The sequence below is a fragment of the Chryseobacterium salviniae genome (assembly GCF_035819015.1).
GTDB classification, from domain to species: Bacteria; Bacteroidota; Bacteroidia; order Flavobacteriales; family Weeksellaceae; genus Chryseobacterium; species Chryseobacterium salviniae.
Genome location: NZ_JAYLAA010000019.1, coordinates 1 through 57671, shown reverse-complemented (window position 1 = coordinate 57671; position 57671 = coordinate 1). Strand labels below are relative to the sequence as shown.

Annotated in this window: 50 protein-coding genes (1 of these 50 running past the window's edge); 16 read left to right on the top strand and 34 right to left on the bottom strand. The window is 36.7% G+C overall.

From position 1 onward, the window contains the following. From SOP96_RS05215 to SOP96_RS05190, 6 genes are all read right to left on the bottom strand, one after another. A protein-coding gene (locus tag SOP96_RS05215; RefSeq protein WP_326319990.1) for a hypothetical protein crosses the window boundary here: on the bottom strand, positions 1-938 show its 5' portion. It extends 862 nt beyond the left edge of the window; the window shows 938 of its 1800 coding nt (coding positions 1-938); it begins with the start codon at positions 936-938; its stop codon lies off the left edge, out of view. A 194-nt stretch (positions 939-1132) separates the two neighbouring features. Continuing rightward, a complete protein-coding gene (locus tag SOP96_RS05210; protein WP_326319989.1) occupies positions 1133-2128 on the bottom strand; it encodes an SDR family oxidoreductase in 996 nt (331 codons plus the stop codon). A gap of 105 nt (positions 2129-2233) precedes the next feature. Then, a complete protein-coding gene (locus SOP96_RS05205; RefSeq protein WP_326319988.1) occupies positions 2234-2464 on the bottom strand; it encodes a glutathione synthase in 231 nt (76 codons plus the stop codon). A 386-nt stretch (positions 2465-2850) separates the two neighbouring features. Next, the gene (locus tag SOP96_RS05200; RefSeq protein ID WP_326319987.1) at positions 2851-3069 is read right to left on the bottom strand and encodes a hypothetical protein; all 219 of its coding nucleotides are present in this window, start codon (positions 3067-3069) and stop codon (positions 2851-2853) included. Positions 3070-3194: 125 nt separating this feature from the next. Next, on the bottom strand, positions 3195-3806 hold the full coding sequence (locus tag SOP96_RS05195) for an alpha-ketoglutarate-dependent dioxygenase AlkB family protein (RefSeq protein ID WP_326319986.1): 612 nt from the start codon (positions 3804-3806) through the stop codon (positions 3195-3197). Beyond that, on the bottom strand, positions 3807-6698 hold the full coding sequence (locus tag SOP96_RS05190) for an AsmA-like C-terminal region-containing protein (protein WP_326319985.1): 2892 nt from the start codon (positions 6696-6698) through the stop codon (positions 3807-3809). Positions 6699-6852: 154 nt separating this feature from the next. Here SOP96_RS05190 and SOP96_RS05185 point away from each other — a divergent pair, with 154 nt between their 5' ends. Then, entirely contained in the window at positions 6853-7083 is a 231-nt protein-coding gene (locus SOP96_RS05185; protein ID WP_326319984.1) for a hypothetical protein, read from the top strand. 11 nt (positions 7084-7094) lie between these two features. Here the strand turns inward: SOP96_RS05185 and SOP96_RS05180 are convergent, their stop codons facing one another. Then, positions 7095-7556, bottom strand: coding sequence for an NUDIX hydrolase (locus SOP96_RS05180; protein ID WP_326319983.1), 462 nt, complete (start codon positions 7554-7556; stop codon positions 7095-7097). A 1-nt stretch (position 7557) separates the two neighbouring features. Next, positions 7558-8307, bottom strand: a complete 750-nt coding sequence (locus SOP96_RS05175) for an NUDIX hydrolase (RefSeq protein WP_326319982.1) — start codon at positions 8305-8307, stop codon at positions 7558-7560. A 183-nt stretch (positions 8308-8490) separates the two neighbouring features. On the opposite strand from SOP96_RS05175, the gene SOP96_RS05170 reads away from it, so the two are divergent. Beyond that, positions 8491-9921: a sugar MFS transporter gene (locus SOP96_RS05170; protein ID WP_326319981.1), complete on the top strand. Its 1431-nt coding sequence runs from the start codon at positions 8491-8493 to the stop codon at positions 9919-9921. A gap of 402 nt (positions 9922-10323) precedes the next feature. Here SOP96_RS05170 and SOP96_RS05165 read toward each other — a convergent pair whose 3' ends face one another. From SOP96_RS05165 to SOP96_RS05145, 5 genes are read right to left on the bottom strand one after another with little or no spacing between them, the layout of a single operon-like run. Next, complete coding sequence (locus SOP96_RS05165; protein WP_326319980.1) at positions 10324-11046, bottom strand: lycopene cyclase domain-containing protein; 723 nt, start codon at positions 11044-11046, stop codon at positions 10324-10326. After that, positions 11047-11502: a sterol desaturase family protein gene (locus tag SOP96_RS05160; protein WP_326319979.1), complete on the bottom strand. Its 456-nt coding sequence runs from the start codon at positions 11500-11502 to the stop codon at positions 11047-11049. Between the two features lie 21 nt (positions 11503-11523). Beyond that, entirely contained in the window at positions 11524-12360 is an 837-nt protein-coding gene (locus tag SOP96_RS05155) for a phytoene/squalene synthase family protein (protein WP_326319978.1), read from the bottom strand. A gap of 5 nt (positions 12361-12365) precedes the next feature. Further along, positions 12366-13835, bottom strand: coding sequence for a phytoene desaturase family protein (locus tag SOP96_RS05150; protein ID WP_326319977.1), 1470 nt, complete (start codon positions 13833-13835; stop codon positions 12366-12368). Between the two features lie 2 nt (positions 13836-13837). Next, positions 13838-14503, bottom strand: coding sequence for a MarR family winged helix-turn-helix transcriptional regulator (locus SOP96_RS05145; RefSeq protein ID WP_326319976.1), 666 nt, complete (start codon positions 14501-14503; stop codon positions 13838-13840). 164 nt (positions 14504-14667) lie between these two features. Here SOP96_RS05145 and SOP96_RS05140 point away from each other — a divergent pair, with 164 nt between their 5' ends. Next, positions 14668-15117 carry a PA2169 family four-helix-bundle protein gene (locus tag SOP96_RS05140; RefSeq protein WP_326319975.1) on the top strand — a complete coding sequence of 150 codons (450 nt, stop codon included), beginning with the start codon at positions 14668-14670 and terminating at the stop codon, positions 15115-15117. Between the two features lie 267 nt (positions 15118-15384). Here SOP96_RS05140 and SOP96_RS05135 read toward each other — a convergent pair whose 3' ends face one another. Then, positions 15385-16257 (bottom strand): AraC family transcriptional regulator, encoded by an 873-nt coding sequence (locus SOP96_RS05135; protein WP_326319974.1) that lies wholly within the window; start codon positions 16255-16257, stop codon positions 15385-15387. Positions 16258-16416: 159 nt separating this feature from the next. On the opposite strand from SOP96_RS05135, the gene SOP96_RS05130 reads away from it, so the two are divergent. Both SOP96_RS05130 and SOP96_RS05125 read left to right on the top strand, forming a co-directional pair. Further along, on the top strand, positions 16417-17013 hold the full coding sequence (locus SOP96_RS05130) for a hypothetical protein (protein WP_326319973.1): 597 nt from the start codon (positions 16417-16419) through the stop codon (positions 17011-17013). Between the two features lie 424 nt (positions 17014-17437). Next, entirely contained in the window at positions 17438-17866 is a 429-nt protein-coding gene (locus SOP96_RS05125) for a hypothetical protein (RefSeq protein ID WP_326319972.1), read from the top strand. A 101-nt stretch (positions 17867-17967) separates the two neighbouring features. Here SOP96_RS05125 and SOP96_RS05120 read toward each other — a convergent pair whose 3' ends face one another. The 15 genes from SOP96_RS05120 to SOP96_RS05050 form a co-directional block, all read right to left on the bottom strand. Then, the gene (locus SOP96_RS05120; RefSeq protein WP_326319971.1) at positions 17968-19128 is read right to left on the bottom strand and encodes a DegT/DnrJ/EryC1/StrS family aminotransferase; all 1161 of its coding nucleotides are present in this window, start codon (positions 19126-19128) and stop codon (positions 17968-17970) included. Between the two features lie 24 nt (positions 19129-19152). Next, complete coding sequence (locus SOP96_RS05115) at positions 19153-19749, bottom strand: acetyltransferase (RefSeq protein ID WP_326319970.1); 597 nt, start codon at positions 19747-19749, stop codon at positions 19153-19155. 11 nt (positions 19750-19760) lie between these two features. Continuing rightward, positions 19761-20366, bottom strand: a complete 606-nt coding sequence (locus tag SOP96_RS05110) for a sugar transferase (protein ID WP_326319969.1) — start codon at positions 20364-20366, stop codon at positions 19761-19763. Then, the gene (locus tag SOP96_RS05105) at positions 20359-21528 is read right to left on the bottom strand and encodes a glycosyltransferase family 4 protein (protein WP_326319968.1); all 1170 of its coding nucleotides are present in this window, start codon (positions 21526-21528) and stop codon (positions 20359-20361) included. Before SOP96_RS05105 ends, SOP96_RS05110 begins: the two co-directional genes overlap by 8 nt. A 1-nt stretch (position 21529) precedes the next feature. Beyond that, complete coding sequence (locus tag SOP96_RS05100) at positions 21530-22852, bottom strand: polysaccharide pyruvyl transferase family protein (RefSeq protein WP_326319967.1); 1323 nt, start codon at positions 22850-22852, stop codon at positions 21530-21532. A gap of 1 nt (position 22853) precedes the next feature. Then, the gene (locus SOP96_RS05095; protein ID WP_326319966.1) at positions 22854-23768 is read right to left on the bottom strand and encodes a glycosyltransferase family 2 protein; all 915 of its coding nucleotides are present in this window, start codon (positions 23766-23768) and stop codon (positions 22854-22856) included. Then, positions 23765-24931 (bottom strand): glycosyltransferase family 4 protein, encoded by a 1167-nt coding sequence (locus tag SOP96_RS05090; RefSeq protein ID WP_326319965.1) that lies wholly within the window; start codon positions 24929-24931, stop codon positions 23765-23767. The genes SOP96_RS05095 and SOP96_RS05090 overlap by 4 nt, the downstream gene beginning before the upstream one ends. A gap of 469 nt (positions 24932-25400) precedes the next feature. Beyond that, positions 25401-26513 (bottom strand): right-handed parallel beta-helix repeat-containing protein, encoded by a 1113-nt coding sequence (locus SOP96_RS05085; RefSeq protein ID WP_326319964.1) that lies wholly within the window; start codon positions 26511-26513, stop codon positions 25401-25403. Positions 26514-26562: 49 nt separating this feature from the next. After that, a complete protein-coding gene (locus SOP96_RS05080; RefSeq protein ID WP_326319963.1) occupies positions 26563-27759 on the bottom strand; it encodes an EpsG family protein in 1197 nt (398 codons plus the stop codon). Then, the gene (locus SOP96_RS05075) at positions 27756-29156 is read right to left on the bottom strand and encodes a lipopolysaccharide biosynthesis protein (RefSeq protein ID WP_326319962.1); all 1401 of its coding nucleotides are present in this window, start codon (positions 29154-29156) and stop codon (positions 27756-27758) included. Before SOP96_RS05075 ends, SOP96_RS05080 begins: the two co-directional genes overlap by 4 nt. Continuing rightward, entirely contained in the window at positions 29149-30048 is a 900-nt protein-coding gene (locus SOP96_RS05070; RefSeq protein WP_326319961.1) for a hypothetical protein, read from the bottom strand. Before SOP96_RS05070 ends, SOP96_RS05075 begins: the two co-directional genes overlap by 8 nt. 48 nt (positions 30049-30096) lie before the next feature. Continuing rightward, positions 30097-31389 (bottom strand): nucleotide sugar dehydrogenase, encoded by a 1293-nt coding sequence (locus SOP96_RS05065; protein WP_326319960.1) that lies wholly within the window; start codon positions 31387-31389, stop codon positions 30097-30099. Between the two features lie 20 nt (positions 31390-31409). Continuing rightward, positions 31410-32378, bottom strand: coding sequence for an SDR family oxidoreductase (locus SOP96_RS05060; RefSeq protein WP_326319959.1), 969 nt, complete (start codon positions 32376-32378; stop codon positions 31410-31412). A 2-nt stretch (positions 32379-32380) separates the two neighbouring features. Further along, on the bottom strand, positions 32381-34720 hold the full coding sequence (locus tag SOP96_RS05055) for a GumC family protein (RefSeq protein WP_326319958.1): 2340 nt from the start codon (positions 34718-34720) through the stop codon (positions 32381-32383). Positions 34721-34729: 9 nt separating this feature from the next. Continuing rightward, on the bottom strand, positions 34730-35518 hold the full coding sequence (locus SOP96_RS05050) for a polysaccharide biosynthesis/export family protein (protein WP_326319957.1): 789 nt from the start codon (positions 35516-35518) through the stop codon (positions 34730-34732). 916 nt (positions 35519-36434) lie between these two features. On the opposite strand from SOP96_RS05050, the gene SOP96_RS05045 reads away from it, so the two are divergent. From SOP96_RS05045 to SOP96_RS05000, 10 genes are all read left to right on the top strand, one after another. Next, positions 36435-37265, top strand: a complete 831-nt coding sequence (locus tag SOP96_RS05045) for a helix-turn-helix domain-containing protein (protein WP_326319956.1) — start codon at positions 36435-36437, stop codon at positions 37263-37265. Positions 37266-37317: 52 nt separating this feature from the next. Continuing rightward, positions 37318-37737: a hypothetical protein gene (locus SOP96_RS05040; RefSeq protein ID WP_326319955.1), complete on the top strand. Its 420-nt coding sequence runs from the start codon at positions 37318-37320 to the stop codon at positions 37735-37737. Between the two features lie 295 nt (positions 37738-38032). Continuing rightward, entirely contained in the window at positions 38033-38557 is a 525-nt protein-coding gene (locus tag SOP96_RS05035) for a hypothetical protein (protein ID WP_326319954.1), read from the top strand. A 79-nt stretch (positions 38558-38636) separates the two neighbouring features. Continuing rightward, on the top strand, positions 38637-39449 hold the full coding sequence (locus SOP96_RS05030; RefSeq protein WP_326319953.1) for a fimbrial biogenesis chaperone: 813 nt from the start codon (positions 38637-38639) through the stop codon (positions 39447-39449). After that, positions 39442-40467: a hypothetical protein gene (locus SOP96_RS05025; protein WP_326319952.1), complete on the top strand. Its 1026-nt coding sequence runs from the start codon at positions 39442-39444 to the stop codon at positions 40465-40467. Before SOP96_RS05030 ends, SOP96_RS05025 begins: the two co-directional genes overlap by 8 nt. Before the next feature lie 69 nt (positions 40468-40536). After that, complete coding sequence (locus SOP96_RS05020; protein WP_326319951.1) at positions 40537-43272, top strand: COG1470 family protein; 2736 nt, start codon at positions 40537-40539, stop codon at positions 43270-43272. Positions 43273-43390: 118 nt separating this feature from the next. Continuing rightward, the gene (locus SOP96_RS05015) at positions 43391-43750 is read left to right on the top strand and encodes a prevent-host-death protein (RefSeq protein WP_326319950.1); all 360 of its coding nucleotides are present in this window, start codon (positions 43391-43393) and stop codon (positions 43748-43750) included. Between the two features lie 375 nt (positions 43751-44125). Then, a complete protein-coding gene (locus SOP96_RS05010; RefSeq protein WP_326319949.1) occupies positions 44126-45175 on the top strand; it encodes a linear amide C-N hydrolase in 1050 nt (349 codons plus the stop codon). 36 nt (positions 45176-45211) lie between these two features. Next, entirely contained in the window at positions 45212-46363 is a 1152-nt protein-coding gene (locus SOP96_RS05005; protein ID WP_326319948.1) for a porin, read from the top strand. 19 nt (positions 46364-46382) lie between these two features. Next, positions 46383-47813: an anion permease gene (locus SOP96_RS05000; RefSeq protein ID WP_326319947.1), complete on the top strand. Its 1431-nt coding sequence runs from the start codon at positions 46383-46385 to the stop codon at positions 47811-47813. Positions 47814-48133: 320 nt separating this feature from the next. Here SOP96_RS05000 and SOP96_RS04995 read toward each other — a convergent pair whose 3' ends face one another. The 4 genes from SOP96_RS04995 to SOP96_RS04980 all read right to left on the bottom strand — a co-directional run bounded on the left by SOP96_RS04995 (position 48134) and on the right by SOP96_RS04980 (position 52978). Then, positions 48134-49288: an ABC transporter permease gene (locus tag SOP96_RS04995; RefSeq protein ID WP_326319946.1), complete on the bottom strand. Its 1155-nt coding sequence runs from the start codon at positions 49286-49288 to the stop codon at positions 48134-48136. Further along, positions 49285-50451 (bottom strand): ABC transporter permease, encoded by a 1167-nt coding sequence (locus SOP96_RS04990; protein ID WP_326319945.1) that lies wholly within the window; start codon positions 50449-50451, stop codon positions 49285-49287. The genes SOP96_RS04995 and SOP96_RS04990 overlap by 4 nt, the downstream gene beginning before the upstream one ends. A gap of 16 nt (positions 50452-50467) precedes the next feature. Next, positions 50468-51463: an HlyD family secretion protein gene (locus SOP96_RS04985; RefSeq protein ID WP_326319944.1), complete on the bottom strand. Its 996-nt coding sequence runs from the start codon at positions 51461-51463 to the stop codon at positions 50468-50470. Positions 51464-51547: 84 nt separating this feature from the next. Continuing rightward, a complete protein-coding gene (locus SOP96_RS04980; RefSeq protein WP_326319943.1) occupies positions 51548-52978 on the bottom strand; it encodes a TolC family protein in 1431 nt (476 codons plus the stop codon). 207 nt (positions 52979-53185) lie between these two features. Between SOP96_RS04980 and SOP96_RS04975 the strand changes: the two genes are divergently transcribed. After that, positions 53186-56569: a starch-binding protein gene (locus tag SOP96_RS04975; protein WP_326319942.1), complete on the top strand. Its 3384-nt coding sequence runs from the start codon at positions 53186-53188 to the stop codon at positions 56567-56569. A 686-nt stretch (positions 56570-57255) separates the two neighbouring features. On the opposite strand, the gene SOP96_RS04970 is transcribed toward SOP96_RS04975, so the two are convergent. Next, complete coding sequence (locus SOP96_RS04970) at positions 57256-57597, bottom strand: transposase (RefSeq protein WP_326319941.1); 342 nt, start codon at positions 57595-57597, stop codon at positions 57256-57258. Between the last annotated feature and the right edge of the window lie 74 nt (positions 57598-57671).

The window sequence follows — 57671 nt, the reverse complement described above, 5'->3', positions numbered from 1 at the left end:
CCCTGAACCGTTATTTTTAATTCCGGATGTTGAGCAACCGTATCTCTTCCTTTCTGCTCAAGCGCTTTATTCATTAAAATATGGGAAGATTCAATAAGCTCAAGCTTTTTATGTTTAAATTCTTCGAGGATAGGTCCCAGTAAAAGTCCTTCCGTTGCAAAAGCATGTCCACCGCAGTTCAGCCCGGATTCAATCCTGTATTCCGAAACCCAAAGCCCTTTTTTAGCCAAAAAATTCCCCTGAATCATCGCCGAACGGAAATCACTTACCTTGAGAATGATTTTCTTTTTTATAATTCCCTGTTCATCGGGATAAAAATCTTCAAATTCTTCGATATAACTGTAAAGCCTGGGATTCATTCCTGCTGAAAGCACCACAGATGAAGATAATTTACTGTTTGCAAATCCGCGCAGCGAAGCATGTGCATCGTTATACATAACCGGCAGCTGCTGTTTGTTTTTAAAATTATCCTTATCAACTTTCGTCATGATATTGACGTCAATGTTTCCGGGGGAAAGATGTTCTTCGATAAAGCTTTTAATGGAAGATGCCATTCCGTCTTTCCGGGAAAGAAAGTGTTCCAGTCCGGATTTCAGTTCCGAACTATTGGGAAGCATGGCTACAAAATTTGCAAGTGCCGTTTTGTTTTTTGAAATTTCCTCTTTAAAGGCTTCAAACTTTTCCGTTACGATATCCTCCAGCATATTGAGATAAGCGGTGATCCTTTTCGCACGGTAATCTTCAACCCTTGTTGAAATACTTGTGTAATTCAGGCCGAACTTACTGCTGTAAAAATTTTTCATTTTTTCTATAATCTCATCATCAATTATAGAAACTACAGATGAAATTCCGTACTGCGCAACACGGACAGGGCTGTCTATGGTATACGCCAATCCCATTACGGGAATATGGAAATTGTGTAAATGTTTTTTGATCATTTTTTATTGATTACATATTACCTCTAAATTCCCATCAACTATTCACGTACAAAAGTATTAGTTTTAAAATTAATTATGCTTACAATAGGAAATTATTTCGCTGCTTTATGTTTAAAAATCATCAGAAAGTAAAAAAGTTTCGGGCAAATCTTCGATTTGCCCGAAACTTTATATCATAATAAATTTAATTCCAGTTAATTTTCGTTCGACGATTTTAACTTAAGAAACATGAAAGCCAGTCCTAATCCGAGCCCGGCCATTATGGCCAATCCTGTTTTTTTAGATGGAACGGGAAGCATCGTGTCACCGTAAATCCGGTGCGGTTCCGGCGAAGGCTTCATAATGTTGCCTGAATCTGAAGGCGCATTTTTCAATTTCATCATCAATCTCATTCCTGCGGAAGCCGTATTGATAACAGGTTTTGGAAACAGCTTATATACTCCAGTGAGAATTTTCGAGGTAATATCCGGAAACAGTTCTTTCTGGGGATTTTTGGCGAGCTCTACAAATTTGGCAGCTGTATCTCTCGGGTCTGCAGCAAACGGTGGAACTTTAAAATCCAGTCCGGAAAATTTAGCAGAATGCATATTTCCCGTAGAACGCTGAATCTGCGGATATAGATTGCAAATGTGAACATTCGGAAAATCTGAAATTTCACCCTGAAGGCATTCCATCATTCCACGAATCCCGAATTTGGTGGCGGAATATACTGCACTGTAAGGAGCCGGCATAAATCCTCCGATTGATATATTGTTGATTAGAATTCCGTCTTCCTGCTTTTTAAAAACCGGCAAAACACTGTAAGCACCGTGCATATAGCCGAAAAGGTTGGTTTTGATTACCTGTTCGTTCAGCTCCATCGGGATGTCTTCAAACTTTCCGCTTGCCATTACTCCGGCATTGTTGATCCATATATCTATTCTTCCGTTAAACTGTAATGCTTTATTGGCAAGATTCTGAACATCGGCAGCTATGGATACATCCGTAGGAACGCCCAATGCAGCCACTCCCAGATCATGGCATAAGGAAACGGTTTCGTCGAGCGCTTCTTTTCCGCGTGCCGCCACAACGATATTGCACCCTTCCAGAGCAAAGGCTTCCGCAGCAGCTCTCCCTACTCCGCTGCTTCCACCGGTGATGACAACTGTTTTGCCTTTCAGGCTTTCGTGGATTTCGTTATTGGATTTCATTTTGTAATTGGTTTTGGTTAATTAACTATAATTCACCTATTATTGTGCCACAGACCGTAGATAGGCTGCATGAAAACAAAAATCCCGGAATTAATCCGGGATTATTTATTCATCGAAAATTACTCTTCCGTTGAAGGGTTCGCTCCAACAGATAAAAATACGGTCGTTATGCCTTCTGATTTCTGCCTGAAGGTTTTCGTACTCATCGTTTTGTGTTTGTCTTTCAACAACAAGGTTAGAGCCTTCGCCGATTTCTCCTTTACGGAATTCAACCTGATATAAATCTGAGCCTTCAATTTTAGCAAAATCTTCTTTTCTGAAATTTTTATGTGCCATACAACTGTTTTTCTGGTTATTGAATAAACCGTGCCAATAACGATTAATTTCAGCATTAATAATTCATATTTTAATATTAGCGGGTCCGGGAATCGGAATTTATATTTTTTCTTAAAATTTCACAAAAAATATTAAAAATTTCTTGAAAGAAAGCTTAATGGCATAATATTTTAATATAGATTAATACTCATGTTTAATTTGAGTTTTCATGGTTATTAGTTTTTATCCTCAGGTTTCTGAGGATTTTTTGTTTTTTTATCGTTTTTGATAGTAATATGTTAAAAATTACCTGTCGTCAGTTTTTAATCGATCTTAAATTCTACTATAAAATAAAAGAGCAACTTATTTAAAAGCTGCTCTTCACTATTTCATGTCAGTTGTGTTACTTAGATTGCGTACGCTCCTTTATTCTGGAATACATTTATTCCTTCAATTTTATTGTTCTGAATATTATAAATCATTTCAACCGTAAATTGTGATACTTCATAGAGTACATATTTAAGAGTATTAGTTGTTCTTTCGTTCATAATACGTCCTTCATTCATCACTAAGCTGAATTGATCCTGATTAGGCATATTTTTAAAATCGTAATAAGAAATATTCATAGCGGATGTTTTTAATACTTTGGTTATCAATACACAATTTCTTTGCCAAATTATGTTAATAGTATTTATTTTTTTCACTTTATCTTTAAATCATTCAAAATATTTCAATTTGCGGATATTGTGGGCTATATTTTACGGATCATCCTAAAAGTAAGATTAATCCGCGGTTTCATTTTCTTTACCGATTTGGCAATACGATGTTCCCAGTTCACCTGGAGATTTCCTTTCATTATAAGCAAAGAGCCGTTTTCTAATGCCAGGCTGTATCTCTTTTGATGATCATCAACTTTTCTGAAATCGAAGTTTCTTACCTGACCTAAGCTCACAGAAGCAATGACAGGGCGGTTTCCCAGTTCGCTTTCCTTATCCCTGTGCCACGCTACCGAATCATTTCCGTCACGGTACAAATTAAGCAATACCGAATTGAATTCATATCCTGTAAGTTTTTCTATTTTTTCCTTTAAATCAATTAATTCCGGAGACCATTCATTAACCTGAAAATCGTTATTTCCCCAATGATACATTGTATTGCTATCACCGTACCAAGCGGTTAATCTTGGTGTAATAAGTGTTTTATCATACATTTGTTTGGTATTCTGCTTCCAGGGTGTTGTACCTATAAGCTGATCAAATAGTTCCGAAGCTTCTTCTTCAGACAAAAAATCTTTGGTGTATTCCAGCAATTCTTCCGGAAATTCATAATATTCATCGGATTCAAAAAGACTCAACTGGCTCATTTATTTTTCCTTTAAATCTTTAGTTATCTGCTTTTCGGCATTTTTAGCACGTTGTTCCTGCGCTTCTTTTTCTTTACGCTGCTGTCTTTTTGTTTTTTTCTCTGCTCTTCGCTCATGCCGGATCACTTTATTCAGTTTTCTGTTGTAGGCCGCATCCAGAATTCCCTGTCCTTTTTTACTGAAAATCTTGATTTTCGGGTTTTCATGGGTTCCGGTAACTACAATGGGAAATCCGATAAGTCCGCCCGGAAGAATACCGATTCTCACTCTGAGATCAAGCAAACCGTTAAAACTGGTTGTTCCGCTGATGCTTGGCCTTAAAATAGAAACCCTGAAGGTAAATTTATCAACATGGATCAAATTATTCTTAATATGCGTTTCAATATTTACCCCTTTCATATCGGGATTATTAAACGCTTTTGCTCCAATATTATCTCCCACTGCCGAAAGCATTTTTAAATTTTTAACTTCCACATCCCGGAGATTCACGATTCCGCCGCCTTCAAGAGAGGGATAAATCGGTTTCATATTCCTGTCAAAATCTCCTTTCAACTTGTAATCGATAGATACAATTCCTTTTACATTTTTTGCTGCTGTTGCCATTTCACGCACCATATCAATTTCTTTGTAGGCACGCTGAACATCGAAATCCATTACTTTCAGCGCAACATCATAATTGGCAGTGAGCGGAGATTCATCCTGATATCTTGCGTCAATATTCATTTTGCTTCCAATAATGTCAAACGAAGTATTCTTAAGGTAAACCTGACCTTTTTCCACGGAAGCCTGTCCTTTCAGATGGTTTAACGCCAATCCTTTAAATTCTACTTTCCGGAAATTGGTCTGCAATGAGACATCCAGGTTTTTAGGAATAATCACAACACCGCTGCTTTTAGGATTCTCTACTTTCGCATATTCAACTTCAACAGATTTTTTAGAATTATCCCCGTTTTTTAAAGCCATAAATTCATCAATAAGAACATACCTGGAATTCAGATTAAACTGTCCGTGCAGCGTTCCTTTTCTTTCTATAAAATAATTGATTGTATTTAAAAGATAACCATTTAACGCAAAATCTGATTTTCCATACGTTGCGAAGAATTTACTGAACCACATTTTCTCATTTTCAAACCGGAAGTTTCCTTCTTTGATAAAAAACGATTTCGGTAAAAATTCGGTAGTTGCTTTTATATTTTTTAAAATTAAATTGCCCTTATTGTCAAGCTTGCTGTACTGTCCGGTTGTCGCATAACTTTGTCTTCCGTTCAGGGAGAGATCTGCCATAATCAGTCCGCTCACATCAAAACCTTTTTTAGCAAAAACCTGGTAAATTCTTCCTACATTTAACACGCCTTTTGCACGGACTTTATACAGCACATCTTCGAAATTCTGCAGATCTGCATTTACGAAAACAGGATTGCCCTCAAAATCAAATCGGAAAGGATCCAGTTTCACACCCAGGCTTTTGAAAGTACCGTCGGTATTAATGATATTGGCAATAATATTAATGTTCTGAATAGGATTCGGATAATATTTTGTTTTCAGCCAGCCGTTTTTAAGATTCAGATAACCGTTTGTTTTTGGGAATAATTTCTTATCAAGACTAAAAATTCCGTTGGCTTTGATATTGGTATTCAACAATCCTCGAAAATCGATGTCTTTCAATCCTAAAGCCTGATCCAGCGTCTGAAGATCCACCGCTCCTTTGATATTGGCATTTACCTGCATTTCATTCAGGCCTTTTGTTTTCACCACTGCTTTAAAACTATTGTTCGGACCAAGATCAAAATCAAGACTTTTAAGATCAATTGCCAATTGATTCGTATCCAATGAAGGCAGATCAACATTCAGATCCATATTAAGATGATTCATCGGCACCGGCGCTTTTCCGTTAGAAACATAACCATCTCTCACCAATAGCCTTGCTTTAAGCCGTGGCTTCAGGTTTTCCTTTTCGCTAAATCTTCCTTTCAGATTAAAAAATAAATCGCTGTTGCCTTCAATTTTGGTATCTTTCGCCCAATCCAGGTATTGAGGCGGAAGAACCGATATCATATCACGAATGGTTGTTTTTTCCGAAGCGGCATTTACATCCAGGTTGTATCCGTCTTTCAGAATGCTTAAAAATCCAGTGAACTTCAACGGCAGATCATTAATTCTCAGTTCGTTTTTTCTCAGTACAAAAGTTAGGGCATTCGTATTGATCCTTGTAATAAGATCTGCATGCAGGGTTTTTTGTTTTGCATAATAGATTCTGTTCAGGCTGAAATCGAGCTTATCAATATCCAGATCGGTTTCCAAGTCAAAAATATCCTGGCTAAGTCCTCCTCTTCCTGTGTAATTAAGACCTTTCGCATCTACCAAAACTCTTGCTGCATGGTCTCTGTATGTGATATTCCAGTTTTTAAGTTTAATAAGATCAAGCTTTATTGACGTTCCAGAACCTGTTGTATCTTTTGGTTTTTTGGAAGGTTTTGAAACGTATACATTATAATTGGCTTCACCTTTACTGTTGACAAAAACATTTCCGTAGGCATCTGTTACGTAAATTTCATCGATTTTAACTTCACGGTCGAAGATCAGGTTTTTAAGGTTGATTCCTACCGCCACTTCTCTGGCAGCAAGCAAGGTATCTTCCTGGAATGGTTTAGAACCCTTCAATAAAAAATCATCCACCGAAACCGTAAGCGAAGGAAAATGCCTGAAAAAGGTAAGATGTGTTCTTTTATAATCAAGCTTTCCGGCAAGATGCTGGTTGGCAAATATTTTCACCTGCTCCGAAATGGTTCCCGGAAATAGAATTGGGATAATAAACATTAAAAAAAGAATGGATGCGATTGAAATACCCATCCATTTCAGAATCTTTACAGCGATTCTTTTGAACCTTTCCATCTGCTTTCAATTTTAGTTTAATAAATTACACTTATCTAAAATCAAGCCATTACTATTGAATTTATCCTGCCATAATCACAAAAAAGTTTACTTATTAAACATAAATATCTGCAATGGCATAATTTATTCATTAGCCAAAAATAAAAATATTGATATGAACTTTAACGAAGCAAAAGAACACAAGAAAGAATCCCTGAAAAATGCAGACGAATCTGTACTGAATCTTTTTCATGTAGTCATTACCCCTGCCAATACAGATGAAAGCGCAAAATTTATTGAAGATTTTCTGAAATCGCCGGAATCTTTCAACGACGAAAGCTGTAAGAAATACTGTTCCGACGGAAATTATGAAGTGGTAAGCTTTAAAAAGGAAACTGCTGAATAATCGAAAAGAGATTATTCGGATGAAAGAATTTCTTCGAGCTGAACAATAAATCCTGCCTGTGCGGGGTTTATTTTTTGCATTGCTTCTTCGGAGGAAAACCATTCCCAGCGGTCGATTTCCCGAATCTCCATTGTTTTTCCTGATTTTGGCGGCCAGCTGATTGTGATCATGTTACTACTTAATCCGGATGTTTCAAGATCCTGTTCTAATGCCCAGGCGAAAACTTTCTTGCCGGCTTTTTGTGTGATTGGCATCAGTTCGATAAAATTTCCATCCACGGATTTTCCTGTTTCTTCCAGAAATTCAATTTTTGCTCGTTCCAGCAAACTTTCCCCTTCTGCGGCTTCACCTTTTGGAATCGACCACGCTCCCAGATCTTTATTTTTCCAGAAAGGCCCTCCCGGATGGACAAGAAAGTAAAATAGCTGTTCTTCTGATCTTTTAAACAGTAAAATTCCTGCACTGATCTTCATATTACCAAGTATTGAGGCCGTTTTCGAGAGCTTTCATATATTTTCTTTTATCGAATGAGTATAAATCCGGTGCTTTATGGGCTCCTCCTTTTCTTTGTTCATCAAGCTTTTTTAAAATTCCGAGATTCATAATTTTTCTGTAGAAATTTCCTCTGTTGAGTTCTTTTCCGAGAATCACTTCATACAGTTTCTGCAATTCCGAAAGGGTAAATTTTTCAGGAAGTAAATTGTATCCTATCGGTTTATATGATATTTTTTCTCGTAATGTCAACAACGCTTTTTCAATAATTTCCCGGTGATCCATCGCAAGGTCAACCCCCGAAAGCCTGCTGACATATATCCATTCGCAGGTTTCACTGTATTCATCGGCGATCAGCCTGAAACGTGATGGATTGCAAAGTGCATAATACCCTATTGTGACAAATCTTTGTTTATGAAAAAGTGTTTCATCAAAATCCTCAAAATACAGTTCGCTTCTGTTCTTTTTCCCGAAAACACCGAATTCTTCAAGATAAACTCCTGTAATTCCCGCTCTTTCTTTTAAAATACGAACTACCGCCTCATCAAGATCTTCATCTTTTCGGACGTACCCGCCCGGTAAAAGCCATTGTTTACGGTAATTCATTTTAAGAAGAAGAACTTTAAGTTCATTCTGATCAAATCCGAAAATAACAGGGTCGGCAGAAAGATGAGGCAGGAAAAGTTCTTTCATCTCGTCCGACTTAAATAGAAATTGTTGTCTGGAATTCATGGAAAACAGGGAATTTTATCTAACAAATCTAATTAAAAAATTCGACAAGCCTTTAAAGCTGCAATACTAACTTAACAATAGGAAAAAATACGAAACAGGAAAAGAAATTTTCATGATAAGTTTAATGTCTCACATTAAGATTTTATCTTTAAAATAGGTATCTTTAACCACTTTTTTAAATAAATGAATGTTATGATCAATGATGTAAAGGCTAAAAGCAGGAATTATACCGTTCCTCTGATTACCATCACCCTTTTATTTTTCATGTGGGGATTTATTACGTGTATGAATGATATCCTTATCCCCTACCTGAAACAGCTGTTCAGTCTGTCGTTTTTCGAATCAATGCTGGTGCAGTTCTGTTTCTTCGGGGCTTATTTTATCGGTTCGCTGATTTACTTTTTAATATCAACCACACAGGGCGACCCGATTGACAAAGTAGGGTACAAAAAAGGAATTCTCTTCGGGATTTTCCTGGCGGCGTTAGGCTGCGTACTGTTTTATCCTGCAGCAAGCTTTGCTTCGTATGGTTTATTTTTGGGTGCGTTGTTTATTTTAGGATTAGGATTTACGGTTTTGCAGATTACAGCGAATGCGTACGTTTCTTTGCTCGGACCGGAAGAATCCGCATCCAGCAGGCTGAATATGACACAGGCTTTCAATGCTTTCGGGACTACGATTGCGCCGGTTCTGGGCGGTCATTTGATTTTTGAATTATTTTCTGCACCGGACGGTTCTTTCTCTGCAGCTGCAACGAAGATTCCGTATTTGATTTTTGCGGCTATTCTTTTACTGGTAGCCTTATTGATTTCAAGGGTTAAGCTTCCTGATTTTCAAGTAAAAGGTGGAGAAATTGTAAAAGGTTTCGGCGCTTTGCATCACAATCATCTTAAATTCGGTGTTCTGGCCATGTTCTGTTATGTAGGCGGAGAAGTTGCTGTGGGAAGTTTCATTATCAGCTTCCTGGAACAGCCCCAGGTTATGAATTTATCCGAAGTAGTGAGTAAAAACTACCTTTCCTTATATTGGGGCGGCGCAATGATCGGACGTTTCTTAGGAGCCATTTCCCTGAACCAGTCGATCAGTCAGGGTAAAAAAGCATTGTATATGCTGGGCGCGTCGGCCGCTGTGTTTTTGGTGATCTTCAGCATCGTAGATCTTACCTTTGCGCAAATCAGCTTCTTTCTTGTTTTTATTGCTTTGAATTTTGTGGCGTTCTTCATCGGGAAAGCAGCTCCGGCAAGAACATTATCCATTTTTGCGGCAGTAAATGTCATTTTATTAATTTCTGCTATGCTAAATCATGGCGAGATGGCAATGTACAGCATTCTGGGAATCGGGATTTTTAATTCCATTATGTTCTCGAATATTTATACGCTGGCCATTTCAGGATTGGGAAAATATACAAGTCAGGGTTCATCACTTGTTGTGATGGCCATTCTGGGCGGAGCGATTGTTCCGATCTTCCAAGGGTATCTGGCGGATGTTTTCGGGGTGCAGCATTCGTTTATTATTCCGGTATTCTGTTATATCGTGATTCTTATTTTCGGCGCTTACTGCACGAAATATTTGGGACATGTAAAACAGGATGCGGAAGCGAAATCGGGACATTAGAATTTGATTTTTTAGGAGCTTGATCCGGCTATCCACTCTATCTTTTTTCGGCGCGGCAGCTTCGCTGCCGCGCCGAAAAAAGGATGCCGTTTCTATCCGGGCTAGAATTTATTCATTAAATGTAGATCCGGAATTTAAAGACTTCCGTAAAATTGCTGTACAACAAATCATCTTTTTTGAAATTCAAAAAACCTAACAGGTTTTCAAAACCTGTTAGGTTTAGGATATGCATAATCTCAGTTTTACCGCTTTGCCTCAATTATTATTTCTGGCTTATGCATTTAATGTACGATCTTCCGAAACATCAAACAAAAAGCACTTCCGGTGAGGAAATGCTTAAACACAAGTAAAACTAATATAATATTTTTGCTTAAAAAGCCTGAAAATTAATGTAAAGAAATATTATGATGCTTCCACCTCAACTTTGGATGTGGATGTAGTTTCAGACTTTTTAAACAATTGAAAAAGAAAAATATTCCATAAGATAAGTTCATATCCGTAAACAGTATCTTCAACAGGAATAGTTAACATTCTGATTCCCATAAATTCATTGGGATTATAGTTTACGATGGGAGATTCCAGTCCGGTACCCGTAAGTATTCCGTTAACCATAAGAAATCCCGGCATGAGAAGGAGATAGACAAAAGAAACTTTGCCGATCCATTTCACATTCAATAAAAATTTCAGCACAAAAAGGCTGCACGCTGTAGAAAGGAAAGTGATAAAAGTATAGATTCTGTCTTTAAACAAGAATGCAATGCATAACGCAATAATAATACTTACGATAACAAAGATCTTTTCTGGAAGCGGCTTCCAGTCGAGCTTAAAAAATTTATCCAGACAAAAATAGGTAAAAAGGCAGGCAAAAGGAATGCAGATAAAGAAAAGAAGTTCTTCTAAGGGAAGTCCGGCAAAACGGGTTCCCAAAAGGTACTGATCATTGAACCACCACACTCCTATCTTTGTAAACCATGCATCCCATGCCACAAAAACAGCTCCTACAATGAGTGAAGCCCCGATAAATGCACCGAAATACCTGTTGAATTTTATCTTATGGTGAAAAGAAAAAATAAAACAGATAATCACCGTAAAAAAATTAATAAAAAGGTAAGTGTACTGCTGCATTTATTTATTTTTATTGAAATACATTTTAAAATATTTTACCGGAACCCAAAGAAAACCGAAGCATTCTCCTTTTTCTTTTCCCGTATGTTTGTGGTGCTGCTTGTGCGCTCTCCTAATCGCCAGCAGATAAGGGTTTTGGGTATTGCGCAAAAGTTTTATCCTCTGATGAATGAAAATATCGTGCACGAAAAAATACGCCATCCCGTAAAGGGCAATCCCTATAGCTATATAAAACCAATGGTTGAATCCCTGAACGGTTCCGTAATACATCAAAAGAATGGTTGGTAATGCAAAAATTACAAAAAAATAATCGTTTTTTTCCATATGCCCGTCATTGCTGTGGTCATGATGGTCTTTGTGCAGAGACCAGAGGAATCCATGCATAATGTATTTGTGCGTAAGCCAGGTAATGCCTTCCATCACGAAAAAAGTTACTACTACAATGAGAAAATTCATTTTTTAATGTATTTATTAATCTTAAAATAAAGAAGCTTTGTACTGAACATAACAGCTCATCATCAAAGAAATTTTAGCACCGTTGGATATTCTGATTCTTCCATTAAGAATATTCTGGGCAGATTTTCTTTTAATTTTCCTGAATAAAGATACGTAATATCGATAGGCCAGATACACCCCGAACCTTGATGATGGCGGAAGCATTTTAATTCCGACCAATGCCTGCCTGAATTCTTCTTCAATCTCTTTTTCAATGGAAGATTTTACATTATTGTCAAAGTAGGTCATATCCAGTCCCGGAAAATAAACCCTTCCCAATTTGTAATAATCGTCTTTCATATCCCGTAAAAAATTCACTTTCTGGAAAGCCGATCCTAAAATCATGGCATAAGGTTTAAGCTTTTCATATTGTTCTTTATTCCCGTTCACAAAAACCTGAAGGCACATTAAGCCCACCACTTCGGCAGAACCTAAGATATATTCTTTGTAAAGATCGGAATTATAATCAATTTTCTGAAGATCCATTTCCATACTTTTCAAAAACTGGCGGATAAGCGATTCATCAATACGATACTGGTGCACCGTTTCCTGGAATGACTGAAGAATAGGATTAAGTGAAATACGGTCTTCCAATGCATTAAAGGTATCTTCTTTAAATTTAAGCAGCAGCTTTTCCTTATCATAATCATGGAAGCTGTCTACGATTTCATCAGCAAGACGAACATATCCGTAAATGGCATAAATAGGATTTCTGATCGCAGAAGACAATGCAAGAATACCCATGGAAAAACTGGTACTGTATTGTTTCGTAGTCTCTTTACTGACTGTGTAAGAAAGTTGGTCAAATAATTTTTTCATAGCAATCAATTTTTTATGGCTTCTGTTGCAGCTATTTTCCCTGAGATGATGGATGGTGGTACGCCTGGTCCCGGAACGGTAAGCTGCCCCGTATAGAATAAATTTTTTACTTTTTTGTTTCTGAGCGAAGGTTTTAAAACAGCCGTCTGTGATAAAGTGTTGGCAAGGCCGTAAGCGTTACCCTGATACGCATTGTAATCTTCCTTGAAATCTTTTACGCAATAGCTTTTTTTATAGTCGATTTTAAGCAAAAGATCGGTGGCTCCCGTATGCTTTTCGAGTCTGAGAATCATTTCCATAAAATATCTTTCTCTTATTTCTTCAGAATCTTCAATTCCGGGTGCTACCGGCATCAGAAGAAAAACATTTTCACAGTTTTCAGGGGCAACATTTGGATCTGTTTTTGAAGGACAGCAGGCATAGAATAATGGTTTAGTCGGCCATTTTTTATCCTTATAAATTTCATTCGTGTGAAGTTCCAAATCGTTTTCGAAAAATAAGGTGTGATGTTTCAGGTTTGGGATTTTTTCTTTAAATCCGAGATAATAAATCAGGCATGAAGGTGCAAAAACACGCTTCTCCCAGTAGCTTTCATCATAATTCCTAAATTCTTCCGGTAAAAGTTGGGTTTCCGTATGATGATAATCTGATGAGGCGATAATCACATCAAAATCAATTTGTTCCTGATTAACCGTTAATGAAGAAGCTGTTTTTTGATTGATATTAATTTTTTCAACATCCGCATTCACATAAAAACGGGTTCCCTGTTCTTCAGCAATATTTTTCATTGCATCAATAATTTTTGAAAAACCGCCCATCGGATACCATGTCCCTAACTTATATCCTCCGTAGTTCATTAAACTGTACAACGCAGGAATATCCTTTGGGGCAGCTCCCAGAAATATAACAGGGAACTCCATTAAAACAATCAGTTTAGGATGTGTGAAATATTTTCTTACAAAACGCTGAAAATTGGTGAGAAGATTCAGCTTCATGGCGCTTTTGGCAATTTTTGGAGATACGAATTCGAACCAGGAATGACAAGGTTTATTAACAAAATCCTGCATTCCTACTTCATATTTGTACTGCGCATCATTCATAAAGGCATCCAGTCTTTTTCCGGCTCCGTGTTCTGTTTTTTCAAATAGTTCCCTCATTTCTTCATAGTTGTGAGGAATATTCATGGTCCCATCTGAAAAAACCATTTCAAATTGCGGGTTTAAAGGAACTAAGGTATAGAAATCGGTAGCTTTTTTACCAAAATCGTTAAAAAAGGATTCTATAATATCGGGCATCCAATACCAGCTTGGTCCCATATCAAAGGTGTAGCCGTTATCAGTTGTAAAGTTTCTGGCTCTTCCTCCAATACTGCTGTTCTTTTCAAAAAGGTGAACTTCATGACCCTCTTTTGCTGCGTAAGCAGCAGCCGAAAGTCCTGAAAATCCTGATCCTATGACCGCAATTTTTTTTTTCATAGTTAGTTTTTAAATGTATGTTCTTCGTACACTGTTTTTATAAGATCCTTGCTGTCAATATTTTTTGAGAAAATAGGATAATGAAAACGGTCTAATTTATTAAGTATTCTGATAAGCTCCATTTTTTCGCTGTAGGTAAGATTTCCTGCAACGATATCTGTAGCCTGGCGAATCTTTGTCATCTGTTGCTCCAGAGCTTCTTTACCTTTTTCAGAAATGGTAATCAGCTTGCTTCTTCGGTCTGTATCAGATTCCGTCTGTTCGATCCAGCCATTCTTTAGAAGCCTTGTAATGATAAGCATTCCTACAGGCTTATCATGGATATTCCTTTTGATAAGCTCCATCTTGGTCATTTGTCCGAAAGATTTCAGATTAATAAGATAAATAAAATCTTCCTGAGTTACGAAGCCCGAATCTGAAATGGCCGATTTCGAGTAGTTTTTGGCGTATCTGTTCAGGTGCACAAGCAATGTGCTGATTGCACTTTCCGGAGACCTTCCATTTTCTTTACCCTCCCAATAAGGCTCTTCCTTATTTGGGTTGGCAGAGAATTTATCAGAAATCCATTGCTGAAATCCCTTGATATCAGCAGTGTAATTGTTTTTTTCGTTATCTTTATCAAACTGTTCTAAAAGCTGAATGACTTCCTGTGTCAAACTGTAATTCATGATCTTGAATTTTAAATATAAAATATACTAAATTTTATAACATTAGTACAATAATATACTATCATCAATTTTTATTCCAAAAACTTTTTTTTTAGAAAATTTAGAAAGTGCCTAAACAAGGCATGTTTATTGTAACTAACAAAGGACACCAATAAAAATTTAGTATGAACAACGAAAAAACAGTATCAGTACTTAACGATTTACTGAACATTACAAACGACAGAATTGAAGGATTTTCTAAAGTGGAAGACAAAGTTTGGGACAGCCATTCTGCTCTGAAAAACGACTACGACCAGATGGTATCACAATCTCAGACGATGAAATCTGATCTTATCAGGCTTATCAATGAAAGAGGCGGTGAGGCAGATAATTCAACTAGTACTGCGGGGGCCGTGCACAGAGCATGGATTGATGTGAAGAATTCTTTCTCAGGAAATAAAGATGAGTCTACTCTTGAGAATGTTGTATTCGGGGAAAAAGCAGCGATTAATGCTTATCAGGATGCCCTAGACAGCGGTGATCTTTGTCCGGAGAGTTCACAGGTTGTTTCAGATCATCTTCATCATTTAAAATCTTCTTATGCAAGATTTGAAAATCTGGAAGAACTGAATTAATACATACTGTTTCGGTATTAGAAATAAGAGAACTCTTTTTAGGGTCCTCTTATTTTTTTGTTCAAAATTCAAATTAAATTTAAAAGTTTTTAAAATGAAAAAAATAAAACATTGATTATCAAAATAATATATTTTTTTTAACATTAAGAAGCTAAGTTAAATAAAGCTCAATAAGCTGATTTATATTAAGTTTTTGTTATGATTTCTTCTGTGACTTTTGCGGTCGCTTCACACGTATATTTTAAAAAAACATGCTTCTTTTTAGAATTATTCCATAAAGTAATTAAATTCTTTTCGGTATTGCGACGGGCTTTTCTTTATGTATTCTTTAAATGTCTTATTGAAATAGCTGAAATTATTGAATCCGGATTCAAAACACACTTCCGTAATGCTCAACGGCTTTTCAGCCAATAGCTTCAGAGAATGTGTAATGCGATATTCGTTAACAAACTGGGTAAATGTTTTATTGGTAATTTTTTTAAAATATCGACAGAATGAAGGTACTTTCATATTGGCAAGATCGGAAATTTCTTCCAGGCTAATCGGGTCTTTGAAATGATCTTTCACATAATTAAAAATATGGTTAATTCTTTCATTATCCTCCACCTGGGTCTGAAGATAATATTTTCCGGCATTTAGTATTCTGTAATCCTTTGTTGTGGCGAGTTCATCCAATATCTCCAGAAAATTCAGCAGCTTATTGAGCGATGACGTTTCGTGCATATCTGCAATCTTTTTACCTACAGTTTTTTTGATGTTTTCATTAAAGACAATTCCGGCTTTAGATTTTTCAAGCAAAGCAGAAATTCGCTGCATTTCAGGAGTTTCCCAAATATTTTCTCCTAAGAAATCCGGTTTGAACTGGATCACCATTTCATAATCATTATTGGTATTTTCATTGGTAAGGCCACAATGCGGGAGGTTACTTCCCATCAAAACAAGATCACCATCGGAGAAATAAGAAATGTTGCTTCCGATCTGTCTTTTTCCGGAACCTTTGCAGACAAATATAAGCTCTACTTCAGGGTGGTAATGCCAGACATGGGATTTTATATTTTCATTACGTTGAAATTTCAGGCTTGTAAAACTGCTTCCGATATTCGGTTTTACAGCTTCGAAGGCTGGATTTGCGTGCTTCATGATCGGTAATTAATTATATGCAAAATTAACAATTAATATTCAATTAACTTTAAATTAAGGTTAATATTGTACATATATATGAAAATTGTATTGTAGAAAGGAGAAAATATCTGGTGTAGATTTGCAGTATAAATTATTGATAACAATAAACTTATCATTATGAATACATTAAAATCTGCTTTTCTTGCAGGATTTCTATTGATATCTGCAAGCGTAATGAGTAAAGACAAAGACTTTTCTATTGCTTTAGGAACAGTAAATGCGAAAACAATAAACTTTGAAATATCAAATGCGAAAAACGTTTCTTTGTTTGTGTATAATGATATTGAAGGAGAAATATTCTCAGAAAAACTGGATGCATCAGAAACGGTAATATCAAAATCTTACGACCTGAAAGAGCTTACTACAGGCACTTATTATCTGGTAGCAGAATCTGAAGGAAAGGTTGAGAAATACAGAATCAACATCAACAAAGATAATATAATGGAAGTTGATAAAACGCCTGTAAGCGTTATCCACAAACCTGAATATACCCTTAAGGATAATTTTGTAAAACTTCATATGTCCGGAGTAAAAAATCCCGTAACCATTTCTGTAATGGATTTTGCAGACAACAACTATTACACGGCAACCAAGCAGCCAGAAGACGGAGACCTGAATGTAACTTTCGATCTGGATCGTAATACTTCAGAAAATTACATCATCAGAGTAGAAGAAAACGGAAATGCTTTTAATAAAATCATTTCTTTAAGATAAGGAACATTTAGTTTATACTAATCATTCCATATACTAATTATTATATAGTTATTCTGGGTAATACCGGATAAAATTTCACGTACAGTTATTTTTTATGAGGCAACTCTTCTTTCAACACAGAGAAAGAGTTGCCTTATTTTTTTAAATTATAGCGGCCCATATTAAGTTTATTTCCTTCACTTCTTCCAATTCGTGCTCCGGTCTTTCAATGCTATATGGAATCGGCTTTTACTTTATGATAACAAAAATGAATCAAAAACTTAAAAAAAGTTTTAAATAAAGAATTGCCTACAGTTTTTTCACGATAGATGGTGAAATATTTATTGTGAACGATTTCCACAATATATACTAATTTTTATGCAGGAATTGCACCTATGGCATAACTTCTGATATAGCAAAGTGAATCACTTTAAATCCTAATATTATGTCGATAAAAATACAAGTTGCCATGTGTACCGACTGCGATGGTTACTACTCTTCTGCTCCTTTAGAAAAAAAAGATATTTTTAATCCTGAAATTACCGATCATTACTTTTATCACGGTGAGCCGTGGTTTACGCTTGATCTCGCTTCTTTCGAAAAGTTCAAAAATTATGACCGTACTGAAATTAAGATTATGGAGCTTGATGAGCACAGAAAACAGGATCATCTGCACTGCCACTGCCTGAAGAAAAAAACGGCCTCTAAAAAGAAATATGTATATAATGCATCCAAAAAGGAAAAAAATATTCCTATGGCCGAGAAGTATGAGGCAGAAACTGATATCTATTTTAAGGATCTTTATTACACCTATAATAATTTCCATGGAATAAGTGCCGGTAATTACGGCAATTCCAGCAGAAAATTCAGATAATGACATTCATTCAATTACGATTAAACAAAAAAGCAGAGACAATTAATATCTCTGCTTTTTATTTAATTTTAAATCATTGTTAACGATTATCCGAACGTTTATCAGATGGTAACGTCTGAAAGTTTTTTGTTTGAAAAAACATTAACCATTACTTTTTCAATTCTTGCTCTGTCTGCATCCGTAAGATTAGAACCGGAAGGAAGACACAAGCTGTTTTCGAAAAGCTTCTCTGCAAAGTCGCCGCCATAATACGGCGCATCTTTAAATACCGGCTGCATGTGCATCGGTTTCCAGATCGGGCGTGATTCTATTTTATCTTCCAGGAATGCAAGACGAAGATCTTCACGATTTGTTGAGGCTATTGTTTCGTCAATCGTAATGACTGAAAGCCAATGATTGCTGAAGAAATCGCCGTTGGGTTCGCGAAACAATGTTACACCATCTACATTCTTGGTAATTTCATCATAGAAACTATGCATTTTTCTGCGTCCTTCTACCCTGCTTGCAAGAACTTCCATCTGCCCTCTTCCGATTCCTGCACAAATATTACTCATTCTGTAGTTGTATCCTATTTCCGAATGCTGGTAATGAGGAGCTTTATCCCTTGCCTGTGTAGAAAGGAATACGGCTCTGTCTTTATCTTCTTTGGAATGACAAACCAAAGCTCCTCCGCCGGAAGTGGTGATAATTTTGTTACCGTTGAAGGATAAAATTCCGAAACGCCCAAAAGTCCCGCATGATCTTCCTTTGTAAGTTGAGCCTAATGATTCTGCGGCATCTTCAATAAGAGGAATATCAAATTCGGTAGCGATGGCTGAAATTTCGTCCAGTTTTGCCGGCATTCCGTAAAGATTAACCGCAACAATGGCTTTCGGTTTTTTGTTTTTGGCAATCCGGTCTGTTACGGCTTCCCTTAACGCGTCGGGGCACATATTCCAGGTATCTTTTTCCGAATCTATGAAAACCGGAGTTGCTCCCAGGTAAACAATAGGATTTGCTGATGCTGAGAAGGTAAGGGACTGACAGATTACTTCATCGCCATAGCCTACCTTGCATTCAATCAAAGCAAGATGCAGGGCTGCTGTTCCTGATGAAAGTGCGGCAACTTTTACTTCCTGACCTATAAATTTTTCAAGATCAGCTTCAAAGCCGTTTACATTAGGTCCCAAAGGAGCTACCCAATTGGTATCGAATGCTTCGTTAACATATTTTATTTCGGTTCCGCCCATGTGAGGGGAAGAGAGCCATATTTCAATGCTCATAATTTTTTTTTAATTTATTATTATTTACAGTTCGGTGATTTTTACAATTCTTCCAGGGTTTCCTACTACGGTTGAGCCGTCCGGAACATCACTGATGATAACCGTTCCTGCTCCGATAGTACACCATTTTCCAATTTTGATTCCCTGGATGATGTTGGCGCCAATTCCCACATGGGTTCCTTCGCCAACGTACACACTTCCGCCCAAAGCTGCATTAGGAGAAATATGTACAAAATCTTCCAGTACACAATCGTGGTCTATTGAGGAGTTTGTATTGATAATACAATGTTTTCCTACCGTGACAGCAGCATTAATGGTAACTCCCGACATCACAACAGTTCCTTCTTCTATGTGTATCCTTTTAGACAGCGAAGATTTGGGATGAAGTAAGGTCACATAGCTGAAAAACGTATTTTCATCAACTATATTTTTCCTTATCCTGTTATTTCCTATCGAGATAACCACATCAATTTGTTCTTGTGGTGGCTTTTGAAGAACAATGTAATCCAGGATTTTCTTTTTTGAAGAATCACCATCAATATAAGCATCAATATGATAGCCGTTTTGTTCTGCAATTTCAGCAACTACTTTGCCATGACCGCTTGCCCCATATAAATACATATTACACTTTTTTAATTATTTCCGTTAAAGGCTTCTGTTGTGGCTTGTCCTTCTTTGTTGATCCCTTCTTTTTTAAAAACTTTTTTAAAAGTCAGAAGAACAATTTTACAATCTAAAGCAAATGAAATGTGATCGATGTACCAGACATCCAGTTCAAATTTCTTTGCCCACGAAATGGCATTCCTTCCGTTTACCTGAGCCCATCCTGTAATTCCGGGACGAACTTCGTGCCTTCTTTTCTGCGATTCGTTGTACAGCGGCAGGTATTGTGGCAGTAAAGGCCGTGGCCCGATAATCGCCATATCTCCTTTCAGAACATTGATCAGCTGCGGAATTTCGTCGAGAGAAGTCTGGCGTATAAAATTTCCTATCGGCGTAAGCCTTTCAGCATCTGCAAGAAGATTTCCCCGGCTGTCTTTTTTATCTGTCATCGTTTTAAACTTAATGATGTTAAACATTTTTTCATTAAGGCCCGGCCTTCGCTGGAAGAAAAACGGCTTTCCGTCATTCTGAATATACAGCACGATGAGGACAATAAGAAAAACAGGCGACAATAAAATCAAACCTGAAAAAGCGATCAGAAAATCAATCACTCTTTTAAATAAGTTTTTATACATCTATATTATTTTCTTTAAGCAGGGTTTTATATTCTTTCAATAATTCGTTCCAGATAACAGACTGTTCATAACGGGACTCAATCATAGGTCTGGAATTCTTTTTCAGTTGATGGTACAAATCTGTGTCCGAAAGCAGGGTTTCCATTGCATTTTTCAGTTTTTGGCTGTTTTTAACAGGAATGATCATTCCGTTTTGCCCTTCAACAATAATTTCGTTGCATCCGTTGATATCAGATACAATGCTTGGCAGTCCCATGGCTCCCGCCTGCATCACAACATTGGGAAAACCTTCGCGATAGCTCGGGAAAACAAGCGCATCTGAAATGGCAAAATAAGGCCGTACATCTTTCTGAAATCCTAAATCTAAAATATCCGGATTGTTTTTTATCTCTTCTATTGTTTCCGGCTGCAAAGGATCAAGGTGTTCTTCCAAAGGTCCTATTAATAATAACTTTACCGGTTTTGAAGAATCTGCATTTTTATTAATCTGTGAAAAAGCGTTCACCAATTCGTTAATTCCCTTATCGCCCACCAAACGTCCTACGAATACGAAAACAAAATCTGATTCAGAGATGTTGAGCTGTTTCTTTAGCTGTTCTTTTTGTGCTTCAGAAATTGTACCGGGTGAGAAATAATCAAGATCAATTCCGTTCACATTACCGTTTGCGATAACTTTCAGCGGCTTTGAAGTGATTTTATAGTCTATCAAATCTTTTTTAACGCCCTGTCCTTCAGGATAAATATTGGTGGCCGCGCTGCAAAGGAGCCGATCCATATTAATAAGGACTTTCTGAACCAGACCTTTTCTGGTAGGAAAAATAAGCCCTGTAAAAGTATGCATACGAATAGGAACTCCAGCCATTTTCCCTGCAAGCATCGTTAACAGCCCGGCTTTAGGGGTAATGGAATGAACAATAGCCGGTTTTTCCGATTTTAAAATATGATATAACCTGAAAAGAGAAACGAGATCTTTTACGGGACTGATTCCTCTTTCCATGTTGATGCTTATTGTTTTTATCCCTTCACGCTGTCTTACCTCGTCAAGCAACTCACCTTCGGAAGATATTCCTACGATTTCGAAGAAACCGTTCAGAAACTTCAGCTGTCCTTTAAGCAGGACATTTAAAGATAAAGGTATGGTTGATGTACGGATTACTTTCATTTTAATATAATGATTTTATATCCTGTATTAATCTGTTTCTGCTCTCGGTAACCAGCCCCATTGATTTGTTGAGCTGAGATTTTATATTATCATATTCTGAAATGGCTTTATCAAACATATTGATAAGCAGATCAGATTCCACATCCTGGATCTGCACTACATAATCATTGAGCCTGAAATCTCCCATAATTCCTTTTGCCTTATTACCTCCGTAGCCTATTGCAATGGATGGCACCAGGGAAGTGAGTGAAAAAATGATGGAATGAAAACGTGTTCCGATGAAAAAATAAAAATTGGAATAAACTGCTTTCAAGATGTCGCATGAAAGGTTTTCGTTAATCCAGATAAGATTGGGATCCTTCACCTGAGCAAGCAGGTCTTTAATGGCATTACGGTCATCTTCATGGGAATTTGGCCCTAAGGATTGATTGCATAAGGCCACTTTATACCCTTTCGCCAATAAATGCCTGGTGAGATCTGCCACTGAATCGATATATTTTTTATACAGTGCTTCAGGGTTTGATAATCCCGGGAAACGCCATGGACGAATGGTTACGCCTACAATTTTATCTTCTTTCGACAGGTTATATTTTTGAAGGATTTTTACCGCTTCTTCCTGGCTTCCTTTTTCAAGGAAAAAACCAAGATCCATCTCAACCGGTATTTTTTTACCCATAAGCTGTCCCAGGCTTTGCGCAGAAACGTTTTCTCTTGCATACACCAGATCCAGCTTTCCGAATACGGAACGCACCTGCTTTTCAACGGTAAGCCCTATAAAAGGTCCGTAAGAGTTCGGCAGGAAAACCACTTTTTTGCCCAAGGCTTTTGCAAGTCTTACATAGAACAGGAAATACCACATGAGATAGGGTGCTGTTTTCTCGCCATAAGCATGGATAAATCCTCCTCCTTTTACAAAAATTGTTTTGGCTTCATGAAACTGTTTTACGGTTCGGTAGGTTTTATCGTCGAAATTTTTTCTTACTTTTTCAAGATCGTTGCAGATTTTTATGAGATACCGGGTATCTTTAAAATCCATAGCAGCATTTTTGATCTGCTTCAGGAGTTCCATTTTAGATTCTTTAATGTGCTCCCCTGATTTGTGCTGCCCTCTTCTGGGATGTTTTAGAATATTTTCGAGCAATTTGAATCCGTGCTCTTCAGATTGCCTGCAGAGCAATTCTCTTTCTTCATCATTATCTCCGGCATCCAGGATATATACCTCGTCATACAGCCCGGTATCTTTGGCAAGCCTCCAGCTTTCCCAGACCAAAGCCTGATCTCCTTTATTTAAATCTGTTACTCCTGGTACTATTATAGCGTTCATTCTAGTTTAATTTTCCTTGTTTAATACGATCTGTATTTTGTTTTATCTTGTATTTTATATAAGTGTTCAGCAGTATTCCGAAAGGAATTGCTGCCACGATAAACGATTTGGCAGGAGCATTTTTAAAAAAATTCCATTTTCCTGCAAAAAGACAGGAAGACACATAATGTATGGCATTTTTAAATTTAACCTTATTGTTGATGCCGTACTGCATTTTAACCTTTCTATATTCCATGAAAGATTTCGGACTGTTTTTATATCTTTTGTAAAGCCCGTTTGATAAACCGTCCTGCTGATATTCTATAATACAATAGACTTCATTGGAGATGAGAAACTTATGTTCCTGATCTATCAAAGTGAATATCCAGCTTACTTCATGGAAAGTCTCATCTTCAAAATATGGATAAGGCAGAAATTTTTTATAAACTTTTGTGTCGAAGATATATTTCTTATCACCTGTTATTTTATAATGATCTATCAGTTCGGAATAGGTAGATTCTCTAATATCGGGAAGTTTTTCTCCTGCTACTTTTCCGTCTTCGTAGGCATCAAGGCCTATAATTCCCGCAGAATTATTTTTTTTATGGTCTTTCCAGAATTTTATTATTTTCTCAACAGCATCTACCGGCATATAGTCATCAGAATCTATACAGGTAAAAAGTTCTGTATCGATATAATCAAGGGCTAATATCTGGGCTGCGAGCTTCCCTTTGTTTTTCTGGTAGTGATATTCTAATTCAATTTTATTATCTGCTTTCCATTTTTGAACCAGATCAGCTGTATTATCCGATGAACCGTCATCAATAATAATCCATTTAAAATCCCGGCTGGTCTGGCTGCATAGAGAATCGTAAAGTCTGCTAAGTGTTTTCTTCCTATTGTAGGTTGGAGTAAAAACGGTTATTGATTTTTTCATGCGTTGCCCAGTTTTTTAAAGATTTTATGGAAGGCTTCTACCTGGTTTTCTTTAGCGTAATTTTTGGCAATCAGGGATTTTGCGTTATCTGCAATAAATTTGTAAATATCCGGATTGTAATAAAGCTTAGTGAGGTAGTCATAATAATCGTTCACGTCATTATGATTGGCAATATATCCTGTAAAGTTATGAAGGATATAATCAGTAACACCACCAACAGGATTTGCAACGGCAGGCATTCCAAAAGCGAGTGATTCCATGATCACCCTCGGAAGGCCTTCTGTATCTGAAGGGTGAATCAATACATCGCTTTGTGCAAAAACACTATACGGATCCTTATGATTCAGTAAAATTTCAATATGATCTTCAAGTCCAGAAAGGCCGATTTCTACTTTTATTTTTTCTAAAAATTTTATGGAAACGGGCGTATCATATACTGCGCCCATGAAAATCATTTTAAAGTTTATGTGATTTTCCTTCAGTTTTGCTGCCAGTGCAAGCGACATTTGCTGTCCTTTGGCAGGCAGAAAACCGCCACAATGAAGAATTACCATCGGGTCTGATTCTTCTTTTTGATCTTTTTTCTGCTTGTACTGCTCCACTTTTGCCAGGTCGATCGCATTGGGAACAACAAAAATGTTTTCCAAAGGAGCAAGGCCGCCTGTGAAGATTGCCTGTCTTGTAGATTGTGAAACTCCGATGAAATAATCGGAATTATATTTAAACATGAGCTTTTTCAGTAAACTTATGGAATTGTATGCAAACCAGCCTCTGGCAAAATAAGCAATTTTATAGCCTTTGCCTTTTCTTAGAATTGAATTGGTTTTAATATTATTTATGATAACAACATCCGGACTGAAAGTTTTCTGAAATGCATTAAATTCTTTCTTAAGACTCATCCAGTCGAGTAAGAAAAGGATTATATTCCTGAATATTTTAACTGGATTTCGCGAATTGAAAATAGCAATGGGAGTATCATTTTTTTTCAGAATTTTTAGGGGAATTTTATTATTCTGAACATCTTCAACGAATTCGCTACAGTTGCCCCAGAAATCTACAATCACAGAATTATGCCCTTCTTCATTCAATCTTTTTGCCAGCTCAATGGTACTTTTACGGGCACCTCCGTGAATTTGAACAGCTTCAAGGAAAATTATATTCATTTTTTAATCACTTTCTTTATAATTATTGCAATATCTAAGATCAGTTAAACCGGAGTTTAAAGCAGTACCAAAATTAGTAGAATCCACAGGAACCCTCTAAAACAGTATTATTAGCCTGTCTTTAAATCTCATATAAATTCATATATGATTCCATTACAATGCATCTTCATAACTTGCAATTAACAAGAAGTTTAAAATAAAATACCAACTGTTCCTAAATCGTTACTAAAAATCTCCAAAGATTGTACATTTTTCAAGGTAAAGGCTGTAATATTTTACCAATGAAAAGATCTATTCATTTTTTATTACAAACCTAAATTTGACAATCAATTTATGATGTAGTACTTATTCTATTCAGGGGTTTATATTTTACTAAATATAAAGCAAATATACGAAAATTGCATGAAAAATCTGTGGTACGGAAAGATTTAATGATAAGTTACATAATCTTAATATTATTAGCTACATGCTATTTCACATCGCTATTCAGGCTTTGTTTAAAATCTGATAAAAACCGGTCTAATAACGCTGGTGCCGAAGATGATCTGGCAGAAGCTCCTGCGCCTTCTGATCTTTTAAATTTCATATTTTGAAGGGAAAGATTGATGTTGCTTTTTTTACCTTTATAGTTCCTGATAAAGGCCGTACCCGGAAGTGTATAATTAGAGTTGCTAATTGTTATTTTACCGTTAAGCGGCTGTATATAATTAAGATTATTCCTGGTAACACTTAATCCTAAGGCTATCGCCGAGTTATAATCCTTATGGTTGTTTACGGCTATGGAAATTGGCTGGGTGCTGCCATTTAGGTTTCCGGTTGAGATGATAATTCCGTGCACCGCATTATTCTTTGTAGTAATATTGTTCAGCACTATATTGGTGAGTCTGTTTTTACCGTTATTGGGTTCAATGTCTATTCCACTTTGGGGATTATGTCCTTTTGTATTGCTAATCGTAATATTTTCAAGCGTGATGTTAATTCCTGATATTACGGAAATCCCGTTTCTGCGGTTATCGTTGATGAACCCTCCGTTTACGGTTATATTTTGAGGAACAGCAGTTTCCTGGCCGATGTATATTCCGTCTCCCCAGCATTTTGAAATGACGGGTTTGTACAATATGATATTGTTGCTGGATTTTATTGAAACGCCATGTCCCCATTCTCCTTTATCAGATAGATGGCGATATTTGTCTCCTTCTATATTTAAAAAATAGACTTTTACATTAGCTACATTTTTAATTTTGATCATTTCATAGCCACCTCTTTTTGTACCTTTAAGAATCAGTCTGGAGTCAGGTTGAAATAAAATATACTGATTGGATATAAAACTGATTCCTTTATCAGAGATAAGAACAGGGTAATTGGGAAATATAAGTCTGGTATTTTCGGTTGCAGCCTTTTGGAGAAGGTCAGTATAATCTGTATTTCCACTCTTATCTACATTTTTTGGAAGATAGGTTTCAGCATATACTGCATTTTTGAAATACTTATTTTTTATTTTGATAAAATTCTCGGAATTCAATTGTTGACCGAAGAGAATATTTATATGGAACAGCAGCAAAAAAAATTGCAATTTTTTCATTATTACTATATTGGCGAATTGAGATATTTATAAATTTATTCGATTTAGCTTATTTTTTATTCTTACCGGAATTATTATATGAATCACTCATGCTTCTTGTATATACAGTTGCTCTAAATCTGTAATAATCCTCTTTATTGAAGATACTAGAATATGGATAATACATATTGAACTTCGTGGTATTTCTAACAATATAATCATATGAAATTGAATAATATTGATATTTGTAATATAATGTACCGAACGAGAGTAATAAAATTAATGGAATTCTTATCTCTTTAAATACTTTTACGTGCATAATAAGATATAAGGTGTTTACAAAAAAAACTAACATAAACAGTCCAAAATAATTAATAAAACGACCGAATCCCGAATAAGCAATATAGATTGAGATAACGAAAAAATAAGGAAAAATAAGCTTTTCAAAATCAAGTTTATTATAATATTTTTTATTAAGCCTAATTAAATAATATGGAATTACTGCAAAAATGATAAAGTTATAAATCATCCCATTAATACTTAAGGAATATTTTGAATATTTAGCAAATTTAGAAGACAATCCTTCTGTAAAGGAAAAAATATTTATAATATTAGGAAATATTGAAAATATTGTTGTGATCAAAAACATCAATATAACTAAAGTAATAATTCCTTTTTTGTTTAACGAAAACTTGCTAAGAAATGGGAAAAGAAGTAAAATTATTGCAGAGTTATGGAAGAAAATTAGAAAAACATTTATCAGGTAATATTTTTTAGTCTTTCCTTCAGCTAAAGCCGGAAACATAAATCTTACAAAAATACAAATAGTAAATATTTCTCTTAAAATTTCCATATTGAAATAGAAATAATAGATAACAGAATAAAATAATACTGCTGTAAAATAAAACGGTGTATAACGTTTGAAAAACTGAAACAAAATGATTTGAACAAATGTTGCCTGTACTAGCTGAAAAAACCAAAATTCCGGAACTATTGTTTTGCAAATAGAATTAATCAAAACATATCCTGGTTCCCATCCTATTTTAACAAAATCAATATTTCCAAACTGAAAAATAGGATATATGAGTTTCTCGAATCTTTCCTGATACCCTAAAGAATCACCACCTACCTTCCATCTTAATCCCGCAACAAGAATCAGAATAATCATCGAAAAATAATAAAAAAAATTCTTCGGTCCCTTAACTTTCAAAAAATCGAAGGATATGCAAAGTGTCAGCAAATAAATAAAAATTATTGAATAAATCATTTTGTAATTGTCTTTACATTTTTATAAGCAAAGACCAGTTGTATTCCAAAAAATACACATGCTCCTATTGCTATTAATATTCTTACAAGTAAATCAACATCATAATACATAATCAATAAGACCACCAAAGTCGTAGGCACAAGCATAATTATAAATTTGGAAATGCTAAAAGGTATAGGATAAAGTTTATTGGAAATGTACCATGATAAAATTACCAAAAATAAATTAGTGATAATCATTGCCAAAACCACACCTTTCAACTCCAAAAGATTAATAAGTATAAAAAGCGATATTACATTTACAATAACAGAAAGAATAAAAGTAAAGGATAAAAATTTTGTTTTCTCTTTTATCTTAGGGCCGATATCTACAGTTTCTTTGATAATATAAAATGAAAAAAACAAAGACAAACCACCTACATATTTTGATGCTGAATAAAACTCTTTTGTCGCCAGTAATTTCACTAATTCTAATGAAAATAAACTGATAATGCAAACAAACAAAAAAGTAACCCCAACAACAATGGGAAATACGCTGGCAAAGACCTTCTGATTTTTATTGTTTTTAAACTGTGCATGCATAAAAGGAGCCCATGCCATAATAAAGGCTGTATTAACAAGTTGTATTGCCGAAGCCAGTTTCATCGATACCGAATAAATACCAATTGCAGCTAAAGAAAGATAACCCAGCATGAAAAATCTGTTTGCCTGTCCCAATATCATACTACCAACCCTTGCCGGAAATTGAGGCAGTGCATAATGTAAATTTTTCCGGGACATTACATTTGAAAGTCTGTAAACAAATTGTTTACGAACATAAAACATTACCAAAGCCGTTGAGCAAAATATAGCACTTACCTGTGCAATGAAAACTCCTCTCAGACCAAGTTTGAAGTAAATAACAAAAATATAAACAAATAATAATGTTGTAATAACCTTAGTAATAATTACGGACAAGAATTTTACATTTTCTTTTTCGTATCTCAACAATACCAATCCCAACATACTTAGATTAGTCAATGGAAGCTGAATTGCTATCGTTTTGATAAGAATTGCATATTCTGTACTTCCAAATAGCTTTTGTGAAAGAAATGATGAAATAAAAAATATAATTAAGCCTATAATTACAGAACACAATGTAATCCAATAATAAATTGTAGAAATCAACAATTTCTTTTTAACATTATTATATTCATAATAATATCTTTGTAATGAAGTTTCTAATTGAAGTAATCCGAATATGGTACCTATTTGTAAAATAGTTCCGATCATGTCTATTATTCCGTATTCTGTTGTACTAAAATATTTAGTGTAAATAGGAAGAATAATAAAACCTAAAAGTTTTTCGATAGACGTAGCCAATCCAAAAGATAAAAATGCTTTCAGGAAGTTATTCATGCTCAGTAAATCTTTTTAACCAATTTGAAAAGTCATAATAATCAACTACTTCAGATTTTAATTTCTTAAAGGGGGTATTAATAAATTCATTGATCTTATTAAAATCATCATACTCAAGTACAAATACATTAGATGAATCGTAAAAATTCTCCTTTTGGATATTAATATCATTAGTAATCAGCTTTTTACCAAGAAAAATTGATTCCATAGTTCTTACTGTATTTCCCGATTGCCCTTTTTGTATGTAGTCAAAAATACATTTAGTCTTTGAGATCAATTGCAAATAATCAGCATATGACAAAGGTTTAATATTTTGCGGATTAGGCTGATCTTTATCCGGAACAATATGAAATAACGTTTTTATTTTCGCAGAAATGAGGTTGGCGTTTATTTTGTCTAATAATACTTTCCTTCTTTTATCTGCTCCAAGGAATAATACATCATACTCTTTTACTGAATTATTATTAATTTCAATATTATCTAGATAAAATGTAGTATTAAATTTAAGATTATATTTTTTACAGTCTTCTTCATCAAAAGACCAGTACTCAATATTTTTTTTATTTAATTTAGTAGGTTCAAAGCATCGGAAAACAGGATTCCAGTACCAAACTATAATTCTTAGATTGGGATGTTTATCTGCTAGATATTCAATAAAATCATAACGATTGGTCGCAAATATTATTACAGTTTCGGCAAATTTTGCATGTTCTTTCCATTCTCCATACCAAATACTTTTTTTCAAACCTGTTTTGAATGAAATAAGTCTAAGAATTCTACCAATATTACTGACTTTCTTGAACGATGGAGAACATATTACCCCCTTTTTTTTCATAAAAGGTACAAAATATGGTATTGAATCGTATATTACCAAAGTTTTATCTAAATTCATATCAGCAATATTATGCTTAAACATAAACAATAAATATTGTTCATTTAATTACAACCTGGAATCACAATCAGCCAGAATACCTTTTACATCATAGATTACCCCATTCTCCTTCAGATAATCTTTAAGATTCAGATTCATGAATTCTTTATGGGCAACGGTAAGGATAACTGCGTCAAATTTCTTATCCGGAATTTGGTTAACCACATTAAGATTGTATTCATGCACCACTTCATCAGGATTTGCCCACGGATCGAATGTTGTAACCTGTAATTGATAATCTTCAAGCGCGCAGATCACATCAACTGCTTTTGTATTTCTTACATCCGGACAGTTTTCTTTAAAAGTTATTCCGAGGTTCAGCACTTCCGCACCATTGATGTTGATGTTTTTCCTGATCATGCATTTTACCAGCTCAGAAGCTACATACTGTCCCATAGAATCATTAAGCCTGCGACCTGCAAGGATGATTTCCGGGTGATAGCCGTTTTCCTGCGCTTTCTGCGCAAGATAATAAGGATCTACCCCAATACAATGTCCTCCAACCAATCCCGGCTTGAATGGCAAAAAATTCCATTTTGTTCCTGCTGCTTTCAGTACTTCATGCGTATCAATTTCAAGAAGGTTAAAAATCTTTGCCAGCTCATTCACGAATGCAATATTGATATCTCTCTGAGAGTTTTCAATGACTTTGGCCGCTTCGGCAATCTTGATTGTAGGCGCAAGATGGGTACCGGCTACAATTACTGATTGGTATAAACTGTTTACAACTTCACCGATTTCCGGTGTAGATCCGGAGGTTACTTTTAGAATTTTTTCTACCGTATGTTCCTTATCTCCCGGATTAATGCGCTCCGGAGAATAGCCCGCAAAGAAATCTTCATTGAATTTCATCCCGGAAACCCTCTCCAGCACAGGAATACATTCTTCTTCCGTAGCACCCGGGTACACTGTTGATTCATAAATAACGATATCACCTTTAGATAATACTTTCCCAACCGTTTCCGAAGATTTGTAAAGCGGGGTAAGATCAGGACGGTTATGTTTATCTACAGGTGTAGGTACCGTTACCACATAGATGTTTGCCTCTTTGATATCTTCAATATTGGCAGAAGCGAAAAATCCTTTTCCATTTTCATTACTGAATGGGCTTTCGGTTACCAGAACAGACTGCAAAATATCAGCTTCCACCTCAAGGGTACTGTCATTTCCTGCTCTTAGTTCTTCAATTCTTTTTTGGTTAATATCAAATCCTACAACAGGATACTTTGTTGCAAACAAACGGGCTAATGGCAATCCTACATATCCAAGACCGATAACTGCTATTTTATATTGTTTTTCCACAAAAATTCTTTTTTAATCGTTTATTTTAAATTTTCCCAATACCATTTAATGGCTTCCTGCAGTCCATTTTCAATAGTATGGCTGGGATGATACCCCAAAAGGGTTTTAGCTTTATCAATAGACGCCAATGAATGCGGGATATCTCCTACCCGGTTTGGCCCGTGTACGATTTCGATATCAGCAATCTTACCATCGTATTCAGTTAAATATTTTTTGATGTAATTTACGAGATCATTTAATGTAGTACGGTCTCCTACTGCTGTGTTATAAACCGTATTTATGGCTTCCGGATTTTCGGTAAGCATGGCGAGCTCATTCATTTGGATCACATTATCAATGTACGTAAAATCTCTGGAATAGTCTCCGGTTCCGTTGATCTTGGGTGACTGGTGATTCATCAGCTGCTTTACAAACAAAGGGATTACTGCCGCGTAAGTACCGTTAGGATCCTGTCTGCGCCCAAATACATTGAAGTATCTCAGCCCGATACATTCAATACCATACGTTTTAGAAAACACATCTGCATACAGCTCATTAACATATTTGGTAATCGCATATGGTGACAATGGCCTGCCAATTACGTCCTCCACTTTAGGAAGGGATGCAGAATCACCGTAAGTAGAAGATGAAGCTGCATACACGAAACGTTTAACTTTAGCATCCCTTGCAGCAACAAGCATGTTCAAAAAACCTGAAACATTGACTTCATTACTGGTAATGGGATCATTGATTGATCTGGGCACAGACCCTAATGCCGCCTGATGCAACACGTAGTCAACATTCTCTACTGCATATCTGCACACTTCAAGATCGCAGATGCTTCCTTCAATTAGTGTATAATCCGGATTTGTTAAGAAAGGCTCAACATTATAACGGTGCCCGGTTGAAAAATTATCCAGACAGACTACCTGATAGCCTTTATTTAAAAAATATTCCGTAAGGTTGGAGCCTATGAACCCTGCTCCTCCCGTAATTAAAATCTTACCCATTTTTATGATTTAAAAATTTTACTCCACCAAGCTTTTTTAGCTTCTTTATTATTATAACCATAGCCGTAGCCGTAATTATAAACATATCCATAACCTCTTGCTTTTTTAGAAACATCGTTCACTACAAAAGACACATTTCTTAATTTTGAATCCTTTACCAGATCTTCAGCGAAATCAATCAGCACATTTCTTGAAACACCTGATCTCACCACGTATAATGTTGCATCTGCCACATCTGCAATGCTCAGGGTATCCGAAACCAGCATCAGCGGTGCAGAATCTATAATAATATAAGCATATCTTGATGCCATTTCAGCAATGAGCTTCTGGTATCTTCCATTAGAAAGGAGTTCCTGAGGATTCGGAGGAATTGTTCCTGCATAAATGACGTCACAGTAAGGATTGGTATATGATGTATGGATAAGATCTTCCACATGTACCGATTCATCATATAAAAACTCTGTAAGGCCTTTTCTTTTTACAGGCTCACTATCATATCTCTGAATCTGCGGATTCCTGATATCTGAACCGATAAGAAGGGACCGTCCGTTTTTATTGGCAATTGTTAATGCAAGATTCACCGAAACCAGGGTTTTTCCTTCCCCTTTAACAGAAGAGGTCACCATTATTACTTTAGCTGAATCTTTTTTAGGCAAAACAAATTTAAGGTTGGAAACCAATACCCGAAAAGATTCTGCAAGCTCGGAAAAATCGTTTTTTTGTACAAGATGGTTATCATCTTCATTAAGTGAAGGTATATCAACTAAAACGCCAAGTCCGGAACGTGCTTTAATGTCATCTCTATTGTAAATTTTGTCATCAATTATAAATAAAACATAGAAAACAGCAAATGGTAACAATAATCCAATGAATAATGCTCCCATAAGAATAATATTGCCTTTAGGAGACACTGGTGCATCATCGGTAAATGCGGGATTAACAATCTTGGCTTTAGGGACATCTACCGATAAATTGATGGCATTTTCCTCTCTTTTCTGAAGAAGGAATAAGAAAAGCTGTTCCTTAAGATTCTGCTGGCGCTCAATTCCTCTGTATACTTTCGATTGTCCGGGAACTTTTTCTATAAGGCTGTTGCTGGTATTAATCTGGTTCTCAATCTGTGATATCGTAGCTTTTACAGCATCCTTCTGCTCCCGGATATTATCGCGGATAATATCTTTTAAAGAGGCGATTTCCCTGTTCATTTCGATAACGGCAGGGTTTTCACTGGTAGCCTGCTTCAGTGTTTTATTTCTGCTGATCAGCAATTGATTATACTGTGAAATCGACTGCTCAAGTGACGGGTTCAGCCCCAGATTTGATGGCATCAGCTGATTATTGCCTTTTGCGGCTTCAGCCGTAAGAGAATTTAAAAGATCAAGCTGAGCCTGTTGCTGAAGAAGTACTTTTGTGTTTTCACTGGTATTTTGCAGCGCAAGCTCTGCCTGTGCCTGAAGGTCTACAATACGGTTACGGTTCTGAAAATCTTCTTTTTGGTTTTCTACTCCTGACAGGTCTCTGGTAATAACTTCCAATCTCTTATCGATAAATTTCTGGGTGTTTTCTGCCTGAAGATTTTTATCTCTTTGCCCGTCTAAATTGTACTGGCGTGTAACTTCATTAAGAATACTTTCTGATTTCTCTGAAACTGTTCCTATTAAACTGATTTCCATCAAAAGAGCTTTTTCATCCGGTAAGTCTACCTGGATTGTTTTTTCAAGCTTTTTTACTTTTTCAATAGGATTTGAGAAAATAATTTTGTATTCGGGCTTCACCTCCAGATTTCGGTTTCTGTGCAAAATAACTGTTCCAAAGTCAAGCTTTAACGGTACATCAAATTTCGCTGTGAATTTCCCGTGCTTTTCGCTTACAAGTGTAAATTCGTTTCCGTTAAGTTTTTTAAGCACATATTCTGATGATACAAACCCGTCATTGAATGTAATAATTTCCCCTGAAACTGGTACTTCTGTAAAAAGTTGAGAATCTTTAATTTCTCCGGTATTAAAATACTCGACATTGAGATTGAGATTTTTCACAACACGCATCAATATGGGACGCGAAGTTACTACTGCGGCTTCACTTTTCAGCTCATCTGAATTTCCCAACCCTATTCCGAGGTTATCAAGATCGGATAATGCCGAAGTAAGATCGTTTTGTTTTTTATCAAATTTAAGAGTAGTTTTTGTCTGATATTTTGGAACGCTATACCTAAGATAAATATAGGCACTGATTACACAAACCAAAACAGATGCTATAAACCAAGGCCATTTGTGAAGATACTGGGAGATGGTTTTTCTAAGGTCAATTTTCTCCTCTTTTTCCTGAAATTCTAACTGCTGCATGTTGTACATTTATCTTGTTAAAGCAACAACCAGTGTAGCCGCCGCAATTAATGAACCTATGATCTGGAAAGTAAGAGCCCTGTTGGGATTGGAATTGGCCTGGATCTGCTTATTTTTATCAGGCTGCACATACAATATATCGTTCTGTTTCATATAATAGTAAGGTGAGCTTACGATATCAGATCTTGTAAGGTCAAGATTAACAATTTCATCAGTGCCGTCATCTTTTGTACGGATAAGCTTAACGTTGGTGCGGTCTCCGAAATCCGTCATGTCTCCTGCTAAACCAAGTGCCTGGAAAACATTGATTTTCTGAGAAATGCTTTCTTTTTGCCCGGGTTCTTTAACTTCCCCCAAGATACTTACATTAAAATTTTTAAGGGTAATTGTAACCAAAGGATCGGTAAGATATCTTTTCAGGCGAGACTCGAGGTCCTGCTTCAGCTGTATCTGGGTCATTCCTTTTGTAAATATTGTTCCCAATACCGGAAAATTAATATATCCCTCTTCGTTTACGAGATATTCGCTGGGCTGTACATATTGGTTGACACCGTTGTTTGAAACGCTGCCTACTTTATTGGCAGTGTTAAGGTTAAAAGGCTTCACCGCTGTTTCATCCAGTGCAGACACAAGAATAAGAAGCACATCTCCTTCCTGTATGCGTAAGCCTTCGTATTTGGCTTTGGCTACTTCTTCTTCCATGTTGCTTTTCGACATGTAGACCATATTCTGCTTGGGTTTGCAGGAAAGTAAAGTAAGTGCTATTAATAATAGATACGCAATGATATTTTTGTTCATATTCATTTACTCTGTTAAGACAGCGCCTATAGAGTGAGGAGCTGTCTCGTTTTTAAGTTTATATTATAAATCCATCTTCACACCATCGTGTGAATTTTTAATGCTTTCTTATAGCAATTTTTCTGCCGAAATCGTTCTATAGAAAGAATTACATTTTACAAAAGACGGAATTATCAGATTATCAGCATAATTAAATTTTATTATTTTTTTCGTAAAATTATAATATACTTCTACCGTATCAATTTATATATTCCTCGTAAATATATACTTTCTTTCTTAATTTAATATTGAATTAAAAATTAAATCATTATCAACATTAATGTATGATCATTTTATAAAAAGGAATCAACAAAACTGCACATCCAATGGACAAAAAAGAAAAACCGAAAACCTTTTTCCAAAAATATGAAGCAGTACTACAGAAGTAAACAGAGCAGCAATTCTCATCTACATTCTAACTTCCTGGGGTTTAAATATATTCCTTTTTGTTGAAGGAGCTATTGTCGTGTCTTACACCATTTTCATTTTAATACAATATGATTTCAGCACGCCAAAGATAATAAATTATGTGTATACTATTTATAATTAATTCCTGACAGAAGGAATAGCACTAAGGAATAATGAATATAAAAATAAAAAAATCTGTTGCGATGATATTATCAATGAATAATTTAAGAGCTTATTTAAATTTTACTCAATATTTTTATAGCTTCCTTACTTTTCTAAATTACAATAAACTTTGTTTACTTTTACTCCAAGCAGACGTATTTTTTTTTAATTTATCATAAATGATTATTAATATAAAAAATACTATATAATTTAATTACAACTATAGAATTATATCTAATACAACCATATCAACATAATCTTACTAAAAAATTATCTTAGCCCATTATTAAGTCCACTAAAATATATTATGTATATTATTACAGATCAGCTAAGAGAAAATGGCTTCAGTGTTAATCGTTTGGATCAGGTTATAAAGAGAAACGGAAACAAAAGGCAATTCAATACCCTGGAATATTTTTGCATCTATATTATTATGGAAGACCTGCATTTGATTGTGGAAAATACTTCACATCAAATACCTGCAGGGAATATTGTTTTCGTGGGGCCACAAAAAGATGTGGAATTTCTGAAGACAAAAGGATACGGAACTTTCCTTATTACATTTTCTTCCACATTTTACGAGCGATCCATAAAAGACAGTTTATTTATAAATTCACAGCTTTTTTTTAATTATAATTCCGATATCTTCATTGCTCCTTTTATTAATATAGAAGAAATGCGGGTAGTTTTTATGGACAGAATGGAAAGCTTTCGCAAAAAAGATAAAAGCCTTTATCTTTCTGCCGCACACAATGCGATTGAGCGATTGATGCTGGATGCATTTCTTCATATTCCTACCGAAGAAGTAAAAAAGGACATAAAATTTGATTATCTTTATTGTGTAAACAAATTTAAAGTTATTTTACAGCGTGATTATAAGACTGCAAAAAAAGTGTCCCACTACGCTGCGGAGCTAAGTGTCACTCCAAGAAAACTTACTGAAATGACCGAATATGTATTGGGAAAAAGCGCCAAACACGTTATTATTGAGAAACTTATAACAGAATCTAAAAAAATGCTCAGATACACCAACTACACGATCTCTCAGATCGCTTATGAGCTGGGATTCAGCGATGAAGGGAACTTTACAAATTTTTTTAAAAAACATACACAAAAAAACCCTTCAGAAATGAGATAATCCAAAAATATTTGTATATTTGGTAAGTAACCACAAGGTGATAAATTAGGAAATGTATATCAAATATTTTTTCATTTTAGTTTGTCTTATTACCTTCAATTCTGTTGCTGCACAACACGACGGAACTACGGTGAACGTGCGCTTATATCCTGTACAGATGCTGGCTATAAGCCCTGCGGTTATAAATTCTCCTGAAACAAAACCGAATAAGGAGTCTAGTTTTGTGGTTATTTCCAGTCCGTCCGGATTTGAAATTATCATGCAGCAGGATGGGCAAAATCAGCCAGCAGGTTTAAAAAAAACTGACACCGGGCAGGTTTTTGGGGAAAAAGACAAGGCATACAATCTCATCAATTATGAAAAAGGTGTTGTTGAAAAAATATTCGAGATTAATCACCATGCTAATGACCAAAAAAAATATACTTCAAATAGCGACAATAATTATTATATTTTAACAATGATGTCCAATTAGAAGAAAAAATTTAACATTAAAGGAATATTTTTTATTGAATTAAAGATTTATTAATTTTCTACACATAATTAATTAATGATTATTTAACGATAAAATAATCTCCTTTGTAGAGTTATTTTTACGCTCATAAATAATTTTTATTGAAAATTCAATAAAAATATATTTCTATATTGCTTATTATCAGCGACAAAAATCACAAAAAATAGGTATTTTTTCACAATAACTCTACTAAAAGAAGTCTATACATTTGCACCATAAATTTTTGAATTAAAAATTAAAAAACAATAATCGATTTATGAAAAAGTGTATTTTAGCTTCTTTTGCGTTATTAGGGTTCATAACAGTAGGAGCACAACAAAACGTTACGTTAAACGTAAGATTAAAACCAATCCAGACTTTGGTAGTTAACAATTCCCAAAAAATTGTAAACTTAGACTATGTAACAAAGGATGACTATGCAAACGGAGTATCTTCTCTTAATGCAGACCACTTAACAATCTTCAGTACAGGAGGATTCCAGGTAAAAGTAAAAAGCGCTAACGCAGCTTTACAAAACGGTGGTAAAAACATCCAGGCCAACACCATCCAGATTAAAGCAACTGCAGGTACAGATGCTGTAAACGGAGCGCAATACGCACAAGGTACTACCCTTTCTGCAAACGAAACAACATTGGTAACATCTACTGCCGGTGGTGTAAACAAAAAAATCAGCGTTGAGTACAAAGGTGCAGGAGCAAATGCTTACCTTGACAACTATATCGCAGGACAAGATCCTACAGTATACACTACTGAGCTTACCTACACTATTATTGCACAGTAATATATTGTAGATCTATTTATAAAATAAAAATGCTACAAGAAATTGTGGCATTTTTCATGCTGTTTTAGTCTTAAATGTAATGATGAACAAGACCTGTACAATACGTCCGATTTACTTTTTTATATCCGTTTTGCTTTTCTCCCTGAATTATGCACAAACAGGAGTTTCCGTATCTCCTCCAAGATTGTATTTTGAATCTACTGCGGGAAACAGTAATACACAAACAATTACGATTACCAACGTAAGTACAAAAAACACCCTGGACCTTGCGGTAAGCCTCGGAGACTGGGAATATAGCGAAAAGGGTGAAAATCTGATGTACGCCGCCAATACGCTGAAAAATTCCTGCGCGGGATGGATCAGTGTAAAAAAAGAAGATAATTATTTTTCATTGGCGCCGGGCGAAAGAAAAGATATAGAGGTAACCATTACCGTTCCCACAAAACCTGCGGATACATTGGCAGCACACACCGCTGTTTTGTTTGTAAGCCAAATGAATCCGGTAGATGATGTGGATAATAAAGGAGCAAAAATTAAAGTTAGCATCCGCTCCGGCATTAAGGTCTTTCATAAAATTCCATCGGCGAAGACTAAAAAAATCGAAATCCAGAACCTTATTTTTGATAAAGCTAAAAAAAAGCTTGCCCTTTTTTTTGAAAATCAGGGAAATATCTGGACAGACGGTAAAGTGTACGCAGATTTTGTAAATATTGAAGACGGCAAGAAGATTTCCATAGATCCTATTATATTTTATACCCTGCCCGGCAATAAAAGAGAATTGGATATCTCGCTTCCTGCTGATCTTCCGAAAGGAAAATATTCAGCTTCCGTAATGATAGATTACGGAGATAATAACCTTGAACTCGGAGAGTTAAATTTTACGTATGATTAAAATAATCTCAGTATTTGTACTGTTATTAAGTCAATATTGCTATTCACAAATTTCATATTATTCATGGGTAAATAGTTACATTCAGATTAATTCCTACGAAGGAAACACAAACCCCGACGCCTATACCTCTATGATGAGCGGAAACGGCAATTTTAATATTTCTTCATGGCGTTTGTCTGCAAAACTAAAGCAACCCATAAAATCCGCTGATGGTAATTATACCATTCCCGGAAACAAAATATCGCTGCATCCTGTAGCTTCTTCAGGACAGGGAGAGCCTGGGCCGGTTCCTACCATTCCGCAAATCGGCATGCCACTTAATGTCATCCTTCAGGAAAACCAGGAAGTATTCCTGGTCCCGAATTCCAATGCACCGCTGTACAATCAGCCCTCGCAGCCGAACGGGTATTATAACCTGCAGATTAAATTCAGCCTTACCGTAATGGGAGGAGCCTATCTGGGAAGTTATCCTGCCTGGATGAAGTTTTATGCTCCGGTAGAATTTACCATGTATGATAAGTACAACAATGTTATCGGTAAAATGACCCATAACTTTGAAATTCAGATTGGCACATTATCCGGAGTTCCTCCTGTTGATATTCCTGAAATGTCGCTCACTTTTGCCCCCAATGCACAAAATGCATTATTGGAATTCAAAAGCATGGAAGATTATACCAATGGAGTAAGCATAACCTATGGGAATGCATTGATGGTAAAAAGCAATACCAATTATCAGATTAAGCTGAAATCACTGCAGTCTCAGTTTACTTCGTCCTATGGGAATACCATCCCGATAGATGCTGTAAAGATGGCACTTTCTTCAACGACAGCCAATACATACGTTTACCCTATCTCGCTAAGCGCATCACCGCAGCTTGTTGCCAAAGGAAATGCTACCCAGGGAAATACGATTTATTATGATGTGAAATATTCTACCATTCATAATGATGAAATATTTATCAATGCCAAATCAGATAATTATACCGCGACTCTTCAGTACGAGATAACACCTCAATAAACCAAAATGTTTTTAAAACCATTTCGGAAAATTTTATTTTTATTATTCGTTTTTTTTATTCAAATTCCGGTGTATGCACAAATCGGCAACGGAATCACTATGGAAATCCGTGACGACTCCAATAAAGGCCAGGATCGTATCATCAGTACCATTGCTGAAATTAAAAATAATTCTCAAAATCCTTTTAAAGGCAAACTGAATGTTGCCGTTCCAAAAGGTTTCAGGAATATTTCAGGAAATACTTCAGACATTGAGATCCCCGCAGGAGGAAATTTATTTCTGCCCCTAAAAGTACTTGTAAGCAGTAATGCGGGTTTTGGAGAAAGTAAGATAGAATTTACCTTAACAGACGTACAGAATAATATTATAAAAACCCAAACGGTTTCCCATACCATTGCCGAAAACAATTCGATGGCGATAAGCACGGATATTCCTGTTATTTATATGACCAACGTGAATGACTCGATTGAAGTAAGGGCGAGGGTTTCAAATTTAGGCAATAAAAAGCAGAACGTTACCATTGTATTTAAAATTCCGGAAACAGACCAGGGAAACTTTTTTGCAGAACAGAAAGGAAGCATATCGGTACAGAAAGATTCGGTATTTATTTATAGGTTCAGGCCTTCCAGCAATATGCTGAAAACCCCTCAGTTCACTGTAAATGTTGTCGGTTTCAGGGAGCCCGATAAAGAAATCTTCGGGAACAGCACGGTTTCCATTCAGAATAATTCTTCCATGCAGCGCTACCATTCTTTAGAAGATAATACGCTTAATTATAACAAAAACAGCATTACAGCGAGCTTACGGTACCTGGGAAAGGATGCGTATTTATATCAGGTTATCGGTTCGGGAGGGATTAATCTGCCTTCCGGATATATTGCCATCAGAGGAAACATTTACAAAACCAACGGGCCGGAAGACCCTGTAGTGAACAATACCTTTATCACATATAAAAGAGAACAAAACGAATTTACCCTCGGGAACATTACCAAAATAATTGAAGTTTCACTGTACGGAAGAGGTGCGGAATATGCCTTTACCTCAGCAGATAAAGACAAAAGAATTGAGTTTGGCTTTATAGACCAGAGCTTCAGCCTTATCGACAGAACTCCCTTCCTGAAACTGGGATACGGCTTTTACATTCGCGGAACGTTGGGAGCAAGCAACGGAAGCAGGAATATTTCGGGAGCCTACGTTTTTAAAAGTGATCCGTTTGAAAAGGTGAAGCACAACCTTTTGGGCACCGATTTTCAGTACGCTTTTAATAAAGAATGGAAAATGAGCGGTAAATTGTACAGCGGGATCAGTAATTATGAAAGTATTAATATCACGAAACCGTCCGGTGCCATAGAAACACAGTATTCGGGAATTATTAATAAAATCAACCTGAGCGGCAATTATTCTTTCAGTTCCAACTATTACCCGGGAAATCAGAGAGGAATATTCCAGCTTCAGCAAAATATTTCCAGCACCCTATTTAATGATAAATCCATTTATGCCAACATCCTGATTTCTAATTTTTCTCCTAAATTTTATTTCTTTGATAATAATCTGGAGACCAACAGCAGCAGGCTGGAAACGGGATTCAATTTTCCTAAAAGAAAACATTTCGGATTAAGCATCAGCCTTCAGTATCAGAATGAAAATTCTAACACCTACAATTCTTTTTTAGGGCTTGCCCAAAGCCGGGATCTTAAAGAAATGAGCGCGAGAAGACTGGTGGAGCGCATAAGCTGGTCCAGCCCCGACAGAAAACACTCATCCATACTGGGCATTGAAACAGGGCTTGTTAATTATCCTGACAGCGATGCCAACCAATACCAGATGCGGTTTACGGGGACCTATGCCTACAAATGGCTCAATTTTCAGTTTATTTATCAGTATGGCAGTTATTATCTTTCAGAATTTGCGTTTTCAAAATTATTAGGCGTTAACAGCAATTACGAAAAATCTTCGGCTTCGGCATTTGTTACCCACAATATGTTTGATGGAAAGCTGAGCATCAACTCCGGGTTATCCTATACCAATGATACACTGTACGGGAAATCGCCTTCCGGATTTGTTAATCTTAAATATTCAAAGGAACAGTACGGATTTTATCTGAATTCTTCATGGTTTAATTATTCCCTTAATAATTTCACCAACAATCTTTTTACCATTGAAGCCGGCGTTACCATTAATTTAAGGAGTAATCATCTTGATCCGGGTAAAAAGAGCAATATCAAAGCATTTGTGTATTACGATCGCAACAACAATAATATTTATGATGATGGTGATGAAAAAGCCGCCGGATATACGATTATGATTAATACGATATCATTCAAAACCGATGAGAACGGGAATATTGAATATCGTGCGATTCCTTATAATACATATAATTTACGGCAGGTAATTCAGCAGGGATGGTATTATGATGAAGCGGTGTTTGAAGTAATGAGCCACAACCATTCTTTAGAAATTCCGCTTCACCAGAACGGAACGGTTCACGGAAAAGTAACGTATCAGTACGACGCCAAAACGGCTCTCGAATTCGATCCTAAACTGGCAGCCATTGCTTTTGACATTTATAAGGATGATACACTTGTAAGACATACGATTTCCGATGACAATGGCGAGATCATATCCTTCATAGAATCAGGAAATTATAAAATAAAGCTGAACGAAAACTCATTGCCTTCAAATACATATTGCGAAAATATTCTTCAGGAATTTAAAGTGGTACCTGGTAAAATAACAGAACTCAGTCCGTTCGTGATTAAAGTAAAAGAAAAAAAAATCCGGGTGAAGAAATTTGGCAATCAATAGCGCTGCCAGCTTACCTTTTCAAAATTAAAAAATAAAATTGCTACAAATGGTACATTAGTTGATCGAATTATTTTGAATTTTTTCAGCTTCTGATTACATTTGTACTAAATTTAAACTTATGAACTACACGCTTGAGCTCAACACACAGGAGTCTGGCTCTAATCTTATTTTTAACACCATAAAATTCGATTCATTCAAGGTAAATATTATCGAACGATATACCGGAAAAATGAACTTTAACCCGAAGTTATGCGAGGTTATTTTTAAGTTAAGAACACTGGATGATGAAATTATTAAAAGAAGAGATGGAAATCTCAGAGTGAAAATTAAAGATGATAAATTTGATGCCTATCAGCAATTATCAAGAGTTTTAAGCTCTTATGATTATAAAAACAGACTGATTAACAGAAAAGAAGCAGACCAGAATTATGTCCACTTCATGTTAAGCATGATTATTTCCAATTACGAACTCAATTAATTACACGCCTTACGTATAGAGTTTAGTCATTACATGAAAAATTCATTCATGAATTTGAAAATGTTTTGATCACTGCATGCCACATCATGGCTGAACTCATATACAGCATTCATTATCCGCAAGAATAACTGTCCGGAATTTCCCTTGTGGGAAGTTTGCATTTTCTGTGTATTTCACAATAACTTCTTCTTTTTTATTCCGAGTATAAAAGCAATAGCTGCTGTTATCAATACTTTTATGTTACTTATCTGACCAGGGAAATATATTTAGTTATATTAATGTGTACATTATAAAAATATTTCATTAAATTTATTTCACCAATAAATAGAATATTTTATAATTATTTAAAATATTTTCATTACAAAATACTATATCATGAAAAAATTAACCCTGAGTCTATTTATAGTCGCTCTTTCTACAGGACTATGGATCAATTCCGAGGCCTGCACCCGCGTAGTTTACAAAGGACCCGAAAACACTGTTATTACAGCCCGTTCAATGGATTGGCGTGATGAAATCCCCGCCAATATCTGGATTCTTCCAAGAGGAGCCGAAAGAAATGGTGAAGTAGGCCCTCTTTCCCTGAAGTGGAAATCAAAATACGGCAGTGTCGTAAGCACTTCATGGGATATTGCCACCTGTGACGGAATGAATGAAAACGGGCTCGTAGCCAATCTTCTCTGGCTCGGAGAATCGCAATATCCTAAATTTGACCCCAAAGGCAAGCAAAAAGGAGTAGCCATTTCACTATGGGCACAATATTTCCTTGATAATTTCGGTACGGTAAAAGAAGCTGTGGAACATGCACAGAAAGAAAGCTTCGTCATTGTAAGCGATTATATACCCGGGACAGAAAGATTCACCACTGTGCACCTTTCAATTTCAGATGCCTCCGGAGACAGTGCCGTCTTCGAATATATCAACGGTAAACTGGTAATCCACCACTCTTCTGATTACACCGTGATGACCAATTCACCCGTTTTCGATCAGCAGCTCGCGCTCAACAATTACTGGAAAGGAATTCCCGGAACGGTAATGCTGCCGGGAACCAACCGTGCCGCAGACCGTTTTGTAAGAGCTTCTTATTATATCAATGCCATTCCGCAAACCTCAGATACAAGAACAGCTGTGGCAAGTGTATTCAGTGTAATCAGAAACTGTTCTGTTCCTTATGGAATCACCTCCGAAACAGAACCCAATATTTCTTCCACAAGATGGCGTTCTGTTTCCGACCAGAAAAATCTTACCTACTATTTTGAAACGGTTTTCACACCGAATACCTTTTGGGTAAATCTCAAAGAGTTCGATCTAAGCCCCAAAGGAAAAACCATGAAACTTGATCTGAGCAACTTTCAGACGTATAACGGAAAAGCCAATAGCAGTTTTAAGGAGACGAAACCTTTTAAGTTTTTAGGGTTAAATTAATACTATAATAAAATATTTCACCAAATACAAATAGATATGGCTTTTCTAATAAAAAAGGCTGTGCTTCCCTTCTTTATTGTATTTTCCTGCCTGACTGCTGCCCAGAAACCTGATTCTTTATACAGCAAACAGGAACAAGAAGATATAAAATATCCCCAGCTTCAGATTAAAGGTCTTTTTCAGGCACGTTATCTGGTGGGAATGACCAAAGATGTGGATGTCAACGGCCTTCATCACGCTGATGGTACGGGAACTGACAATAATTTTATGGTCAAATACATGAGGGTTCAGATTCGGGCCCAGATCAGCAAACGGACAGAGGTTGCTGTTCTGGCCAATCTTGCAGATTTTAAAAACGATCCTAAATCAAGAGTTCTTGAAAATGCGTATTTAAAATATACATTTAATCCCAAACTAGCTTTTACCGTAGGACAATTCCGGCCCTGGTTCGGACTTGAAGAGACCTACCCTATCGATATTATCAAATCGCTTGACTGGTCTAATCAGTACACCGAGTTTGGCAAACTGGGATGGACAAGCTTTCAGATAGGTCTTTCCGCAACAGGACAGCTCAATTTGGGTGAAATTCCTTTTCAGTATGGCGTTTCTATTGTGAACGGTAATGGTAAAAATCAGGTTAATGATAATGATAACGGCAAGCAATATTCCACAAGGCTTGTTTTCGGATTATCTGAAAAATACAATCTGAATTTCGGATTAAACGGAGGAATTGGTGAAGTTTTCGGTAAAAAAATATATGCTGTAGGACTTGATCTGAGCTCTCTTATTAAGTTTGATCCCAAATGGAGCCTGGATATGCAGTTGGAAGCCAAGCAGGCTACCAATCATCCCCTTTATTTTGCTGCAGATCCTGAAACAAGACCTCAAAATCCCGATGAATATCTCATCCGTGGAGCCTATTTTCTTCCTAACATCCGCTACGAAATTAACCATCGCAACTTAAGTGCATTCGAGTTATCTTGCCGATATGAATATTTAGACACCAATTTCAGGCTCAATTCAAACCCAAGACAAACCATTACGCCAATGTTCGGACTTGAATTCCTGAAAAATTATGGGGCAAGAATCCAGCTTGGGATGCAGTTTGACCGTTATAAATATCAGGTGGAAAATACCACACAATACGACAGTAATCTTTTTATTATTCAGGTTCAGAGCAGATTCTAAAGTTTTAAAATCAATTATCATGAAAGAAATAAATATTAAAAATGTTGCAGTTACTTTTATCGTAGCACTCATAATCTGGTTCATTCCTGTTCCGGAAGGTGTAAGTGACAATGCATGGCATCTTTTTGCGATTTTTGCGGCTACTATTTTGGGAATTATCCTTAAAGCCGCACCAATGGGCACCATGTGCATGATGGCCATTGGTTTTACAGCACTTACGCAGGTTTTAGTTCCGGGTGATGCAGGAAAATCCATTACCAAAGCACTTTCTGGTTTCGGAGATAAAGTAATATGGTTAATAGGAATATCATTTTTTATCGCGAGAGGTTTTATCAAAACCGGACTGGGAAACCGCATTGCATTTCTATTTATAAAAGTTTTTGGTAAAAGTTCCTTAGGGCTGGCTTACGGACTGGGATTGGCAGATGTATGCCTTGCCCCGGCAATCCCAAGCAATACAGCAAGAGGCGGCGGGATTATTTACCCGATTATGAAATCGATGGCCATCAGCTTTGATTCGATACCGGAAAAACCGGAAACGCACAGGAAATTAGGTTCATATCTTACGCTCAACAGCTATTATATGAATCTGATTTCTTCTTCCATGTTCTTAACAGGAACTGCCAGTAACCCGATGTGCCAAAAATTCGCCGCCAACCTGGGAATCAATATCACATGGATGTCATGGGCCGCAGCCGGCTTTATTCCGGGATTGGCAGCATTCTTTATTGTGCCTCTGGTCTTATACAAATTATATCCGCCTGAATTGAAGAAAACCGGCGATGCTCCGAGAATGGCTGCTGAAAAGCTAAAAGAAATGGGACCCATCAGCAAAAATGAATGGCTTATGCTGCTTGCATTTTTTATACTTCTTGCGCTCTGGATTTTTGGAGGCAGCTTGTCAATTGACGCTACAACAACAGCCTTTATTGGTCTTACATTATTACTGCTGACCTCGGTTCTTACCTGGGAAGATGTGAAATCTGAAAAAGGCGCATGGGACACAATTGTCTGGTTTGCGGTTCTGGTAATGATGGCAAGCTCCTTAAATGAACTGGGATTCATCGGATGGTTCAGTGATCTCATTAAACAAAAAATCGGCGGAATGACCTGGACTGTTGCTTTTCCGGTTATTATTCTGGTGTATTTTTTCAGTCACTATATTTTTGCCAGTGCCACGGCACACGTTGCCGCCATGTATGCCGCTTTATTGGCGGTGGGTATAGCAGTGGGAATTCCGCCAATGCTCCTGGCAATGATGCTTGGTTTCTTAGGATCAATTTACGGGGTACTCACCCATTACGGACACGGTCCGGCTCCTGTTTTTTTCGGAAGCGGTTACGTAGATCTAAAATCCTGGTGGCTGCGCGGCCTTGAAATCGGTATTGTTTTATTGATTATTTACATGGGACTTGGAGGAATCTGGATGAAAGTTCTGGGATATTATTAATAAAAAGCTGGGAAGAGAAATTAAAAAATAATTTAATATAAATTCTGTTATAACCTGAGATGGGATAAAGATTTACAAGCATACATCTAAAGAATTTTAAATATTTCATTGTTAAATGTTGGCGATATATAAATTTGTCAAAGTAAAGTATCATTTTTGAATTACCTTGATAAACGAAGTGCCCTTGTTTAAATTGAAAAGCGTTTCAATAAACAAATATTCTTTGTTTTGCTTTTCGATAAAATAATTTGATTTTGAAAATCAATGATTTAAGATATTGCTTGTCCCGAATTCAGGTTATCATAAGTCTTCTTTTCCTGCTATTCTTTATCGTGTTTTAAAACATATTTTATTCTCAATATCAAAAGAATAAGGAGTGCCAGAAGCAATATTAGAAGATGTATTACCGAATTTATATTATCCGTTAGTGATCCGCCTGCCTGAACAATTGAGATATAAACTTTAAGAAAAGGTGAAGTGGGAAGAAGATCCGACATTACCTGAATAGCAGACGGCAGCGACTGATACGGCATGGAATATCCAGTAATCAAAAATATCGGATAAGAAGAAAACACCAACACCTGAAATGCAAAAAGCTTGCTTCTGAAAAAACTCCCGATCAGCATTCCTAATATAATAACGGAAGAAATGAATATTGTAGTAATGAAAGCCAGATCAATAAAGCTTCCTCTGACTGAAACTTCGAAAACTGAAAAATTCACCACAGCAAAAAACATCCCGAAAATCATGAAGATGCACAGATACAAAATTGCTTTCCCGAAAATTAATTTTGAAATATTAAACCCTGAAATCTGATAAAGTTGACTTAATTTCTTTTCTTCCCTTTCGGATGTAAAACCTGCGGCGACACCTATCAGCAAAGTCTGCTGCAGGATAATGGCAAGCAGTCCGGGTAAAAGAAAAGAGCCGTATGTCATACTCGAATTATACAGTGGCCGGTAATCCATATTGATGGGATTGGTCATTTTCATGGATTCGTCCTCACCCATCCCCTGTTTATTGAAATACGTTTTACGGACACCGGCGCCCACCGTAAGACAAACTTTAGTCACGGTACTGAGCAAATCACTGGAAGGCAAAAAACGGGATGCATTCAGCACCAGATTCACATTCGCCTGCTTTTGGGATAGAATATACTTTTCCAGGTCTTTCTGAATATAAAAGTAACCTTCTACTTCACCATGATACATTTTTTCCTGAGCTTCGGAAATATTGGAAGCCGGAACAATTTCAATCATCGGAGTAGTATTAAGCTGGTCGGTAAGCAATCTTGAAACAGCGGTTCCGTCATCATCTATCAGAGCAAGCTTTACTTTCTCTTCGCCTTTATTCAGGTAAATGCTGCCGTACATAAAAGCGTATAGAACCGGAGCAATCAGCAAAATAAGAAACAGGCTGGAATCTTTTGAGATATTCCTTACTTCCCTTTTCAATATGTTAAAAATATCCTTCATGGTCGCAGGTTTTTTAGATATTGATTAATCTTTCTCTGAAAAAGCACAATGGTAACCGGAAATGTGATTCCTATAAAAACCATTAGTCTGATGATTTCCGGAGTAGCATATTGTAAGGGCAGTTCCATAAAATAAAGTTTGATGAATCCGTCCAAAAAATGAGTGTAGGGCATAATATCCGCATAAACCTGATCATACCAAGGCATTGCCCATCGCGGAAACGTAAATCCGCTGAATACAAATGCAGGCGAAGTAAAAAACAAGGCTACATCCACCACAAAAAGCAGATTATTTGAAATCGCAGAAAGCATCATCCCGATTCCGATGCATGAGAGAGCCAGTAAAGTATATACAATGAAAAAGCTGAAATACGTCTGCGGTTTCCACAAATCGAAAACCGGGAACACAACAAAACTGATGAGGATAAATAAAATCCAGGCAATGCAGAGATGCGCCAGCATTTTTCCGATAACGATCTGCGAAGATGAAGTCGAGATTTCCAGAAGGCTGTCGATGGTTTCTTTTTTAAATTCAAGATTAAGGATGAGGACGGAAGCTACAATTAATGCCATCTGCAATCCTACGGTTACCAGTCCGGGAGTAAGATACAGCTGATAATTGAATTCCGGATTATAGAGAACTGTGGTGTTCAGTTTAATGGGTTGTACCAGCGTATTGGCTTTATCAGCAGCCATTCCCTGTTTTTCAGCTTTTTGAAGCACAACCGCAAGACCGCCTTTAATGATAATTTCGGCAGCCCCTTTATAAATCATTTTGGCAGGAACAAGGTAAGCGCCATTGGTATATAATGTAATATTCGACTGATGGTTTTTCTTTGCATCTGCTTCCATATTCTTGGGAAAATGGACGGCACCAAAGATTTTTCCTTCTTTCATTAGGTTTTCAATTTCCGCATTGCTGAAAACCACATGGGCAAAATGGATGTTTTCGTTCTGCTTCATCATATCACTAAGTGTTCTTGAAACAGAAGAACCATCTTCATCCCAAACCGCCATCGGAAGCTCTCTGGCAAATTGTTTCTGGTAAATAAACCCGTAAAACAGGAAAATTACAGGTGGAATAACCAGCAAAACCACATAGAAATTGGGAATCGAAAAAATTCGTTTCCACTCCCGTACCATGATGATGCTGATTTTTTTCAAGCTTAAAAGATTTAAATTAAGGTAAAATAAGCTGGGCTGTCATTCCGGACCGAAGCCCCTTTACAGATTGGAGATCTTCCGGCTTCACTTTGATCTGGAAGGTTCTCAGCTCAAATTCTCCGTTCTGCTTTTCCGGAACCCAGTCTGCATAACCCAGCGCCGGAGCCAGCTCAGAAACTTTGCCTTTCATTGTTTCGGGTATGCAGCCCGGAATTTTTATCGTTACCAGACTTCCTTTATCAATTTTTGCCATCTGATTCTGGCGGAGATTGAATTTCACGAAAAATGAATCGTCCTTCTGAATGGTCATCATCGGATATCCCGCATTCACCATTTCGCCCTTTTTAGAAACGATAGTTGATATTGTACCTGATACCGGAGCTTTTAGAGAAGCATTGTCTTTAATTTCCTGGGTAAGCTTTTCCGCTTTTTCTGCCTGATTAAAAATTGCCTGTGCAGAGTTTTTCATCTCCTTGTTGCTTCCTCTTTCCAGAAGCTGTACATTCAGCTTTGCGGTTTCCAGCTCTTTTTGGGCAGCTTTATATTTAAAATAGATCACATCCCTTTCCTGACCGGAAACCACTCCTTCGGAATACAGATTCTGAAAGCGGCTGTAGGTTTTAGACATCAGGTCCATCTGCTGCTGAGCAATCTGCTGAAGATTTTTTGCAGAAGCCAACACTTCCGGTTCTACGCCACGGTTTATTTTATCCATTTGATTTCGTGCGATTTCAACGGCATCTGCAACCTGAGACTGAATGGTCTCAATCTCAGAAGTTTTCATCCGGGCCACAATCTGATCTTCTTTCACCTCATCTCCTTCCTTTACCGGAATATCCAGAATACGCCCGGGAAGAGAAGCTGAAACATCTACAAATTCAGCATCTACCATCCCGATGACTGCATCTTTCGGGACATCGGCGGATTTATCTTTCAGAAGATAGAAAAGAGCTGCTGCAAGTATGACAATCGGAATAAAAACAGCCCAATAGTTTTTTATAAAATTCTTCATCTGTTGCTTGTTGATGTTTTGGATTATATCCTTTTAATTTTATTTCATTTTAAATATAAGTTCAGTTTCCATCGAGATCTATCATCAGGGAATATAGTTGGTGATATTCTCAGGATTTCCTGTAATATAAAAATAAGTTGCCAGAGCAGTCTGATACGCTAAAAGTGACGTGTAGTAAAGCTTTTCGGTCTCATACTGCAGCTGTAATGCATCATTAACATCTTTTATGGATGAAAGGCTGTTTTCCATTCTTTTTCTTATCATTTCCGTTGTGGTGTACGCCTGTTTCCGGGAAGCATTAAAAGTTTCACTCTGCTCTTTAAGGCTTATGAGCTTATTCTCTGCTATTTTAGTGGCGAGATTTACGGATTTCTGCTTTTGCTCTATGAGAAGATCAGCTTCTTTTACCAAAGACTGAGAGGCAAGATTTTTAGAACGTCTTTCGGGATCGAAAAGAGTCCACTGCATTTCAATACCAACCAGCCATGGAGGCGTAATTACGGGAAGATCTTTTCTGAAAAACTGAACATTTCCGATAGCAAATACATTAGGTCTCGAAAGTGACTTGGTGATATCCAGCCCTGTCTCCGCTTCTGCTTTTTTACTTTGAAGAAGTTTAACATCCGTATTTGCAGATTCTGATGAGAAAACAGGAATTTCTGCAGATTCATTCAGCTTTTCGGTAATTTCTACCGGCTCATCGAGAGGAATGCCCATCATGTCCTTGAGTATATACAGGGCATTTTCCTTTTCCATGGTTAAATTTTTCAGATTGGTTTCACCCTGCATCTTTGCAATATCAGCCCAGTTTTTCTGATAGGGCGGGATAATTTCTGCTTTGAGAAGGTTTCCGGCATAAGCTTCATTCTTCTGCAGAGATTCGAGGCTGTTCTTTTGTTTGTCAATCATTGAATTCAGGTACATCACCTGAATATATTGTAAAGCAATATTGTATGCCGTAAGATCTTTTGAAGACTCAAGATTGGCTTCACCGCTTTTCACCTGCTCTTCGGAAAGTTTCCGGGACGATTTCAGCTTTCCACCCAGATAAATCGGCTGCCGCACGACGACCCCTGCAAGAAAATAGCTTTGTTTAGTAATTTCGGGATTATAATTGGGATAAACGGCACCAATAATGTCTTTTGAGGTCTGATAAATAACATCCTGTACCTGCTGGGAAAGCGGATTGCCCGTAATCTGCTGATACACCGTATTGGCTGAATACACTGCCTGATTGGCCGATCCTTCTGCCACACCATCTTTTATCTGCTGCAGATTGATCCTGAGAGGTTCACCGATGTAGTTGTAACCTGCCAGAAGATCCAGCTTTGGAAGTCCGTTATTTTTTCCTGCTGCCATAAGCTTCTGCCGGGTTTCAAGCGACTGTTCGGCAAGCTTTATTACGGTATTGTTCTGCTGTGCTTTTTCAATGCAATATTTTAAAGAAAACTGCTGACAGAAAATTTTTGCTGAAAGCATCAAAAAAAGCGACAAAGAAGTTTTCTTTATGCTCATAACATTTGTGAATGGTGGTTAATTTTTTTCAGAACACTAACAAATTTAATGAAAAAGTACCACATCCGGAATATATTGAACTGTTAAAATAATATGAGGTGAATAATTTAAATCATTTTACCCAATTAACATATTGAAAAATTTATTTCACTTTAATTGTTAAATATTAACATTAATGATTATTTTTGAATAACTAAATACAAATTAATGAGAAAATTATTATTAACTCTTTTATTCGCTTCAATATTTATTGATTCCCAAATACACACTACATATTTATGGCATATGCACCAGCCTACTTACTGGGGAGAAACCAGCCAGATTAATCCGAACCGTTATCAACTGGTAAAAGAAAGCCAGGATTTAAAATTAGGCGGCGGGAATATATATTCTGACGGACTGGCTCATCCATTGAATGATCTGGAACAGATTTTTAGCTTGCCGGACCGTGTGAACGCCTATCAATATCAACCTAAGAATGCCGTACAAAGCATAAATCTATATCCGAAAGCAGGCGCGCAGATGACTTACGGAGGATCTCTGATAGAGAATCTAAATTCTTTGGGAAATGCAAATCAATGGGGATATTCTCCGGGATGGAAGAATGATGTCAACACTGCTCACAGCTGGCTTACTACAGGCGGAAAAACCCGTCTTGATGTAATGGGCTTTACCATGCATCATACACTATCACCTTTGGCAACGGATGAAGTTCTGAGAAAAGAAATTCAGGCACACAAATATTATCAGAACCAGCAATTCGGGTATTATTCTCCGGGATACTGGTCTGCAGAAGCCTCTTTTTCTGAAAGAATTCTAAAAATACTCGCCGAAGAAGGATTTACATGGACCGTGATTGCCAATTCACATTTAGCCAGAACATTAGCAGATTATCCTTTGGTTTTCGGCACGAATGGATGCAATATAGATCCGCCTAATAAAGCCGATAAAGTAACAACTACCGGTAATAACTGGCACAGCGGACAGATTGACGGACGAGGCGGACAGTTTGCCGCCCCGTACTGTTTTACGCCGCATAAAGCAAAATATGTAGATCCGGAAACTTCTGCGGAATACAAGCTTACCGTTGTTCCGATGGCTGATCTGGACAGCTACAGAGACGGCTTTTCATTACAGGGAACTTCCAATATCGACAACAATATCGCTCCTTTTGCCAACCCGGCAAGGCCGCCGCTGGTTTTACTGGCGCATGACGGCGATAATGCCTGGGGCGGCGGTTATGATTATTACAACAATGCTGTTTCAGGATTTACTTCGCAGGCGGCTTCAAAAGGATACGTTCCTACTACCATTCAGCAATACCTTCAGGATTTCCCTGTTCCGGATTCGGATGTTGTAAAAGTAGAAGACGGATCGTGGTTTAATGCAGCCAACGACTGGGGATCTCCGCAATTCATCAACTGGCTCTGGCCGCTTTACAGTGCTTCCGATAAATCTAAATTTGATCCTAATGCCTGGACGGAAGATGTAAGAAACAACGCCGTTCTTATTGCAGGCGAAAATTACTGCAAAATGGCGGAAGAACTTTCCGGAGGGGTCAATATTGCAGATATTGTAGCCCCAACAGCAGCATCTTCTTCAGCCGCAAAAGCATGGCATTTTTTGCTTCCGGGATATGATAGCGGAAACGCCTACTACGGTTTAGCTTTAGATTTAGAAATAAAAGCTACGCTGGCTGCAAACCGCGCCATAGCTCATGCACAGAATGTAATTAACGTAAACCCGAATACAGACAATACAAAACCATCTGTTTTTATCCCTCAAAGATATCCCTATAATCCGGGAGAAATAGGATTTGGCCCGAATTACGGCTATCAGCAGATTTTAAATTCAGCAGATTTTGCAGTCTGGACTTTAGCTTATGACGTGTCCGGAATTCAGTCTGCGGTTTTGAAATACAGAATTGATGTGGATGGAAACAATCCTTTAAGCTCTAATCAAAACGAAACTTATGCAGGAGGAGGTGAAGTAGGAAGCTGGATTTCCGTTCCCATGAATATGAAGATCATGCCGAAAGATAACGTCACCAACAATCCGGAGGTCAGTTTTTTCATGCTTCCCGACCAGATCGCCAATCTTTATTACGCAAATATCAACGGTATTTCCAATAAACTTCTGGATTATTATATTGAAGTAACCGATACTAAAGGAAATTTAACGAAGACCAAAATTCAGCATGTTTGGGTGGGACAAAATTTAAACATCGCTCCTTCCATAACATTTGGCCCTGCCAATAATTATTCTGCCGTACCCATTAATGTTACCATAACCGCAAATGATTCTACGGATCCCAATCCTACAATTTATTATACGACTGACGGATCTACCCCAACCAGTTCTTCTGCATCCGGAACAGGTTCGGTTACGTTAAATATTTCGCAAACGACTACCTTTAAAGCGTATGCGGTGGATGTAGACGGAAATGTTTCACCAATCGAAACAAAGACATATTATATAGGATCTGCGCCAAGTTTCACGGTATATTTTAAACCGCCGGCTTCATGGAATGGTACTGTTCCTAAAGTCCATTACTGGAACAGCCAGCCTAACGGAGCGCTTACTCCTTCGGTATGGCCCGGAAATTCTATGACTGCAATCTGCGGCGGATGGTATTCTTACACTTTTACCGGAATAACTTCTACCAATCTTATTTTTAACAACGGAAGCTCCGGAGTCGGAGTTAACCAAACCGCTGATTTAACTGCAAATAATACAGCTTATTACGATTGGACATCAGGCTGGCTAGCATCTCCTCCAACTATTGCGTCCCCATGCCTTACCATTTCTCCTGCGGGAGGTACTTTTGCTTCCGGAAGCACGGTTTCGGTACAGTTACAGGCGAATGACACCACCGATCCTGCTCCTGTTATCTATTACACAACAGACGGAACAGCTCCTTCCCTTTCGTCTTCAAGCTTTACGGGAAATGGTACATTAGCCATTCAAAATAATACGGTTTTAAAGGCTTTTGCAAGAAACAGCAGCGGAACGCAGTCTGCAATACAAACAGAAACCTATAATTTTTCAAATACAGGGATTACCGTGCATTTTAAACCTGATCCGTCTTTAAGCAGCTGGAGCGGCGCTACCCCAAGAGTATATTACTGGAATGTAACGGGAGGAAGCATTCCGGCTACTACCTGGCCGGGAGTACTCATGATTAGCGAAGGAAATGGCTGGTACAAATATACCTTCCCGAATGTTACTTCGTTGAATGTTATTTTCAATAACGGGAATTCGGGTTTGGGAACCAATCAGACAGCCGATATCACCAATGTTACAGGCGACATCTGGTATGTTTGGGCTACCCAGACACTTTCTACCAAAGAAATAAATACGGCAAAGGATAAAATAATATTATACCCGAATCCGGCTACGGAAATATTATCCATAAAATCTGATAAAGAATTTGTACAATATGCCATTTATGATGGTGCCGGAAATTTAATCACTCAAAAGGAACTAAAAAACAATCAGTTAATCGTTAAAGAATTGGTAAACGGAATGTATTATTTAAAATTATTAGATAAAGACAACAAGGTTCATTTTGAACAATTCCTGAAAAAATAAATCATAAAAAGTCATTTTGGAATTCCGGAATGACTTTTTATATTGAAGATGTTTAAAGTAAAAAAATTATGGGAGTTTTATCTGTGTAGAAATCATATCCGCAAGATGCTCGGTGTTTCGTGAGAAGTTATCTTTAAAATATTTATCGTTATTAATATCAATCCTACGGATTGATTGATGGATTTATCCTTATTTCTTTATTGATAGTCTACGGTCTGAAGCCCGCTTCCTAAAGCAGTTCCGCCTACTTTTTTGGTTTGAAGCTGGGAAAGTTCGTTGTATTCGTTTTGTTAGATGAAATGCTCACTACAAAAAAATTTAAAGACTTCTTTAATAAAAATGTAGCCGCTCTATAAAACAAAAACCCACCGCTTTACGGTGGGTTTCTTTGTTTATCCGCTCAAAGTCGGGAGACTTTGCGCAGCGGGGGCATTATGTAATATAAAAGCCACTCATTGAGCGGCTTTTTTGTTTTTTTTATATATAAAAATTATCGCTGTTGACAATATTACTGGAATAAAATAACAAATATTTAATCTCCGTATATCATCATCTTCATTAAATATGTATAAAAAGCTAAAGTGACCTGTAAAAATTAAAAATAATAATTCATAAAAAATTAGAAACAATAATGAATGCCACTTTTTTTGGGTCAATCTATTTTTGAAAAAAAACATTGAAGTTGTTTAAACTTTTAATTTTTTGATTAGTTTAAGAGAAAACGCCAAAAAGTGCATATTCTTCCAGGTAATATCCAGTGTTTCAAATCTTATCAGCAAAGCCTTGAAGCCGTCTAACCATGCATTTGCCTGCTCTATTTTAAATCTGTTTTCGTACAGCTTTTCATCAAAATAATGATCATTATCTACTGTTTTTTCATTCCGGGGATTGGTTTTGATGTTGCCTGTTATTTCCTCCATTTCTAATTTCTGTCTTAAACTTTCACTGTCAAATCCCGAATCTGCATTCAAAAAAAGACCCTTATGAGAAATTTCCGCTTCCGACAAAATTTCAATAATCTCGCCCATAACATCTTCTATTTCATATAAATCGTGATGATTTCAGATTCTGGGATTTCCCATCGAAAGCATTTGACCACGAT

Coding starts and splice junctions, on each gene's coding strand:
- SOP96_RS05015 (WP_326319950.1), top strand. CDS start 43,391: ATGAACTACACGCTTGAGCTCAACACACAGGAGTCTGGCTCTAATCTT.
- SOP96_RS05105 (WP_326319968.1), bottom strand. CDS start 21,528: ATGAAAGTAATCCGTACATCAACCATACCTTTATCTTTAAATGTCCTG.
- SOP96_RS05190 (WP_326319985.1), bottom strand. CDS start 6,698: ATGGAAAGGTTCAAAAGAATCGCTGTAAAGATTCTGAAATGGATGGGT.
- SOP96_RS04985 (WP_326319944.1), bottom strand. CDS start 51,463: ATGAAGAATTTTATAAAAAACTATTGGGCTGTTTTTATTCCGATTGTC.
- SOP96_RS05060 (WP_326319959.1), bottom strand. CDS start 32,378: ATGGGTAAGATTTTAATTACGGGAGGAGCAGGGTTCATAGGCTCCAAC.
- SOP96_RS05165 (WP_326319980.1), bottom strand. CDS start 11,046: ATGCAGCAGTACACTTACCTTTTTATTAATTTTTTTACGGTGATTATC.
- SOP96_RS05040 (WP_326319955.1), top strand. CDS start 37,318: ATGTATATCAAATATTTTTTCATTTTAGTTTGTCTTATTACCTTCAAT.
- SOP96_RS05055 (WP_326319958.1), bottom strand. CDS start 34,720: ATGCAGCAGTTAGAATTTCAGGAAAAAGAGGAGAAAATTGACCTTAGA.
- SOP96_RS05135 (WP_326319974.1), bottom strand. CDS start 16,257: ATGAAGCACGCAAATCCAGCCTTCGAAGCTGTAAAACCGAATATCGGA.
- SOP96_RS05155 (WP_326319978.1), bottom strand. CDS start 12,360: ATGAAAAAATTATTTGACCAACTTTCTTACACAGTCAGTAAAGAGACT.
- SOP96_RS05035 (WP_326319954.1), top strand. CDS start 38,033: ATGAAAAAGTGTATTTTAGCTTCTTTTGCGTTATTAGGGTTCATAACA.
- SOP96_RS05075 (WP_326319962.1), bottom strand. CDS start 29,156: ATGAATAACTTCCTGAAAGCATTTTTATCTTTTGGATTGGCTACGTCT.
- SOP96_RS05210 (WP_326319989.1), bottom strand. CDS start 2,128: ATGAAATCCAATAACGAAATCCACGAAAGCCTGAAAGGCAAAACAGTT.
- SOP96_RS05000 (WP_326319947.1), top strand. CDS start 46,383: ATGAAAGAAATAAATATTAAAAATGTTGCAGTTACTTTTATCGTAGCA.
- SOP96_RS04980 (WP_326319943.1), bottom strand. CDS start 52,978: ATGAGCATAAAGAAAACTTCTTTGTCGCTTTTTTTGATGCTTTCAGCA.
- SOP96_RS05180 (WP_326319983.1), bottom strand. CDS start 7,556: ATGAAGATCAGTGCAGGAATTTTACTGTTTAAAAGATCAGAAGAACAG.
- SOP96_RS05130 (WP_326319973.1), top strand. CDS start 16,417: ATGAATACATTAAAATCTGCTTTTCTTGCAGGATTTCTATTGATATCT.
- SOP96_RS05080 (WP_326319963.1), bottom strand. CDS start 27,759: ATGATTTATTCAATAATTTTTATTTATTTGCTGACACTTTGCATATCC.
- SOP96_RS05175 (WP_326319982.1), bottom strand. CDS start 8,307: ATGAATTCCAGACAACAATTTCTATTTAAGTCGGACGAGATGAAAGAA.
- SOP96_RS05205 (WP_326319988.1), bottom strand. CDS start 2,464: ATGGCACATAAAAATTTCAGAAAAGAAGATTTTGCTAAAATTGAAGGC.
- SOP96_RS05090 (WP_326319965.1), bottom strand. CDS start 24,931: ATGAATATAATTTTCCTTGAAGCTGTTCAAATTCACGGAGGTGCCCGT.
- SOP96_RS05140 (WP_326319975.1), top strand. CDS start 14,668: ATGAACAACGAAAAAACAGTATCAGTACTTAACGATTTACTGAACATT.
- SOP96_RS05195 (WP_326319986.1), bottom strand. CDS start 3,806: ATGAGCCAGTTGAGTCTTTTTGAATCCGATGAATATTATGAATTTCCG.
- SOP96_RS05150 (WP_326319977.1), bottom strand. CDS start 13,835: ATGAAAAAAAAAATTGCGGTCATAGGATCAGGATTTTCAGGACTTTCG.
- SOP96_RS05185 (WP_326319984.1), top strand. CDS start 6,853: ATGAACTTTAACGAAGCAAAAGAACACAAGAAAGAATCCCTGAAAAAT.
- SOP96_RS05005 (WP_326319948.1), top strand. CDS start 45,212: ATGGCTTTTCTAATAAAAAAGGCTGTGCTTCCCTTCTTTATTGTATTT.
- SOP96_RS05145 (WP_326319976.1), bottom strand. CDS start 14,503: ATGAATTACAGTTTGACACAGGAAGTCATTCAGCTTTTAGAACAGTTT.
- SOP96_RS05095 (WP_326319966.1), bottom strand. CDS start 23,768: ATGAAAAAATCAATAACCGTTTTTACTCCAACCTACAATAGGAAGAAA.
- SOP96_RS05030 (WP_326319953.1), top strand. CDS start 38,637: ATGATGAACAAGACCTGTACAATACGTCCGATTTACTTTTTTATATCC.
- SOP96_RS05160 (WP_326319979.1), bottom strand. CDS start 11,502: ATGAATTTTCTCATTGTAGTAGTAACTTTTTTCGTGATGGAAGGCATT.
- SOP96_RS05125 (WP_326319972.1), top strand. CDS start 17,438: ATGTCGATAAAAATACAAGTTGCCATGTGTACCGACTGCGATGGTTAC.
- SOP96_RS05010 (WP_326319949.1), top strand. CDS start 44,126: ATGAAAAAATTAACCCTGAGTCTATTTATAGTCGCTCTTTCTACAGGA.
- SOP96_RS05100 (WP_326319967.1), bottom strand. CDS start 22,852: ATGAACGCTATAATAGTACCAGGAGTAACAGATTTAAATAAAGGAGAT.
- SOP96_RS05120 (WP_326319971.1), bottom strand. CDS start 19,128: ATGAGCATTGAAATATGGCTCTCTTCCCCTCACATGGGCGGAACCGAA.
- SOP96_RS05025 (WP_326319952.1), top strand. CDS start 39,442: ATGATTAAAATAATCTCAGTATTTGTACTGTTATTAAGTCAATATTGC.
- SOP96_RS05200 (WP_326319987.1), bottom strand. CDS start 3,069: ATGAATATTTCTTATTACGATTTTAAAAATATGCCTAATCAGGATCAA.
- SOP96_RS05070 (WP_326319961.1), bottom strand. CDS start 30,048: ATGAATTTAGATAAAACTTTGGTAATATACGATTCAATACCATATTTT.
- SOP96_RS05045 (WP_326319956.1), top strand. CDS start 36,435: ATGTATATTATTACAGATCAGCTAAGAGAAAATGGCTTCAGTGTTAAT.
- SOP96_RS04975 (WP_326319942.1), top strand. CDS start 53,186: ATGAGAAAATTATTATTAACTCTTTTATTCGCTTCAATATTTATTGAT.
- SOP96_RS05115 (WP_326319970.1), bottom strand. CDS start 19,749: ATGTATTTATATGGGGCAAGCGGTCATGGCAAAGTAGTTGCTGAAATT.
- SOP96_RS05085 (WP_326319964.1), bottom strand. CDS start 26,513: ATGAAAAAATTGCAATTTTTTTTGCTGCTGTTCCATATAAATATTCTC.
- SOP96_RS05110 (WP_326319969.1), bottom strand. CDS start 20,366: ATGTATAAAAACTTATTTAAAAGAGTGATTGATTTTCTGATCGCTTTT.
- SOP96_RS05050 (WP_326319957.1), bottom strand. CDS start 35,518: ATGAACAAAAATATCATTGCGTATCTATTATTAATAGCACTTACTTTA.
- SOP96_RS05170 (WP_326319981.1), top strand. CDS start 8,491: ATGAATGTTATGATCAATGATGTAAAGGCTAAAAGCAGGAATTATACC.
- SOP96_RS04970 (WP_326319941.1), bottom strand. CDS start 57,597: ATGGGCGAGATTATTGAAATTTTGTCGGAAGCGGAAATTTCTCATAAG.
- SOP96_RS04995 (WP_326319946.1), bottom strand. CDS start 49,288: ATGAAGGATATTTTTAACATATTGAAAAGGGAAGTAAGGAATATCTCA.